We start from the raw sequence: 57,671 nt of genomic DNA on the forward strand, positions 1-57,671 counted from the left end.
GCCCGTTCGGATCCGTCAGCCGAACCGGATTCCCCCTCACGTATGTATACAACCCGGGACCATCCACCATTCCCGCCGGATCCGCCGCCGTCCACCTCCCAAGCCAGCAGGCATAGTACCTCGCCCCGTGGTAGTAGAGCCCCGTCTCCTCGTCACGCTCCTTCCCGGTATACCGATACCGCCTCCGGCTCACCTCTGCGGCGCTGCTGGCCGACCAGTACGCCGTCGTCCCGAAGGGGTGGTACTCCTCGTAGCCGATCACGAGCCCTGCCCCGTCGACCTCCAGCGACGCCGACCCGAGGTGGTTGTCGAGCTGATAGCGCACCCGGGGCGTCACCGTGAACGGCCCCGAGGTGTCGACCGTCTTGGTCTCCACCATCGCCACCCGTCGCGCGCCATCCACCACGTGCAGCGTCTGTCGCTCGAGCATGAGCCCGGTCGCGTTGCGCTTGCGGTAGACCTCGTAGCCGCCGATGTAGATGCGCTCCTCGACGAGCCCGTTGTGCTCCCAGACCTTGCGCACGCGCTGCCCGGCCGCGTCGTAGGTGTAATACACGACTCCGCCGCCGTCGAGATCGGTGCTTCGCAGCTGGTCGCTCTCATCCCACGTGAGCGCTGCGATGTGCGGCATGGCCGTCATGTTGCCGTGGGCATCATGGACATACATCGGGCTGGACGGCTCGTCTTCAGGATCCCCGAAGGTGCTCTTAAGCCGGTTGCTCGTCATCTCATAGGAATACCGCCGGATCCAGGTTCCCGCGCCGGCCAGATGCTCCATCCGCTGGATGTTGCCGACGGCGTCGTAAAAGTACTGCTCGGTGTAGTTCCTGAGGGCCTGCCAGTCGTTCGCGTGGGGCAGCGCCTGAATCGGCAGGTCGTTCTGGTCGCGCTGCACGTCGGCGAGCCCACCCGCGTGCTCTCGTCCCGTCGCCTCGATCAGGCGATAGACCGCGTCGTAGATGTACTGCGCGTTCGGCGACACCACGGCGTTGTTGAAGAACACCGTCTGCTGAGCGCTATCGTTGATCTCGACGATGTTCCCGATGGGGTCGTACGTGTACGTGAGGTTCTGGAGAACGGCGCCATCCGAGCTGCGCGTCGTCCGGAGGCGCGCGAGCCGGAAGGTCAGCTGATCGTACGTGTACACCGTGGACGTGCCGTTGCCGTAGTCGATCCGCTCCCGCTGGCCCTTCGCGTCGTAGTCAATCTTGTCAACGAAGGTCGTCCATGCCGCCGCCCCCCGGACGCGCACCTGGATGCGCTCGAGCAGGCTCGCCTCGTTGTACGTGGGCTTGATCTCGCTCGCATCCGAGGCGGTCAGGCCATCCGGGGCGGTCAGGCTGGTCGGGCGGTTCAGCGCGTCATACGCCGTCTGCGTTCCGAAGCTCTCGACCTCGAGCAGCGGCTCGGCGGCGGCGGCGATGGCGGCCACATCCGTGAGCGCCGATAGCACCGACCAGTCGGCGTCACCGTGCACATCGCTGCGCAGCCGGCGCGACGCCTGCAGCAGATTGCCCTTGAAGTCGTACGCCTGGCTCGTCACCACACCCGCGCCATCATACACCTGGTGCGCCTGCCGGCGCAGGTTCAGGGCGGTCGCCTGCGGATGGGCTTCGCCATAGACGTACCGCCGCGCGAGGCGCTCGCTCGCTGAGAGGGGTTGCACGTGCTCGAGGGTTATCCGGCGTAGCACGTCATAGGACCATCGGTAGCTGAACCCCCGGCCGTTCCAGGCGCGGAGCCGCTGCCCTGTCGCGTCCGCCAGCATCCAGCGCTCGCCGCTGTCCTGGCTCTGCTGGTAGAGAAGCTGCCCGCCTAGGCCGAAGCGGTGGCGCATCGCTGCGTTGCCGCGCGCGTCGGTGATCAGGAGCGGCTGCCCCTCAATGTCGAGGGTGGTCTGGGTGACGTACGGGCCGTCCGGACCGTTGTCCGCCACGGTTCGGAACACGCGCCCGAGCGCGTCCAGGTGGCTGACGGCCGGCGTGCCCGCGTGCGCAGCGGCGAGGTCTGCCGCGCGGCGCTCGGAGTCACCCGGCGGCAAAGCCCGGCGCGCGGCATACCAAGCGCTCTCCAGCACGGTATCATTGGGATCCTCCGACGTCTGCTGCCAGGCGTCGAAGGTGACCCTGGAGAAGGTGCCGTTGGGCAGATCGGTGCGGATGAGCCGGCCGAGCGGATCGTACCGCAGGATCGGGGTGACCCCCCACTCAACGAGCTCGGCTTCGTCCTCATACTCGTGGGTGGCGCTGAAAAATGGCTCGTACTGCTTGACGGGATTGCCCTTGTTGTCGAGCACCACGCGCCCGGTGCCCACCCAGCGCGATGCCGTGTGCGAAAAGACCAGGTTGCCCTGCGCGTCGTGCACGAGCGCGCCGCTCGGGTCGCGCGTCGGCACGAGCCCCGGCTCGGCCCGCACCTTGCGGAGCACCTCGTTGCCCGAGCCGTCGGAGTAGCTGTAGGTGTCGAGCCAGCGCGGGTTGCCTGCGCCGTGCTGCTCCCGGGCGCGCGCGTGCACCACGTTCGGCTTGCCGGTGCGGCGGAAGCGCTCCAGATCGTACGCGAACGTCTCCGTCGGATCGTCGAGCGTGTCGCCCTCGCCGGCGCCCGGCTTGCCCACCAGCGCCATCGCCGTGACCCTGCCGAGCGCGTCGAACCGCACCTCGCTCACGTTGCTGTTCGCGTCGGTGATCCCCGCGGCCGCGAGAACGCGGTAGTCGGGGACTGTAACGACGGTATTGCCGAGCGGATCCGTCGCCTGCGTCACGAGCAGGCGATGGCGATCGTAGACGACATGCGACGCATTGCCGAACGGATCGACGAAGGTCCTCGGCAGGTAGAAATCGGCGGCCGAGGGCACCGCGTGCCCCGAGGACACCCAGAAGTCCGGGTCGCCGTCAAGCTTCAGGTAGCCGCCCTCGGTGAGGATGGCGTCCGTCACGCGCTCCCCGAACACCGACGTGACGAGAGAGGGTGTGAGCGCCTTGGCAAAGCGCTCATAGACCAGCGCCCTGCCCTCCACCTGACCGAACGGCAGCGGTCCGGTGAGGTCGTCGCGCCAGTATCTCGTGCACGTGTGCTGAAGGAGGCGTTTCTGCAGGGAGCCGTCCGGCGTGCCGTCGTACGCGAGCTCTTCCGCGGCGTCGGCCGCGGCCAGCACCGCGTCGAACGAGAGCACGCGCTCCTGGTCGAGCGGCAGCCCGTGCAGCTCGTACGTCCGGCTCTCCAGGGGGACACCGATGCGGTAGGCGCCGCCCCCGCTCGGGATCAGGTGCGCCACCTTGTGCTCCGCCAGCGTTGCCTTCCCCTGCGCCTGCTCGGGGAACGCTGTCCGCGCCACCCGGCGACGAACCCCGATCTGCGCGACCCGCTTGACGGTGCCGTACTCATCGACCTCCAGCCTGAGCGTGTGCGTGACGCGCGGATCGCTCGCGTCACGCTCGTAATGGTGCTCCAGCGTCTCGCGCGCGTGGGCGAAGAACACGCCGTGCGCATTGCCCACGGCGGGCTGGAGGCGCTGGATCGAATGGCTGTGCTCCGTCACGAGGTACGGATGTGGTTCCTGCGCTGACCCATCGAGGGCATAGACTTCCTGGCGGAGGACGCGCCCCTTGAGCGCCCGGCACGCCTCAGGCATCTCGCCGGCGCGCAGGCCGTCCGGAAGGGGCGGATCGCCCAGGCGGGTCGCAGCCCCATCGCCAGCGTAATACTCGCTCTCGTATTGCCGCGCGATCGTGCCCCTTTCGAACCAGGCGCCGGTATGGAACCACGTCTTCGTGCGCACCGGCGGCAGGTGCAGCTCGGGATCGGCGTTGGCCGGGGGCGGCGTGACGCCTGCACCGCTGAAGGCCGAGAAGGACTCGGTGTCGAGCTGCTCGACCATGCCGAAGCCACGCATCTCCCGCTCCACGCCGTCGTAGTCGCCGTGATGGTACGCGTACGTCGTGACGAAGCGGTGCCGCGAGACCGCGTCGAACACCTCGACACGCTCGACGACGTGGACCACGAACGGGAGCCTCGTGACCCAGGGGTGGCCGGCCGCCCGATCGGCCAGGTAGAACTTCGTCGAAGGCGCATACGCGAGCCGCGTCTCGAGCCCCAGGTTGTTCTTCACCGAAGCCAAGAGATACGGCTTCTTGCCGCCGAGCAGATCGATGTACCGGAGCGGCGCCGCGACGGCGCCGGGCAGCGGGCTCGACCACACGAGGCACCCTGTCCCGGTGCCGAGCAGATCGAGCGCGGCGACGCTGGACAGCGAGCTCTGGTCGGGCAGCCGCGGGAGGAGAACCGGGGCCCCGAGCTCGTTGCCTGCCTGGTTCTCGTAGATGCGCGCCCCCTCACGGTGAATGTAGAGGATGTCGGTGGTGCCCGACCCGTCGAGGTCGGCGAGCCGGATCCGGCGCGGGTCGAACTGGTCCGGCTCATCGAACCAGGGCGCTCGGGCCATCTCCACCTTCGCCCCGAACCGGCCATACCCCAGGTTGGGCCAGTAGCAGACGCTGCCGTTGCGGATGCGGACCAGATCGGTGAGCCCGTCGCCGCTCATGTCGGCGAGGAACAGGGTCTGGGTGCCGTCGGCAAAGACCAGCGCCGGACCATGTTCTCCGTCGCGCGGCGCCGGCATCGTGATGGGCTTGTCGAACCCTCCTTTCGCGAGCGATGGATACCACACCATCATGTCGCCGCGCGCGAGGAGGATGTCCTCGTGTCCGTCGCCGTTCAGGTCGACGAGCTGGAAGTTCGGGTCCGACCAGTCGATCACCGGCTGCGCGGCAAACGGCACGAAAGGCGTCCAGGAGCCCTCTCGGGTCCGGTCGAAGTAGCCCGCCACGGGCCGCTCGAAGAAGACCATCTCCTTGTAGCCATCGCCGTCGAGATCCAGCACCTCTAGCCCACCGCTGCTCAGCGAAGGCCTGGTCGGCAAGGCGAGCGCCGGCCCGAGCTCCCCGCCGCCGAGGTTGCGCTTGTAGAACAGCGCCTCGCCCTGGCGCGCGAGCAGGCCGGGGAGCGCTTCGCCGTCGAGGTCCACCCAGGCATGCGTTCCCTGAAGCGCGCCGGCGAGATCCGCTGCGCTCGTCTTGTCGAGCTCCTTGACCGTCGTCTGGATCTCGGGGAGCGAGTAGCCGAGCTCGATCGGCGGATACGATTCCTTGGTAGAAACGAGCGTCTCCGGATTGCGGACATACCCGGTGTGCGTCACCGACGTGAGCCGGGTGAGGACCGGGCTGTCCGCATAGGCGAGCTCGGTGGCCTTCACCAGGCAAGGGCCTGAACCGAGCTCCTCCATCGTGTGGAACATCAGCACGCGCCGGCAGAGCCGGTAGGTGCGGACCTCGAAGCCGGCGCGGTAGGTGGAGAACGCGTCGGCCCGGCACGGCCAGGTGCCCGGCCCCTCGATCGCCGGCGCCTCGGCGTCGTGCTCGCCGTAATCGAAGACCACGTCGAAGAGCATCGACGACGGGTCTCCCGGCGTCATGTTGCCGTACCGGATCCGCTTCAGATAGCGGTTCACGATCGCCGAGGCCCCGGCGTGCCGGTGCGCCTCGTGAGGCCCGCCGCCCGTCACGCCGGCGAGATCTTCGGGCTTGTACTCGTACGTGATCACGTTGCCTCGGTCGTCGCGCGTCTCCTCCAGAAGCCAGGAGAAGATGCGCCGCGGCGCCTTCGGATCGGCGATCCGCGCGCCCTCCGATCGCCCATAGATGCTGGTGACGTTGTCGCGGGTCGTCACCTTCCAGTACACCGCGCCGCTCGTCCGGTGCTGGCGCCGCTCGATGCGCGCGAACTCTCCCTCGATGCGCGGCCGATAGCCGTAGACGAACTCCTCGCCGTCCTCATCGCGGTGGCGCTTTCCGTCGTCGCCCAGCACGGGAACCAAATCCTCGGCGCCGGAGAGCACGAACACGTCTGACTCCTGCGCATCATCGTAGCGCGGCAGCCCTTTCTCGGTCTTGCGCGTGATCTGGGGCACGGACAGCCGCCACCCGATGCCAAAGGGGCCGCTCCCGGCGCCCGAGTCGTACACGAGCGAGAGCTCAGGGTGAAACCCGGATCGGCCGGGACTCGTGGCGATCGGCACCGTCAGCGTTCCGGTGCCTATGGCGGCGCCGACGGAGAACGTCTCGCCGATGCCACGGATGGCGCCGCCTCCTTTCGGCAGGGTGGGCGTGGGCGAAGCGATCGGCCTGATGCCGACCTCGTGGGCCCCGGTCGTTCGTGTGAGCCCGCGCTCGTTGGTCTCGGTCGTTCCCCATCGTGCGGGCGCTGGGAAAGTACCGCGCTGGGCCTGAGGATCGTTCGTCGAAGATCGATAGCTCATGATGCCCCCCTCAGCCTGCCGTGTAGTGGACGATCAGGGCGATGTCGTCGATCTCAGTGGCGAGCTCCGTCGCAGCTTCGGTCGCCGAGAGCACCCACGTGCCAAGGGGTGCGTTGGAGCAGTCCTTGTCGTCGCGGAGCAGATCCTGGCGAACGGGCTGTTGCTGGTCGTTGAGGATGGGCGCTAGCTCGAAGTCGATGCGTTGAGCGGTGCCCGGAGGAGGCGTCAGCCCGAGAACGAAGGACAGGGCCTGTTGCGGCTTGAGCTTCACATACGCCTCGACCCGATGAATCTTCAGCTCCTTGCTCCGGAGCTGGAACGGAAACCGCTCCGGCCCCAGTGCAATGGGGAGCGTGCGATTGCCGGCCGGATCGAGGAAGCCCTGCCACCCCACGGAGAACTCCTGCCGCAGGCTGATCAGGCGCGCGAGCGCCGTCTCCTCCGCGTTCTTGAGCCATTCATCGCGCGCGGCCCGCGCCGCATCACGGAGCGGCCCGCCGCCGTCGCGCGCCGTGTAGCGCAGGTGGATGACCACGTCGGAGAGGGTGTCGACATCGAACGCCTGCGTGTCCGCCGGCAACTCGATCTGCCAGTCGGAGATCGCCCCGGCGCCCTCGAAGGGCAAGTACCGCTCGTCCCGGAAGTTGAGCTCGAACGTCCCGCTGTCGTTCTGCGCATGGCTGGTCGCGATCGCCTGGACCGGCGTGAACCCCCAGGCGACATCCTGCTCCGACTGCGCGGCATAATCGGCGGGGTTCGTGGTGGTACGCACCCTGCTCGACATCAAGGTCAGTGTGCAATTGACCGAGGCGTAGGGCCCGGCGACGCAGGGCAGCGTCAGGCTGACGCTCTTAATGCGCCTCATGGTGTGTCCCGGGTAGTCCATGTCGAACAGCGCCTCGGGCAGCCTCACGACGCACTTTCCGGTCGCTTTGAGCGTCATGAGCGCGACCGGATCGTGCAGAAGCAACGACACGTGCTTGGTGAGCTCGAGCTCGCGCCGATCGTACTCCATGTAGGCCAGCTCCAGGCGCTTGAGGTCGAGGCTCAGGCGCTCGCCGGCGAGCAGGCCGCCGCGCAGGTTGTCCCACTGGCCGAACTGGATATAGGACGACGAGCTGACGCCGCGCTCGAAGCGGAAGGCCTTCTCGGCCCGCTTGGCCATGTCGTAGGCGAGCTGGAATGCCTGGGTGTAGACGGCGGCGACCTGTCCGGCCATCCAGTGGTAGAGCTGCTCGTTCGTGAACTTGTCGCGCAGGTAGGCGTGCTCCTCGCGGGCCTGCTCGATCTGGAGATCGTGGGCCGCGCGCTCCTTCTCGGCGATCGCGACGCGCAGCCCGGCGGCGGCGATCTGCTTGTCGAGCTGCACGAGCTCGTGGGCGGCGAGATCCTCCTGCAGCTTCCACTCGTCCCAGCGCCGCTCGTAGCTGCCCATCGTGGCGCTGACGGCGGCGGCCTCGCGCAGGAGCGTGACCGCAATGCTCGCCGCCTTGGTGCCGGCCTCCGACGACGCGCCCAGCTTGCTGCCGTCCACCGTGGTGGTGAGGGCCACGGGGCTGGAGATACCCGCGGCGCCAGCGGTCACCGTCGGCACCATGTGCGCGGCAGCCGCTCCGGCCATCGACGCCTCGGTGACGGCCTGGGTCACCGCGGCCGCACCGCTTATCGCCAGATGACCCGCCTCCCACACGTTCATGTACGACGCGTCCCGGTAGAACTGGTGGCGCCGGCTGACCCCCTCGCGCGACGCGCGCAGCGCGGCCAGCCCCTCGCGCGCCTCGTCCACCTGGCGCTCCTTGACCTGGCGCAGGGTGTCGAGCAGCTGCGCCTCGTGCCCGGCGCGCAGCACCGCGAGCGCCTCGGCGTCGCGCTTCTCGCGCGCAGCGAGCAGCGACGCACCGAGCGCCTTGACTTCGGCGCACAGCTCGCTGGCCTTCTGCAGCAACACCTGGAAGCGGTGGTGCGGCGCCGGCACCGCGACATCGTTGATCACGGTCGTGAGATCCACGCCCGCCGCGGCCGCCTGCACGAGCAGCGCCGGGTCGATCGGCGGCTCGTAGAGCGGCAGCTGCCGCACGACGCCCTCGATGTTCATGCAGTGGCGGATCTTGAACAGGCGATCGGCGACGATATCCCAGTAGCCGAGGAGCTTGTCGTTCGGCGGCACGCAGAAGTAGAGCGTCGTCGGAAGGATCAGCGCCTCTCGATCGCCGCCCTCGTCGTCGTCACTTCCGGCGACATCGGCCGGGTCGACGAAGGCCTCGATCTCGACGAGCGCGTTCGAGAAGCTATCGAGCAGCGGCTCGAGCTCGCGATAGGTCTTGGGGGCAACGGTCGCACGCGGCGGGATCGCGCGCGGGCGCGGGCCGAGGATGCCGGCCGCGAGCACATAGAGCTGGGTCGCCTCGTTGATCGACTCGATCGTGTCCCGGCGGAAGAGCTGATCGCCCCACCGGATCAGGTTGTCGATGTACTTCATCACGACCGTCTTCTGGTAGGCGACGATCCGCATCCGCGCGAGGAGGTGCGGGTTGAACGGCTCGCGCCGCCAGGCCGCGATCTGGTTCCGGAGCTGCTGCGAGAGAGGGTCGCGCGGATCGAGCTCGCCGAGCAGTGTGAGGATGGAGTACAGGTGGGTGTTCTCGTAAAACGGGCGGAATTTCCAGAACCGCGCCGGCACCGGATCCGTCGATCCGGTGGTCGGGTCGAAGATGGCGTGGAACCAGCGCTGCGCCTCCTCGAAGCGCTGGTTTTCGCTCAGGCGATCAGCGATGAGCAGCGGCGCGTGGAAGAACAGCTCCCAGTTGTACGCGGAGTAAGCGCCGCCCCAGGAAAAATCGATGTCCTCGATGGGGTACGGGTCGACGACCGCGTCGCCTGGGCTGTACACGTCTTCGAAGACCGAGCGGCTCTCGAGCTGCAGCGGCGGCGTGCGCCGCGACCAGTTGAGCAGGCCGTCGAGCACGCCATGGCGGCGCAGCTCGCTGATGAGCTCGCAGACATACGGGTGCTGGAACGTGGCGAAGCGCAGGTGGTGGCGCGGCATAGGCCGGAAGCTGTACATGGGCTCGGACGGCTCGTTCGCCCACTGCTCCACCTCGCGGCTCATGGCGAGGGTGACGCTCCTGAGGCCGGTCGGCGCCGTCGCGCGCATGTTAGGGAAGGCGAGATCGGCCTGCTGCAATGGCGGCAGGGGCTCGGGCTCGGGGGTGACGAAGAAGCTGCGGGTGCTGTCCTCGTAGAAGAAGGGATCGTTTGCGAGGAAGTCTTCCTCCGAGTGCGGCAGGACGAGCCGGAACGTGCCCGGGGTCTTGTAGAGCACCGTGAGCACTTCGCCGCCCTCGGCGAGTTCCTTGTCCGTCGCCGATTTGACCCTGCCGGCCGGCGCATACATCCGGCCGTCGTTCGTCCTCGAGGCCAACTCGCGCAGGGCCATCCGGTCCTGAATCGCCCGGCCGGGCCGCCGGCGGGGGATCAGGCGGTATTCGGAGGTGTAGTCGCTCAGCTGCCAGCTCCCACTGCAGCCCGAGAGCACGAACTCGCCGCGCACGAGGCTCGGGGACCAGGTGGGCGCGACATCGAGAATCGCGCTCAGTGAAACGAGGCATTGCACCACGAGCTCGCTGGGCTGGTGATTCCCGCCCGAGCGGGAGAAGGCCCGGAAGTGGATCGAGGCGTCGAAATCTGGCGGCGGCGTCGATTTGAACAGGCGGAGCGGCGGTGTGTCCACGACGCGCCGTGCCGACCACTTCCCATCCTCGTACTCGCTGAATGCGAGCCTTACACGGATGTCGGCGCTGGGGGGTTGACCGTTCTGGTTCGTACCCTGATTGTCCTGCGGGACCTCCTCGAGCATGGCCCAGAAGAGCAGCAGCCGGTGCTCATGGACGACCGGGATCAGGTGCTCGCTCTGGATGTCGAGCTCGATCTTCTCCCACGGCGTCCAGGTCGCGCCGCGCACCAGGCGGCGGTAGAAATGGACGTGCGGCGCGCCGCGGGTGCGGGCGAAGACGTGCAGCACCTCGGGGGCAGAGTCCATCGCCATGAACACGGCTTCCCGCTCAGCCACCAAGCCCATTACCTCCAGCCGCGCAACCTGGTCGAGCTTCTCCAGGTAGCCCCGGAACGCGCGCTCGGCGCTGCGCTCGTCGAGATCGCTCTGCAACATCTCGTTCTCGAGCGCCTTGAAGAACGGCGTCTTGTCGTCGCGCAGCTCGGGCTCGATCCAGTTCTCCGGGTACAGGAACACCTTGCGATTGGCCTCCCACACCCGGTAGCTCTTGAGCCACGTCCACTCCCGGGCCGCCTCATCGCCAAGGACGACATCGCGCTCCAGGCGCAGCAAGGCGCGCTGGACGAAGAGCTGCACCGAGCCAATCGCCTGCTTGATGCGCGAGGTGAGCTGGCACGGGCTCATCTCGACGTCGACGAGGAGCTCGGCGAAGAGCTCGTCCGAGCTCGCATATCCCCGCTTCCAGACGAGCGTGTCCACCAGGGCCCCGCGCTGACGCTCGCGCAGCACGTCCCGCAGCGGCCGGGCCAAGGCCGACCACGCCTCTTCGCTGTACTTGGCCTTGACCGCATTGCGAATGCTGGCCGCCGTCGCCCGCGCGCCGGCGGGTGTCTGATCGACGTCGGCCCAGGGCGTTGCCTGTGCGGCGGACATGCCGAGGCGCTTGAGCAGGGCGGTGGCGTCGGCGAGCCGTACCAGCTGCTGATCGAGCCCGAGCGCTGCGAAGGTGGCCGTGAACCACCCACCCGGCCCGGCGAGCGACGACAGGTCCTCGAGCGGCCAGCCTGTCCGCCCGGCGATCTGGGCGAGCAGTTCGATCGGCTGCCCCTGCGCATCGACGCCGGTGGGGTGCAGGCGGAAGAGCTCCGCGAGCGCAGCCTTGCCAGCCGGCAGCGCGTCGCGCACCCGCAGCAGGGCCGTGAGCCGCAGCCAGCCGTTGAACTGCGGCAGCTGCGGCGCGGCGGGCTCGACGGGCAGGGCGTTCAGGTCGAGCCACGCAGGGTCAATCACCCACGCCAGCTCGTCCGCGGTGAGCTTCAGCCGGCGGACCAGCGTGGCGATCTTCTCCAGGCGCACGAAGGTGCGGCGCCGGTGGGTCTCGGACGGGGTGGGGCCGCCATCGAGCCCTCCGAGGAAGTCGGCGATCGCCTTGCGGTTCGGATCGACCTCGGCAACGAGGGTCTCCGTGAGGAGCCGCGCCGTCGTCGCCGCGTCCAGACGGAGCTGCTCTCCGAGCCGCTGGCGCACGAAGACCTCCGCCGAGAGCGGTTCGCCAGTGTCTGCGGGCGTGTTCGCGTCCTCGGGCGCATCCATTGCGCTCCGGATCCGGGCGAGGCCGGCCGTGAGATCGGCGAGCACGGCATCGATGCGGGCCTGCTCAGGAACCAGGCCGCTCGCAAGCGGCGCCACATGACGCAGCACGTAGTCGAGGGGAGCCACGCCGAAGCCCGTCGCGCGCACCGCGAGCGCCGCCTCGACGAACCGCCGCGTCACGTCCGGATCGGTCGTCGTGAGGACATCGCTCCCCGACATGGCGCAGAGCGCGAGGAGATCCCGCAAGGGCAGCTTGAGCGCCCGCGAAAGCGAGGTCGCCCGGAACAGCTTCGACAGGTTCGCGAGGTTCAGCAGGCCGCCGCTCACGACCGGCGGAGCATGGATGGCCGCCTGGCTCACGGCGCTGTCCGTGAGGAGCGCGAGATCGGCCGCGCTGAGGCGGAGCGCGGCGAGCACGGCAGGCGCGTGATCGGCGATCGGTTCGTCCGAGTCCGCGAGCTCCGAGCCGCTGCTGTTCAGGCGGAACGCCGGATCGACCGGGTTGACCACGGTCTTGTTCAAAAAGAGCCGCTCGTAGAGCGAACGATCCTCGGGCAGAGGACCCGAGCGTGTCTGGATCGGCCCCCACAGAACGAGCATCTCGAGCACGGGCATGCGCAGCTCGGTTTGCAGAACGGCGGCGCCCGCCAGCCTGATCAGCGTCTCGTCGCTGGTGCCGCCGCCCAGCACCGAGAGCGCCTGGTCCAGCTCGGCAACGGACCAGCCGAGCGCGCGGCGCATCCGGGTGAAGCGGTTCATCCGGTGCAGCCCTTCGGGCTCCAGGGCCGAGACGCGCAGCTCCGATGTCTTGCACGTCAGCGGGGCCGCCCCGTCGGCCGTGCTGATCTCGAGCAGCCCATTCGGGTTGACGAAGCGCGTGTGAAGCAGGGCCGTGAGTTCATCGTAGGTGACCCCGAGGCGATGCATCAGCACGGCGACGTTCTGCAGCACCACGACCCAGCTGCCGCGGATCGGGTCCTCGCTCGCGCCAGTGGGATCGGGGATGGCATTCGCGCTTTCGGAAAGTCCCCAGTGCATCCACGGTTCAAAGGGCCCTGGAGCTCCGGCAGGTGGCGTCCCGGCGAGGAGCCTTCGGTCCTCCTCGGAGAGGCGGAGCCGCTCGAGCGCGATGTGGACGCCGTACTCGGCGGGATCGACGCCGTCCTCCCGGCGGAACACCTCCATCAGGTGAGCGCGGGGCACGCCCAGATGATCGAGGTAGAGGCGCGCCTCTTCCAGCCCCTGGTTGAAGGGGAGCCGCCACGGATAGCGCTGCGCGGCGAGAAGCTCGTACGCTTTGTCGTAGACGACCTGTTTCGACGGTGGGGGCGGCTGAGGCTGGGCGGCGAGCTCGGGAGCCGTGCCCGCCGTCGCGATGTGATCGGGGAAGCCGACCACGGGCGAGAGCGAGGTGTTCGCGACGGCGTACTCCAGGATCTCGTTCACGAGATCCACGTAGGGAACGGCCGTGTCCGCGTTCTCGCACGTGAGCTCCAGGCGGGCGATGTCCGGGCGCCGCTCGAGCAGCACGTCGCAGGCCGACTTGTGGGCGCTCGGGATCGTGGTGTCCTGCTGCTCGAAGAGGTTGTATCTCGTCTTCGATCCAGCGGCGGGCACACTGGCGGCCTGGCGCTCGAGGAACTGCAAGAGGTCCACGAGGTAGGCGGCCGGGCTGTAGACCGACCGGCAGTGTCCGCAGGCGCAGAAATCCAGCGAGCCGAAGAGCGTCGGCCAGTCGGGAAAGCCCAACGCGACCTCGCCCGTGAGCGGTTCAACCTGCGACAGCACGTACATCGTCGTAGCGTTGAACGAGGCATGATGGCGCGCCGCGAGCGCGTGGGAGCCACCGAGGACGCGATCCGCCGCCTGGTAGATCGCGGCCGCGCGATCCGACCCGATCTCGGTCGAGACGAGCCTGGAGAAGCGGGCGCGACCCATGCGGACGATGCTCTGCGCGGAGTCGAGCCCGTAGCTCATCAGCGTTTTGATCTCGGAGGCGGAGGATGTGAGCTTGTGCAGCCGCTCCATGCCCGCGAGCTGGGCCATCGTCACGGCAGGCTGCGCCGCGAAGGAGAGGGCGCTCGGGTTGCGGCTCAGGTGCTCCCGGAGCCGGCGATGCCCGAAGTCGAACTGCGCCTCATCGAGGAAACGGACTGCGTCGCCGAGCGCTGGAGCGGCTGTGCGGAGGCGGCCGGCGAGGGCGGCTCCGGGAAAGGCTTTTTCCAGGGTCCGGGTCAGGACCGCGGCATAGTTCTGCCGCTTTTCCTGGATTGTGGCGCCTGGAACGGTGGCGGGGACGCCCACGGGCGCCCCGTCGACCGTCTGGTCGAACAGGGTGAGCCAATCGGCCTCGTCGCGCCGCGCGAGATCACGCAGCGAACGCACCGTGCCGGACTGGAACTGCTCGTTCAGCTTCTTGATGAGCGGCACGTGGTGGCGAGTCACGGCCCCGAGCTGAAAGGTGCGCTGCGCGCCGGCGATGGCGTCCTGCGGCAAGCTCTTCGAATTGCGGAGCGTTCTCCAGAACGAGGGGATGTCCCCCTGGTGCTCCACATAGCGATCGAGCAGCAGGTTCCGCTCGCTCGATACCGGAATGGCGGTCGCGAGCATCTGATCCAGCGATCCTGCACCAGGCACACTTTCCTGGGACGCAACGCCTGCGACGAGGGGCTTGAACTGCGCCAGCACCGCATCGATATCGGCCGGAAGCATCCAAGGGATAACTCTCTCCTCGGTGGCCCACGTGAGGGCTTCGCGCAGCGTCGGGAGGCCACGGGAGAGCAGGGCCGGCCGCTCCGCCGGTAGGCCCCACCGCAGAAGCCCATAGAAGATCTTGGGGTCGATGCTGGTCCCTTCGGCCATCCTGGCCGCGGCGGCCGCCAGCTCGAGCATCCGGCGATCCACGCCGGCGCTGCAGGCGGCCAGCGCGAGGCGGTCCTCATCGAGATTTTTGAGCTCCAGGGCGCCGAGGGTGGGCGCGACGGCGGCCATGAGGCGCTCGTACTCTGAGATCGCGCCGGGGTAATTGCCCGCGACGACCATGTCGACAACGGCCGTGGCCGGCGCGTGGCAGACACGACGCGTGTACAGCGTGAGGAGCGTCGCGCCGTTCTGCTTGCAGGCGCTCACCTCGAGGTCCGCGTGTGTCTTCGAGGTGCGTCCGAGCTGGCTCCGGGAATAGGCGATCCGGTAGTACCCCGCGGCGTCCGTCGCGCTGTTCCCGAGGAACTTGGGCGCGGGCGGGTCGAGATTGCGATCGTAAGCGTGGACGATCATTCCTTCGAGCGGAGCGCCCCTCGAGTCGGTGACCCGGCCGCGCACGCTCCAGAGCGCCGGCGCCCCAGCACCCTTGGGTTTCGTGGGGTCCACCGGAATGCGCAGCGTCTGGTTGGGTCCGTTCTCGTGCCACATGATGGACTCTTCCGTGTCGATGAGCAGCTGGCTGCCCTGGTAGACACGAAAGAACGCCGATGCGGGGTGGGCGCCGAGGAGAGGGCGGAGCGCCGCCGCATCGAGCCCGATGGCGAACTCACCCAAAGAACCGGTCGTGACCGCGGCGACGACCTCGGTCGAGGCGGCCTTCAGCCAGACCTCGACCGTCACGCCCGGCAAGCCGGCTGCGCTGTCGCTGCCGGTGGGGCTGCGGCTGTCAACGACACGACCCACGACCGTGAGCTTCTGCTCGTTCTGTTCCATCATGGGATGATGACCTTCCGTAGAGGAATGCTGGGTTGATTAAAAGAACTCACCATCCGCAGGGCGGGGGAGTAAGCAATGCAGCGAGACTACACGGCGAGCGACAGCTCGCCATGCCGAAGAGCCATGTCATGATGACGTGAAGACGGCATCCTGATAAGCCCGCGATTCTGCTTGGAATTCCATCGCCACAGGCCGACCCCTGGGCTCGGCCGTGCCCGCTGCGGCGTGGTGGAATGCCTCCCGGAAGGCGGCCTCCACGGTCGTCTGGCTACCACGAGGGAATGGTCGAGAGCACGGCGGCTCTGCGCAGAAGGGGCGACCGCAATGGAGGAGCCATCACAGTCCCACGTGCAGGCTCCACCCATCCCGCCCGAACGGCGGCGCCACAACTTGGAACAACCCTGATGGATCCACGAACCCGCCCCACCCCACGAGATGCCTTCGTTGCTGGTATTTCTTAAGTAGAGCAGGCTTGCCTATTTGTCGCTCCGAGATCAAGGCACGATCTCGTTGCAGCAAGGTTTCGACGTCTGCCGTACTCGGACCCGTGGAGGATGCGCCGATCCTATCGCGAGCGTCCTCTCGAGTTCGCGCGCGGTGCTCAACGCAAGCAATATGCCAAAGGGCGTCGTATCCATCCTGGCTCGTGGACGCTGAATGCCTCTCGTTCGCACCGGCTTCAATCTTGCAACCCCACACGCAAGGGGTGAGGCGGCGTCGGTTCGGTCATGAGGGCGGCGGGGGACCGGGATGGGGAGCGCCTGGGAGCGCGTCGGACGCGGCAGCCTTCGTCGTGTGCCCGATCGAGCGGATCAGACCGACATGGACAGGACCGGCGCAGAGCAGGAGGCGCGCGGTGTGGCGCACGTCGAGGACACGGGGGTTTCGTGGCGGCCAGGCGGAGGCTGCGGGACGGCGGAGGCCAACGCCGCCACGCTGTGAGATGAGAGCGTGCCGACTCTCCGGCGGGCTTCTGGCGTCCCATACCCACCGCAAAGGGTCGGGTCCCCGCTCGGGGGACCGGGCGAGGCTCGCTTAGCCTTCACGCACACAGTGGGACAGCGCCATCCGTGCATCTGGCCATCAGGCCGGCCGAAGCCGGAGCTCGAAGTGTCACGTGCTGAACGGTGTCACTGGATGCGAGGATACCGGAGCCGGACTCTACATCGAGGCTCGCACGGTATCGGGTGTCCGCTAAGGTATTTAGGACTTCTGGGCAGTGGGTGTAACGAGAAGCTGGAGTGAGTGGCCTCCTCAAGGAGCAACAAGGAGCTAAAAGGAGAACGGCGGAAGCCTCTGCCCGTCCTCCTACGCCTTGCGCCTGGGATCAGGCAGCGGCGTGCAGCTCGTCCATCACGGCGGCTTGGCAGCTTTCCATATAGCCCGAGAACCACCGCGCCAGCTCCTCAACGAGCTGCGCACCGCCGATGTCACCCCGCACGAGCCGACACAGGATCTCGTGCTGCTCCGTCACGCCCTCGTGGCCGAGCGCGAGCAGCCGCTCCTCGAGACGGCTCGCCGTGCCCTCGGGGAATCCGCAGGCGATGTACAGCCGCCGGTAGAGACCGAACCGAGCGTACATTTTCACTACGGCTTCGGCCTGGATCTTGTTGATGTCGAGCACGAGCTGGGCGACGCGACGCAGAATGTTCATGGTCGTCCTCCTTCACGTTTCTTATCCCCGCGCGTGCTCCGAACTTGCGTTGGTACCTAATGTGAGGCTTGCGCTCACACGTTGGGCATCCCGCCGAGCGCGCCCGATCGCCACAGCCGCGAGAGCGTCATTCCCCTCTCCGTGCACCTGGCGAGCGCGTCGCTGTACCCGACCCGAGTCACCTCCGTCGCCCCGCTCTTGTTCCGGTCCACGATGAAGAGGCGCACCCGGTCATCCCCGAGTTCGAGCGCGTCGAGCACCTCCGGCCGCTGCGTGACCATGAGCACCTGCGGCCGTCCGGGCTCGTCCAGCAAGATATGCTGCACCCGTTCTGCAACCCGGAGCGCAAGACGCGGGCTCAGCGCGTGGTCAGCGTTCTCGAGGGCCAAGACGGACGGGCCTTCGGGGAGCAGTAGCAGCATGAGCGTGTACAGGATGAGGCGCGTGCCGTCGTCCGCGGCGCCGGTAGAGATCCATCGCGCATCGCGACGCAGATGACGGTCAGAGAAGCTGACGCCCTCGTCCGACACATCCTCGGCCCACTCCGCGAGCCTGCGCACCTCGTCGACGATCCGTCGCCAGACGATACGCTCGCATTGCAACTCGGGGGCGCACTCGAACAGCACGCCTTTCATCGACTCAGGGGAGGATCCGTGAGGGCTGTAGATGGCGAACAGATCCAGGGCACGGAGCAGCCTGCTGAGCGGCCCCTCACCACGCGCCGCGCACACCAACGGAGCGATCCCGCGATCGTGCTCCGGCCTGATTGTGACCAGATCCCCCGTCTTTCGATCCAGCACCAGGCGCCCCACGTTGTGCTCTCGGGCAGCAAGTTCCTCGCCGTTCTCCATCAGTCGCTCACGGGCGAAGCTCCATGACCACGACCAAGTCCTGGGTTCCTGGAGCCTGGCTTCGTAGAACGCGCCCTCAGCCCACGCCTCGTTGATCATTTTTGCCTGCCGACGCCCTGACGTCCTGAGGAGGGTGCGTTGCTGGGTCCGCGTCACCCGCACCCCGCGTGCGTTCAAGGCGTCCGGGTCCACCTGGCCCTGCGCAGCCGCGCCGAGCAGCGCGATACCCTCGAGCAGGTTGGTCTTCCCGGCGCCGTTCGGCCCGACGAACACGTTGAACTGCCCGAGCTCCAACGTGACATCCACGATCGTCTTGAAGCCCCGGATCCGGACTTTCTGGAGCATGATCTCTCCTCAGTTGCTGATGGGAAAGCGCGGCCCGCGCCGCGCGACGGGAGCGGCGGCCGTCGCGGGGAACTCCAGCGGGGTGCGGCCCACTCGGCTGGAGCCCGCTCGCGCCGGGCGATGACCGCGGGCGGAACTCGGGGCGGGGAGACAGCCCGCCCCCTAGCGCAGCGGGCTGTCCACCTGCTCTTGGTCGTCGCTGCCGAGGGCTCAGGTCCCCGCGGCTTCGACCCGCTGGCGCGCCTGGGGCTCGTGCCCGGCCGCCTCGACGCCGGCGCGCACTGCGGCGGCCAGCGTCCCGTTCGCGAGCAGCGCCTCACGAGCTCGATCGCGCCCGTGGCCGATGTGCTCGCCGCGGAAGGCGAGGTGCGCGCCGTTCTTCTGGATCACCCCGGTCGCGAGGCCGTGGTCGACGAGGTCGCCGGGGGCGTCGATCCCCTTGCCCCAGCGGATGTCGAACTCCGCCTCCTTGAAGGGCGGCGCCAGCTTGTTCTTGACGATCTTCGCCCGTGTGCGTGCCCCGACCGTGTCCTCGCCCGCCTTCACGGTCCCGATCCGGCGCACGTCGAGGCGCACGCTCGCGTAGAACTTGAGCGCATTGCCGCCCGTGGTCGTCTCGGGGCTGCCGAAGACGACGCCGATCTTGTGCCGGAGCTGGTTGATGAAGATCAGGGTGGTCTCGGTGCGGTGCGCGATGCCGGTGAGCTTGCGGAGGGCCTGGCTCATCAGCCGCGCCTGCAGCCCGAGGTGCTGGTCGCCCATGTCCCCCTCGATCTCGGCCCTCGGCGTGAGCGCGGCGACCGAGTCGATGACGATGATGTCCACCGCCGAGGAGCGGGTCAGCATCTCCGCGATCTCGAGCGCCTGCTCGCCGCTGTCCGGCTGGGACACGAGGAGCCGGTCGGTGTCGACGCCGATGGTCCGCGCGTAGGTGACGTCGAACGCGTGCTCGGCGTCGATGAACGCCGCGACACCACCCGTCCGCTGGGCCTCACGCATGGCGTGCAGCGTGAGGGTGGTCTTGCCGGACGACTCCGGGCCGTAGATCTCGACGACGCGGCCGCGCGGGTAGCCGCCGATGCCGAGGGCGGCGTCGAGCGCGAGCGAGCCAGTGCGGATGACGCGGATCTCGGGGATGCTGTCGCCACTTCCCAGGGCCATGAGGGCTCCCTTTCCGAATTGCTTCTCGATGGCACCGACCACGGACTGGACGGCGCGGGCCTTGCTGACGTGAGCGTTCATGGGGAAGGTCCTTTGCTGAAGAGGGGGTTGCCAAGACAGGAGAGCGCCTCGCAGCAGACAGGGCCTGCGCAGGCGGGTTGCCCTTGCGTGGGCGGTCGTCAGGGGAGGCCGCGCTCCGCAGCGTCGAGCAGGTTGTAGATGGTCTCCGTCGCCTTCTCGATGCGGCGGCGCGCCTCGTGTCGGGAGAGAACGCGCTCCTGGACGGGGCGCGTGGCATCTTCGGCCGCGCTGAGCCCCTGGTCCACTTGCTCCCGAAGCGCCGTGATCCGCTCGCGCATGTAGCTGGCGTCATCGAGTCGGATGGATCCGTTCGGTGGCGGTCGTTCGGTACGGCCGTCCCAGGTGTCGTCGTCCGCCGGGTACTGGCGAGTCTCTGTCACGGCGGATTGCCTCCAGAAGAGAGGGCACGGTGTGCGTCGTGACGGCGGGGCGGATGAAGCTTCTCGCCGTTCTCCAGCTGGGAGTGCACAGCGATTTCGTGCAGCACCTCACCGGGCGTGCGTCCCTTGTTGTGCGCGATGGCCTCGATGACCTTCTCCATCGGCTGCGAGCACAGCCGTGATCCTCGCACGATGTGAGGCTGGATGTTGATCGGCGGGGCGCGCGGATCCGGCCAACCGGGCGGTAACCAGACGTAGGGGATGTCCCTGGGACAGTCGCACTCTACCGAGAGCGCGGACTGGGAGCCGTTTGACTCCAAGTAGGCCTCGCTGTCGTGATGAGATATGCGCCGTGTGACTGGCTTGCCGGGGGACGTGACACTCATGCGGTGCTTGGGATCTCCGAGGTTCATCGGCCCCCCTTTCGCTTATGCATGCGCGCAAGCAGCTTGCGAGCCCGGCGGAGCCGGCTGACAGCGGTTCCGCGGTGCAGGTGCAGCACGCTCGCGATCTCGGTACCCTCATGACCCAGAGCCGCCAGGGCGAGCACCTCGCGCGCCCAGAGCGGCATCTGCCAGAGCGCGAGGAGCGCCTCCATCTCGGCGCGCGCCTGGAGTTGCGCCTCGAGATTCAGGCCCACGACCTGGCGCAGAAACCCGAGCGGTTCGTGGTGCAGAACCTCATAACGCACGTACGCGCTCTCGAGGTAGTGCGTCGCCTGCCGCCACGCGACGCCGCGGAGCCACCAACGGAGCACCTGCCGAGCGTTCGCGGCAGGGTCGGGACGATACCGGCCCGCCTCGATGGCCTTCCAGGCGCCCAGGACGACGGCCTGCGTGACGTCGGCGCTGTCGCGCGCGGGGACGCCGCAGGAGATGAGCGTGGCCACGATGAAGGCCCGCTCCGCCATGACGGCCGCGATGCTCGGTCGGGCCGGGGGATGTGGCGCGGCAGGTGGGCGGCGGGCCCCCTTGCGATCGCGGCTCACCCGCCCCTCTCGGAGGGGCGGTAGCGGTCAGCTGCTCCGGGCGCGCCCAAGCAGTTGTGTACCGTGGTGCCGGCCGCCTGGGCGGCGCGCCCGGCCGTGGCTGGCGACGAACGGCGCGGGTCGGCGGCGGTGTGCCGGATACCTCGGGCGCGAACGCCCATGACTCCAGACGGGCAGGAGCGGGAGCCGTACAGCCCCAGCAGGTTGCGGAGCGGAGCATGGAGCCGCCTCGGTGCGGCATCGGTCAGGAATGGCGGATGGGAACGAGGGCGCCGCCGGGAAGGCGCACGGCCCCCTTGGCCCGCGGACAGCGGGCGGATTACGATCAGCATGTCGGGACCTCGGACGATGAGGTTTCGGCCACGCAGCCCGGGCGATTGGCGTCGCCGCGGGCTGCACTACTTCAGACTGCGATGAGCGCGCTGCTGTGTCAGGGGAAGAGTTGGCAGCACGCGAGAGCTTGCAGGGGCGGTAGGAGTGCAGCTTCGGGACCAGCCCGAAGCTGCGTAGTCTTAATCCTCTTCCGGCAGCATGATGGTGATCACCGGCTCGGCGTTGTCGCCGGGACCGCAGACCGCCTTGAGCTCCACCAGCGAAGGCTTGGCTGAGTCGGTAACCACGTACAGCGAGAAGATGATCTCGTTCGCTTCCGGTGCACGCAGGGCCGCAGCGCGGAACATCCAGAGCACATCCCACAATCGGCCACGCTCGTCGTTGCGGGCGCGCAGTGCAGCCGGAGTCAGCACGACGTAGCGGTTCCAGACGGAGTGCGTCACGGCGACGGGAAGCTTGATCCCCATCTCCCGGGCCGTTGACGTCACGTCCCTCAGCGTGCCATCCGCGATGGCCTGGGCGCGCGTGTACGCCTCGATGACCTCGAACTCGAGCTCGTCGTTGTCCGGCATCTTGTTTTCCTCCGGTTGGGACTACGTGGCGCCGGCCAGGAGAGAAACGCTTTCGCCCTTCGCAAGCTCTGCGCCGCCGAGGCGCGCGTAGTGCGCGGCATTGGTCCGGAGCGGTGAGGTCTCGGCCACCTCGCACTCGATGGCCACCGTCCAGAGCCGCACCCCGAGCGCCAGGCCCTCGCGGAGGGCCGCTTCCTGAGCCGCCTGGTCCCCGTCCACGCCGTCGGTGACGAGGATGATGTCGGCGCCCTGGTGGCCCCGCTGGGCGAGCTGCCGGACCTGCTGCACGGCCATGCCGAGCGCGAGGCCGATCGCCGTTCCTCCGCCGAGGAAGTGGCGCACCATCCGCAGCACGGCCTCCGTGTCGCCGGGCTTGATGGCCTGCACCACGGTGGATGTCGCGTAGTGAACCACCGCGACCGGCCGCTTCTCGTCGAACGCGACGCGGCAGAGCGCGACGGTCGCGGCTTTCGCCCACTCGTTTCGCGCCGCGTGCATGCTCCCGGACTCGTCGAGCGCGATCACGAGCGGCCCCTTCGACTTCTTCGCCTCGCCTCGGACGGCGTACTGCGCGGCCCGCCGGGAGGCGATCCGCTCCAGGACGACCGTCTCCAGGACGGGCTCCATGAGCAGGACCTGCTCGGCTGGCAGCAGACGGGACACGTCGTTGCCCTGCTCGACCGAGTAGACCTCTGCGGGCACGCCGTGGACCCGGCTGGCTCGGGCCCCTCGCAGCGCCGCGTACATGCGTCCAGCGAGGCGAGCGATGCGCTCGACCTGGTGGAGGTCCCCGTGGGCAAGCTCGACGTCGCGGGCGTGGGTCCACGCCGCGCTGACGTCCCAGCCGAACCCCCCGGCAAGATGCTCGGTGCGCCGGGCCTGCGCATCGAAGGCTGCCCACCTCTCCCGGGCGATGCCGCGCAGCTCGAAGGGCGACGCCCTTGGGGGCAGGGCCGGGAGGCAGCCCCACAACCGTTCGAAGGCGTACGCCGCCGCCACGTCATCGGACGCGAGCAGCGCGGCGTGCTCCACCGGCGCGGTGTCCTGCGCCGCCTCGGCGAACGAGCCCGCGAGCGGCTCGCTCCCTCCCCCGACGATCGCGTTCCAGAGGTCCCCGGCCGCAGCGGCATCCTGGTCCGCTGCAACCGCCACGGCGCGGTGTGCGCGCCGAGCCTGGAGGAAGGTCCCCATCGCGACCTCCTACAGGGCGTAGCGCCTCGACAGATCGGCCTTGAGCGCGTCGTGGACCTTCTTCAGCTCGTCCAGCTTCGGCTGGATGCGCGCCTGCGCCCGGCGGGACACGCCCACCTTTAGCTGCTCCTGCACGCGCTTGGCCGCGTCGGTGATGTCGGCGGCGAGCTTGGGGAGCGTCTCCAGGTAGGCCGCCGCCTCCGTCGGCCGGTGGGCATAGGCGCGCAGGGCTTCGTCCACGACCGTGATCGCCTTCGCCACCGCGCTCCGGTCCACCGTCTCGAGCACGGCGACGACGCGAGCGCGGTCGTTCGGCTTCTGCCAGAGGCCGTACCGGAGCACGGCGAGGTGGTCCAGCTCGACCTCGGCGCAGTCGTCGAGCCAGGCAGCGGCACGGAGCACGCGGGTGAGCGCGATCCAGCGCCGGTCGGAGACGACGATCCCGTTGGCCTTGAGCTCGTTCCGGATCCGGAGGAGCTCCTGCACGATGCGCTCGGGCAGCGTCACCCGGTCGACGTCCGCCCGCGCCGCGTCCCATTCGGCGAGCTTGATCTGAGCCGAGGCCGTGTAGGCGGGCGGCGTCGCGACGAGCTGCATCCAGGTCGTATCGGCCTGCACGTACTCGACCAGATCGCGCAGCAGAAAGCGGTCGTACACCGCCGCCAAGTTCTCCTCCTCGGGCAGCTCGTTCGAGGCGCCGACGAGCATCCGCAGCGGGATGAGCCGGCCCTTGTAGAGCCGCTCGTTCATCGCTGACAGGAAGGCGTTGAGCACCGAGTCGGACCCCTTGAACACCTCATCGAGGAAGGCGCACTCGACGCCGGCGAGCCGGCCGTCGAGGTTGCGCTCCCAGAGATCGTTCTTCAGGGCGCTGAGCTTCACCGGGCCGAAGTACTCGTCCTCTGTCCCGAACTTGGTCACCAGTGTCTGGAACTTCCGCGCGTCCGGGAAGCACGACAGGAATCCGAAGAACAAGGCGCTCTTCGCCGTGCCCGGAGGTCCCACCAGCAGTGCGTGATTGCCCGAGAGGGCAGCGAGCAGGATGCACTCGACCGCGTTCTCGCGCTCCCGGAAAGTGGCAAGCAAGCTGTCGCGTACGGTCCGGAACCTGTGCCGCACAGAGGTCATATCAACCGAGTTGTTGGCCATTGACTTCATCATCACCTCATGTGTCTGCGCAGCGGGCATGCTGCGCCGGTGCCTCACCGCGGTGTCACTCACGGCGAGGGGTCTATTTTTGGCAACCCCGACCTTCTCAGTCGTTGACCACGGGGATCGTGAACGACACGCCATCACCGCCGTCGAGCTGGAGCTGGAAGCTGTGCTGGAGCTCTTTCACCCGTGCGGTGATCCGGTCGGCGACACCGGCCAGGACGCCGCGGTAGAGCTCGGCCTTGGCGGTGAGCTCCTTGCAGAGCTCAACCCGCCGCGCGAGCGCGTTCTGGCGCATGCCCTCGGACGCCGCCTTGTCGAGGTCGGCGATGAGCTCCGCGACGTCCGCCTCCAGCGCGCCCTGTGCTGCCGCCCTGGCGACCGCGACGTTGTCGGGCGCGTCGTGCATCTCGATCCGGATCGGCTTCACGCCGAGCTGCTCGAGCCCCGGCCGGAGCCGGACCCAGGCACCGCAGGTGGACGGCGGCAGCAGGTAGAACCCGCCTCGGTCCCGCAGCGGCACGCCAGAGAGCGCCTTGGCCGTTGCGACCATGGCGAAGGAGATGTCCCGCGTCTCGGCGTGCGCGACGAGGTGGTTTCCGTGGGCGGCCATGGCCTCGGCGTGCGCGAGCGCCTCGGCGATCGAGGGCGCGCCGTCGGGCGGCAGGCCCACGATGGTGCCCGTGTGCCGGTCGACCCGGCTGCGAGCGCCGCAGACGTACTCGTCGCCGGCCTCGCCCTCGCGGGTCTTCTGCACGTAGATGCCCACCGCGGCGCTCGTGTCGCCCTTGGGGCGGGCGAAGGGCCGGACGAGGATGCCGGACGGGCGCTTCACCTCGGCCGCGGCGCGCGAGAGCGCGGTGGCCGGATCCATGTCCGGGATGAGGTGGCCAAGCCCCTCAGTCGCGAAGACGCGGCGAGCTGCCTCGCGCGTCACATCGATGCGGTCGGTGTTCCAGGAGATGAGATCGCCGATGTGGCGACCTCCAGCGGCAGCGAGCCGCCGCTGGGCGCGCTCGAGCGTCGCCGGTGCGCTGTTCATGGTGTGGACTCCTTGTCATGGAGAGAGAGTGTGTGTGTGTGGTGGTGGAGAAGAAGCGGGCGCTGCGCGGATCGACCCGCACGCTGCCCAGAGCAGCGGTCCACCAGAAGACGATGGACCGCGGTGACTGCTAGGCCGAGAACGCAGCTTCGGTGAGAGCTTCGGCGAGCCATCCCGCGCTGCGAGGGGCAGCTGGCGCTGCATTCGCGGGGTTCGGGCGTGGAGCGTCTTGGATGCGACGTCCCGGTGAAGCAGACGCCGGAGCCGGCCGGTGCTTCTTCATGGCAGGCGCCGGGATGCTGACGTTGAGGACCTGGGCGGACTCGCTGGCTGGCACCACCTGCGAGTAGAGGCTCAGCCCGCCACGCCCCTGGCGCCATCGAAAGTGGAGTCCGGTCCGGTCCACCCAGTTCACCAGATCCGCGAACTGCCTCGGAAGAACCTCCGCGACCTCGACCAGCTTCTTGCGGGGCAGGTGTACCGCGAAGACACGGCTCACCAGGCTGATGTGCTGGATCGTCACATCGGCGAGCAGGTCGCCGAGGAGGACGCTCAACTCCAGCAGCGCCGCGCTTTCCCGCCAGACTGCCGTCATGCCAAGCCGCTGCGCTGCCGCCAGGACGGCATCGCGACGGGCAGCCTGATGACGCAGCGTGCGGGCTTCAGCTCGGTGCTGGAGGAGCGCGCGAACCCGGGGAGCCGCTGCTTCATCGAGCTGACCCGCCAGCGCCCGGAGTTCGCTGGCATCAACGCCGAGCAGCACCGCGAGCTCCTCGTCGTGCTCGGCGACGTAATCCCCGATGTTGTGCGACCCGGGCTGGAGCGCGCGAAGAACGCGATCGAGCCCTGCCAGGCCGCTACGCCGCCCGGCCATGGACGATCATGCCCTCGTCGGGGTTCGTGGGCTCCGGAAGATCCAGATCCGGCGAGGGGACCGGCAGTTGGTCGAGCCGCTTCTTCGCCTTCACCAGGTCGCGGGCGAACTCGTGATCGGGGCTGTTGCCCAGCGCGGCGCGGCGCAGCCGCCGGGCGACGGCGAACGGATTCATGCTGCGCGGCACGCGCAGGGAGGCGGTGCCGAGCGACAAGAACAGACGGCGCTCGGCCAGGGTCGAGGGGCGGAGCGTACGACCGTTGACGCGCATGAGATGTTCCTTTCTTCGAAAACCGAAAGGCGCCCGGAGCACGAGAGCTCGTGCCAGCGGGCGCCCTGAGGAATGTGACCTTGTAACGCGATGAATCGTCAGCGCCGCTGTGGACCGAGCACGGCATCGACGATGCAGTCGGTACAGTGTGTCGGCAGCCTTCTTACTGGATGATGCAGAGGTCGAGCATGGAGCTGAATCCTCCGTCGCGACCTCCAATGATGATGTGGTCGACCAGAGGAATGCTCACGAGGTCAGCAGCCCTCTTCATTGCCGTCGTGAGCACGATGTCCTCCGGGCTGGGCATCGGATCCCCGCCCGGGTGGTTGTGCACGAGGACGAACGCGCTGGCGCCGGCACGGATGACCGGCCGCAGCGCATCGGCGACGGTGAGCGCGGCGCTGTGCCTCCCGCCCCGTGCCAGCTCGAGCTCGGCCATGAACTCGTTGCGGCCGTTGAGCGCGATGCCGAGCATCACCTCGTAGACGAGCCCGCCCAGCCGGTCGGCGTAGATGCGGGCGATGTCCGCCGAGCACGAGAACTTGTGCTTCGGCAGCGCGGGATAGCCGCTGCGGACAAGCTGCTGCAACGCCAAGACGGCGCTGCGCTGGACACTCGTGAGCCCCAGCTGCTCCAGCTCGTGCTCGCTCAGGTCTCTCCAGCCGCCTGCCGCGCGGGCGAGCCGGTCCGCGATGCGCCGGCTGCGCAGCACGGTGCGGAGCAGTTCGTCCTCAGGCGCGGCAAGGGCGCCCCCGAGCTGCACGCCTGGGCGCTGAGCCCCGAGGCCAGCCTCATCGCGGCCAGCCGGCATGGCCGTCCCGCCAGTGGGGTTCGTCGTCCTCGTCGAACAGGGAGCGCTGGCCGTACGGCGAACCGTAGCGCGGCGTGCTGGGCGGCACGGACGGGCCCATGTGGATGCGCGGCGCCGCGCCTTGCCGTGCGGTGAGCATGAAGATCGGCCGGTTCCGGTCGACGATCACAACGCCGGTGAACGCTGAGCCGTCGGCGCTGAAGAGCTCGACACCGGGCGGCGGGGTTGCTGCCTCCCGGAGCCAGTCGAGCACGTTCGCAGTCGTTGGCACGCGCCGGGGCAGACCCTGCCGGAGCAGCTCCAGCAGGGCCTCGCCGATCAGCTCGCTCACCGTGACGGCCAGATCGCCTCCGACACGGCCGCGACCAAGAGGCCGGCGACGGCGGCGGCGGCGCCCCTCTTCACGGCCTCGTTCGTGAACACGCGGATGACGTAGGGGACGGGGGAGGGGGCGTTCTCGGTGGTCTCAGACATCGATTTCTCCTGAGCGACGTTGACGGCGCGGTTCCAGGTGGACGGAGATTGGAGCGCGCGACCCAAGCCGAGGGTCGCTGTGGACAGCGGTCGAGTGGGCGAGCAGCCCATGCAGGCCAGGATGATCTGGGTGGCCATCGTTACGACGGCGGCGGCGATGCGAAACGCATTCGTCCAGGGATTGGCGCTCTTTATGGAAATGGCACTTCCGGAAGGGAGTTCTCCTTCAATATTGTTATTCCATTGATTTGTTGATTTCTTCAGATGCTGAAGGGCATATTGGTCACGTTCCTGGATGCCCGCCCTGCGTCCACAACACGCAGAGAATCACAGGCATGTCTAGCTTGATTCCCAGCAGGCTACGAGCTTCGGCCCTGCGCAGCGCCCCGCCAGGCCACGCGATGCCTGCGAACGGCAGAGCTACGCACTCGCCTCACAGGGGCCTCTGGGGCAAGACCACGAATACGCGTCTGCTCGGTGAGCTCACCAGCCTTCACTTCCTCGACGAGCACAGGCACGCCATCGTCCTCGGCTCCGTCAGCGTGGAGAAGACCTCTTTCGCGAGCGCGCTCGGACACCTCGCGTGCAAGTACGGCTACGAGGTGCGCTTCCGACGCGCCGACGCGGGGCTGCCCCAGAGCAGGCTCGACAACTCGCGTAATGCCGACATGGCGGCGCGCACGACCGCCGACGGGTGGTCGTGCGCGCCGCGCCCAATCGCTTCTGGCTGCGCTCGAGCAGCATCCCCGCAGCCGTAGACGACCGCAGCCGGTCAGTTCGACCTGTCTACTGTTCGCTTCCGCAGCCATTCGCCCCTGACCCGTGACGCATGGTGCAGGTCGCACCATGCGTCCGCCGGCGAGCGCGGGCGCCAGACGTCTTTGGCTGGATGGGTGCGTCTCGGTGTCCTCGGGTGCCCTCGTGCGGTACTTCAACTGCGTACCCGTGCACGTCAGATGGGTCGCTGCTTGCCGAGCCAACGACGAACCGCGTCGAGAAGCGACGTGCTGCTTTTGCTGCGCGCGTATTCGGTCGCCTTGCCAGCACGCCGATGCTGCATGATGGCTCCCGTGGCCGCATGCGTTGCCGCCTTCGTGGCGATCACGAAGAGGTCTGCCGTCCTCGCCGCCTCTCGCATGGGCTCGGTGCCTCCGATCTCGCTGAACGTCTTCAGCTTGGCGTCGGGACAAGCGCGCACGAGCGCCTTGACGACCCGTTGAAGGGCGTCCGTCTCGAGCGAGTAGAAGGCGACGTACACTCCTGCGAGCGCAGCCCACTCGTTCGCCGTCTCTCCGGGCAGCGGAGCCTCTGGCGCCGCGGGGAGCAACTCGGCGACGCCGAGCTCAACACAGAGTTGGCGGACCAGATCGCGATCTACCTCGTCGACGCGCGCCCATCGACGAGCAGCGATACTCGCAAGACGAGTCGCCGCCGCAGTACGCTCGTTCTTAGAGGCGCACGGTGTCATGATGAGCATCTCGAGTGCGTCCGCGATGAGGCGCATCGTCCCCGGCGTGTCCGCGGTCTCGATGGCTCCTGTGACGACGTCGAGGGTAGCTGCGTAGGCGGACGATGTGGTCGCGAGTCTCGCCTGACCTAGCCTGACGAGCGCCGAGATGGAAGAGAGCGTCAGCGCGTCGTCTGTCGCAAGCACCTCGAAGAGCGAAGCGAATATCGGCGACAAGCGTGGATCCGGTGGATCCCGAAGAAAGGCCTCGAGTACGTACGGAAGTGCCTGGCGAAGCGCCTCGGCGGCCCAGTTCTCCAGCGTCCCTTCGACCACACCAACAACGGTCGCGATGGCTCCGGCGTCCCCAGCGACCGCTTCTGCGTCCCACTCGATTGCACCCTTTTCTGCACGCGACACGGCCCCTGGCCAGTCTACCTTTAACCGCAGACGCTCGAACCACCCGCACCAGGAGGATATCGGCTGTGGTGTGAGGATTGGTTCTCCGACGACGGCCTTGAGGTGTTCGACGTGGGTCTTGCACCACCCGTACGTAAGGAGTGCGTCTCGGTCCGCTTGCGAAAGGAGTTCCCAGGCGGAGAGCGCCTGGGTCGAAGCGCCATCGTCGTCGAGGAGGCGGGCGCACTGAAGGAGCACCTTGACTCGCTGCGGAGAGAGCGGCGCTCCGAGTGCAAGAGAGTAGGCACGGTCGAGATCCCCGTCGCCGAGGGCGCGCTGTGCACGCTCGATCACGGACACCGGTGGCGTGGCTACGGTCCCGGGCGAGGCTGCAACCACGACGTCGGCGTCATAATGGCCGGCTTTCCGCCGCACGAGCCTCGCTCGGAATGCGTCGGCGAACGCGGCGTGTCCGCTCTCCGCGATGCGGGCGAGTGGCCCCTCCGTGCTCGCAATATCACTTCGTCCGCGAAACTCGTCCGCGAGCATGAAGCAGACATCGACCTCAAGAGAACCGAGATTCTTTCGTGAAGAGAAAGCAACGCCGAAGCTGGGGAGCACCCGTTCGAAACACTTGAGCGCCTCGTCGACGTCCCCGACGCTGACGAACGGCGCCACTTCGCAATGATAGATGGCTTCGACGAGGAGTTGGCGCACCCGCCATGGGAGGGAGCGGAGTTCGAGCAAGCTCGGCAGCGCATCGTGCGCGAAGATGCCTGCCCAGTCGTGCTTTGCGGCGATTCGCCGGAGATCGAGAAACGCGAGGTTGACCTCGTCGAGGTGGCCCCCCATGCGCAGTGCCCGGATCTCCTCGGCGGCAATGGCGTCGTCCCCCACCTGCATCGCGAACTCAAGATCGCGCAGGATGCGTCCGACGGGTCGAACCTTGCCCGCACGTCGATACGGGCGCTCGAGCAGGCAGTTGGCCAGGGCTTCGAGCCGCTCGCGAGCTTCCTTGCGAAATCTAGCGTGGACCTCGACGCGGAACGCTCGCCCGCCGAACTCCTCGGAGAAGGCTCTCTCCGCTGCGTCCGCGGGCTGGAGGGGTCGGAGCGGTGCGCTCATCTCGGCATAGGTCCGCCCCAGGAACGCCCCGAGGAGGTCGGTTGCGAAGCGCGCATCGGACTCGTTGCGCCACCCGACGTACCAGTCCACGCGGTGGGGCGACTTTCGGACGCGCGGGAGGGCGGCGATCGGTGCGCGCATCTCGACCAGGTCGATGAAACGTTGAAGCGCCTTTCTCGCCGGGCTTCGCGGATCCGAGAGCGCTTGCCACTGAAGGTCCGGAACGTTGTCTCGACCAAAGAAGGTCTCCCACTCCATGACCGCCTACTTTCCGTACGCGCCCGAGAACTCGAGGCGGAGTTTCGCGACGAGTTCGGCATCCGTGATGAACTGCAAGAGCTCAGTGTGCGCATCCACCCCGGCATACGTGACATTCATCGAGCCCGTGATGGCCGCTCGGTCACCGAGAAGACCTTTCGTATGGAGGGTTGGGCTGTCGACGAGTGATAGCTGGTCGAGACAGTTGAGCGTCGTCGCGATCTCGGAGAGAGCGTGGCACACGCCGCCGTCGTCGCGCGGTGCCCGGAGGACGAGAATCAGCCGGGTTCCTGCGAGAAGAACCGCGCGAAACACATCCGTGAGCCGAATGATACGCTTGGAGGTATCGGGGAACAGAGCAGCGAACGCGCCGGTCGTGTTGTCGAACAGCTCGATGTTTCGCAGCCAGGGCGACACGATCCAGAGGCACTTGCTCGGACCAATAAGCTCAGCGGCGAAGAAGAACTGCAGCAGCTCTCGTGCCTCGTTCCGGGATCGCCCCCGCGACTTCTGCAGCACGCGAGCGTTCATTGAAGCGCCTCCGGCATCTCGACGGTCAGCGCCGCCCCTTCCGCGTGGCGCGCATAGCCGGAAATGCGTGCGAAGACGTGAAGTGCGCCCGTGTCGATCGGGTAGAGTGCGAGGTGTCGCACTGCGCCCGCGAGTCGATCTTTCTCATACGGCCCCGCGACGAGACGGGCGACGCCGTTCTTGTTCAGAGCTTCGGTCAGCTCGTCGAACCAGGACTCAGAAGCGACGCGAACCATCGGGGAAACGTCACTGGGAAGCGGGATGATCAGCCGATCGCAGAGCGGCGCCTGGCTGAAAGGGTTGCCGAGGTCGAAGGACTCGCGGCGGATGCTGCTCGGCCTCCGCCAGAGAAGCCCGAGAAGCGTCGCGTACGTCCAGTTCTGGAGCTTGCCTGCGTCGTTCGTGCTCGGCGCGGTCGAAAGCACCTCGTCGAGCCCTCCGTGTTGCGCGCGTACGAGTGCGAAAGTCCGGGTTTCCACGACGATGCCGGCACGCTCCTCGAGTTCGCGCCAGCGAGCCAGCGTCGCCGCCAAGTAGGCGTCGACCGCGGGCGAGCTTCCTGGACGCAGGACGCGCGCGAAGAGGATAGTCAATGTGGCATGCTCTGCGTAGAGCCCGAGCGAGGTCAGCGTCTCTCGCAACTTGTGGACAGCTTGGAGCGCGTCCGCGTGGTTCGCTGCCGCCCGGACCCGAGCCACCGCGGCGACGAGTTGCTCCGATGGATTCCGACCTGCGAGCGCGTCGATGATGTCCTCGACGGATGTGGCCACGCGCTCCGAGTCCGAAGGTTCGAGGCAGCCGTGCCAGAGACGGGCGAAGTGGCGCGGATCTTTCGCGTACTCTGCGTAAAACGCTTCGAGCGCGCCAGAGCCGCCGACCGCCGACTCCGTCACCCACACCGTATCTTCGTCGCCGGGGTGCACGCCTTCCCCTTCGACGACGAGATCGTCCTCGTCGACCTGCGGGCAGAGCGCTGTGATAGCATCGCGGAGGCTCGCTCCGAGCGTGGCCTTGAAGACGTTCTGCAACCACGGCAACCAGGCCTCGTCGATGTTGTGCCAGAGCGCCTCGCTGTGCGTGCGCAGGCTCCTGAAGACGACCGGGTTGGCAAGGAGTTCCTTCAATTCCTTCACGCGCCGCGGAACGAAGCCCTCCGATGTGTCATCGTCGTCGTCGCCGTCACTTGCGAGCGCCAGCGTCTGAGCGACGTCGTCCGGTGCGATTGCTCGACTCGCCGACTCGAGCGTCGCGTCCGCGTCGGCATCGAACGCAAGGAGAAGCGCCGCGAGAAACGCGTCGACGAGCGCGTCCCGCTGAAATCCGTTGGTCAGTCCGTTCAGCGACGTATCGCGCTGAATGAGCGTGCGAAAGCGCAGCGTGCGAAGCGAGCGTATGAGCGCGGGCGAGTTCTTCACGCAAGCAAGCAGATTGCGTGGTAGGGCGAACTTGATCGCGAGAGCGTCCACTTCCGACGCCCAGCCGAGCGCAACCTTCGCACCCTTCTCGTCCACAAGGTCGACCCGCCTCTCTGGATCTCGCCGTCCGTTCGTCCGATTGATGGCGACGTCGGAACCGATAACGAAACGCCGGATCTCCACCGGGCTGCCGAGGTGGTGGGTGTGGAAGGTCAGGCCGACGACGAGCGGCGCCAGGATCGTGCCCTGAGGCAGTTCGACCGAGTGCCCGGCGACCGGTGCGATCAGCTGGGATCTCCAGCAGGGGCGCGCATTCGACGTCGGCAGGATCGTCTCTGGTGGAACTGACACCTGAAGCGTGACTGGTCGATAGACGTCCACCTCCCTCGTCGCGCCTTCCTCGATGTATGAAAATCGCCCCACGGGGATGCGCTCTTCCTTCCCCGAGAACAAGTCGATCGAGAGCGTGTAATCTTCGCCGGGGTCGATCCAATGGCTCACGTTGCCTTTGAAATCGAAACGCTTCGAGACCCGGCCGGGGGCGAACTCGCGGAATGCCTCGACGAGGACCATGCCTTCCTCCTCGACCATCATCTCGTCATCCTCCTCACTGCGGCCGTCGTTCCAGCGGCGCTGGTCACCCCTTGGCACCAAGAGCCTCACCTCCGGAACGAGAAGCTTGGTGAAGAGGGATCTCTGAACGAACTCGGGCAGCGGAGGGCCCCACCGCTCCGCGGGCTCAATCGACGTCTCGAACGCGCGCTTCCACGACTCGGCGAGGCGCCGCCAGAGTGTCGGAACCGCTTCGAGCATCACGGAGCGGGGCGGCTCCCAGAGCAGCGCTTGAACCTCGTCCGCGGAAACCGCTAGCGCACCCTGCAAGAATTTCGCGAAGGCGTCTTGGGCCTCGCGGCTCTCGAGGAGGCGGTGCAGCTGCGCCTCGTAGAACTTCTGCCGGGCCCGTCGCTCGTCTCCCCGAGCTCCGCGTTCGCAAGGGCCGGCGAGATCGATCCACGGCTCGGGAGCGAAGCCTACCTTCTTGGCTTCGAATCCGAGGAAATCGAAGAGTGCGTAGGTCGCCTGCATGCGCAGGAGCGCCCGGTTGTTCGTCGGCAGATGTCGCGGCTTTAGCGTCGGCGAGAAGACGTGCTCATAGTCCTGGTAGGCGCTGCGGTCCTTGCCGAAGTCGGACAGGACGACGATGGTCCACGGCCGCATGCTGAGAGACGTACCGTCGGACCTCTGCGTGCGAAAACGCCCGGCACGCCCCTTCCTCTGCAAAAACGCGGCGGCGCTCTTCGGCGCCTTATGCTGAACGACGGCGCCCACGGAGGAATCGTCGTAGCCGACCTCAAGCGATGCGGTCGCGACGACGATGTCGGCATTGGGATCGACACCCTTGTCCTGAGCCGTCGTGCGACTGACGATGAGCGAGCTTGCCCTGGTCGGGGTCAGTTCCAGCCGGTGACCGATCGTCGCGGGGAGGTCCCATGCCTGCCCGTCGGCGTAGCGTGCGTCGTGGTCGGGCGCGTCGATGCGACGCAACCCCGCGAGCACCGTTCCCCGGACGCGAGGATTGTTGGAGTCGGCATAGCGCGCCTCGGCGTCGCGCGTGTTCTCGAGCAGCCGATTGATGCCGTCCAGGCGATCGGTGAAGGCGAACACGCGACGCCCCGCGAGAGAGAGCGGCTCCTCGCGGGGTGCAAGAACACGGCGTATCAACATGAGCGTCTGGATCGTCGTCGACAGTAAGCTGGTCCCCCAGTTCGCGTCTCCGCGGAGCGCGACCTGATAATCGGCGCCTTCGGCCTCAAGCTCCGAGGCGAGCGGCTCGACCTCCGCCACGGATCCGGGTCGGAGGCCGGTGAGGTCCGCGAAAAAGCGCGCCGCGTCTTCGAGCGTTGCCGACAGGCCCACGATGTGCGGCTTCGCCTTGGACAGGAACCGCCAGCGGCGGAGAAGGAGGGCCACGTGTGCGCCGCTCGATCCTTCGCACGTGTGGACCTCGTCGAGGAGCATGAGCCGCGGCCGGCGCGAGTCGGGCTGGCCGATGCCGAACAGCTTGGCGAACTCGCCCGCCGACATGTTCCGGTTGAGCATCTCCGTGGAGACCAGGAGAACGTCCGGAGGACTCTTCCGAAGCGACGCCCGGGTGAGGCGAATGATCTCCGGCCCCAGCGTCACCTTGCAGTTCGGCGCGGAGCACCGCAATTGCTCGATCGGATCCTGGCGGCGCCGGTCCTCGTCGGCCCAGAACAGCATCGCCCCGCACTCCGGGCACCTCAGGAACGGACAGACGCGGCCCCGCCTGCCTCCGAACGTGTGCTCGGTCCAGCCCCACTTGGGCACGGCCACGTGGTCGGCATCGTTCTTCACGTCGCCGAAGAACGCCCCGAAGGTTAGGCCACGCCGCCCGTGCGTACGGAGGGCCGGCGCGATCCGCCGCGCGTTCGCGATCGCCTCCCGAAACTGGTCTTTGAGGAGCTCGTTGCGCGGGTAGATGGCGACGCACTTCGTCCACGCGGCGCCATCGAGCAGCGGCGCGAGCGCGATGAAGGCGGGCAGGTAGAATGCGAGCGTCTTGCCGCTGCCCGTGCCCGAGCACACCACCGTACCTGCGTCGGCGGGCTGGGCGAGGATCCGAGCGGTGGCGCGTACCTGGAAACCGGAGAGCTTTCGTTCACGGCGGGATCCGGCGCCCATGAAAGCGTGCAGGATTGCGCGCTCGAGCGACGAACTCTGCAGACGGAGCGTCGACTCGGCTTCAGTGACCGTGACGTTGCGGCGAGGAAAGGTCCGTGGGGGCGCGAGGAACCGAAAGTCCGCGACGAGCGGCGGAGCCGAGCGCCACAAGCGGCAAACGTCTTCCGTTCTGGTGCTCGGGTAGACGCGAATCTGGCGGAGCTTCGCGAGCAGGCGGATGGTCTCCGCGGAACGTGTTCGATAGCGACGCTCGTTCGGAACTCTGAAGAGCCACTTGAAGTGGAGAAGCTCTTTAATAATTTCTCCGGAGGCGTTACGAGGTGCGCCGTCCGCGAGGACGGCGCGCGCGTGGTCTTCGAGTTCGCGCACGTCGAAGGCTGCGTCCGTGTAGCCCCAGCACAGGAGCTTCTGCTCTTCGCGCTCGAGGCGATCGAGGAGTGCCACCGCGGTTGCTGACGGGTACGATTCCTGGCTCATGGTAGGACTTCACCTCAAGGTCAGGCGCAAGCGGCCGAGGAGCTTGCGGGTCTCAAGCTCCGCACGCAGCGGGTCCGTCAAGGCTTCGAGAGGAGCTCCATCCTTTCTCGCGAGGGCGAGGAACCTCCGGAGATCCTCAGAGGAGCCGGTTTCCCGCAGGCGAACGACGTTCTCGCAGAAGTCACGCGCCTTTTGTAAGACCGCGCCGAGATCGGCTCCCGAGAGGGTCTCCCAGCGCTTTTCTTGAAGCGACCGAAGGATCCCGAGCAGATCCTGCGCCTGGCGTTCTGTCGAGGGATCGTGCAGGTAGGTGTGAAGGTCCTCCAACAAGTTGTCCTCCAAGGCGTCCTGCCTCGCCCGCTTGATGTCCTGTGCGATGGCCTCCTCTGCCTTCTTCACGAACTTGCCCAGAGCGACCACGAATTTGTCCCACTCCTCCTGGCGCGTCGACTCGACTGAGATGGGCGCTCCGCCTTTCTGTTCGTACGCGTCGAACGCGACGACGGGCGGGGCCGGCCACGGGGATCGCTGGCGCCCTGCCCGATCGAGCGCCTCGGCACGCGCCCACGCCGTTTCGAGTTGCTGGAGGTGCTTTTCGAGGTTCTTGGTCCGCGCACGAATGTGCTTTGCTACCTCTTCGCGCAGATCGTGCTCGCGCCGCTGCTTGGCGCGCGTCGTCAAGGACTGCGTCCGTTCGAGCAGTGTCATGGCGCCTCCTCGTTCGCGCCCATCCCGGCAAGCGCACCCAGGCGCGTTCGCGCCTCGGCGACTTGTGTGTCGTGCGCAGTCAAGGCTTCATTCAGCGGTTCGATCTTCGTGGATGGAGGGAGGTGCCGTTCGTTCTCTTGGAGGAACGCGTCGATTTTGGCGAGAATGCGATCGGTGTTGGCCAAGCGAGCGATGTCCGGCTCGTTGCGCCCGAGCGACACGAGGCGCTGCCAGAGCGACGTCTCCTTCGCCACCAGGCGGTCGGTCGACTCGAGCGGTTCGACGACGGCCGCCTTCTTAAGTTGGGTCACGACCGCCTTCATCTCGTTCGCGCGTTCCTCGGTCAGGAAGCCGAGTTCTTTCAATTCTCTGAGGAGAGCGCCGAGCGCCGTGACCAGCGCGTCCTTGTCGAGGTCATCGCCGAGGTGCGCGCGCACCCGGGCAGCGAGCGCTCTGCGAGCGTCGAGTTCGTCGCTCGACTCGGTGCTGATATTACGGAGGAGGTTGGCCGCCGTCGTGACCGTCGTCACGTCCGCGTCACTGGCAGCCTCCGTCGGGAACGACGGGACTGTCGGTAGCGCCGCGGGCTCGCTCTTCGGGGCAGGCACCAACGGGAGGAGGCGCGCCACGTCGATGCCGTGGACCGTGTCGCCATCTCCTTGAAAGGCGCCGACCTCCCGCTCGAGGAGCCCTCGGAGTGCCGTGCGAACGGCTCGCAGCGGTTTCGAGACCTTCTCGGCCCAGGCACTGTCGTGCAGAGGAGCCTCGGGCGGATCGGCAAACAGCGCATCGATGAAATCGTCCGGCACCGACGATCCGCTGTTGGGGACGCCGAGAATCGCTCCGGTCAGCGCAAGCGCGTTCACGAGGAAGGGAAGCACATCCCAGCGGCGAAGATGCCAGACGTCGAGAAGATGCTTTTCCACCACCGGACGGTGACGTTCCACGAAGGCGAGGTGCGCGGCGAGCGGCCTCTCGATACCTTCGACGTCGCATGTCTTGAGGGAGGACGATCCACGGGTGGCCGCCAGTTCTCTGACGAGCGCTTCGTTGGCGAGCTTGTCGCTACGCTCCTCGTCGCCCACGAGACGGAGCGGCACGTGGGCGTCGTCCGCGAGGCGAAGGCCGGAGACGTCGATCCACTCCTGCCACTTATGCCAGCGTGCTGCGAAGGCCGACCTGCTGAATCGCGGGCGCCATGCCCACCCGAGCGCGGGGCGGAGGCTGGTATCGATCGCGTTGCGAATGTTCCTCCGTTCAGCAGGTGCCGCAATGTCGGTTCCAGTTCGCCAGGATTCGAAGATCGCTCGTTCGTTCGCGAACAGTTCGGCGCGCGGACGTTGCGGGTGGCGGGCTTCCGTCTCCTTCTTTTCGTTGTCGTTCTTGGCGGAGCCCCCGTCCTGCGCCCCGCCCTTGCCGCCAACTCCTCTCACCTCGCGGGGGGTGTGCGCGCTGTCTGAATCCCTTGGCTCCGGAAGCCCAAAGGCGCGCGCCGCTCCCGCGTTCGAGCCCCAGTAGAGAAGGAATTTCTCGAGGCGTCGGCGCGTGGCGCCGTCCGTCTGGATGTTTCTCATCCACCGGGCCTGTTCGTCCGTCAATTGTGCCTGTTTGCTCGGTTGGAAGGCCTCGGACGGAAACACGCCCTGCTCGAAAGCTTCGCGATGGGTGAGGATTCGCGGCATCACGTCGCGGATGACGTCGCGCGGCACGAATAGAAGGGACTTTCCGGCGTAGGTATCGCGTACCAGTTGCTCGACGACACTGCGCGTGAACGGAAAGAGCGGGACATCTCCCGATCTGCCAAAGGCGCTGAGAAGCGCCGACTCATTTTCACCGAACTCCGGTGGGGCCGGCAGCCACCGCTCGGCATCCTGCGCCTCTCGCAGAGCCCTTTCCAGCGCCGCCACGCCAAAGCGAGCGGCGTGCAGGTACGCGCCGACCAGACGAATGCTCTGCTCGACGACGTCGTTTTCATGCAGCTGGTTGGGCACATAATAAACGTGCTGCGCCCGCGACAAGACCGTCCGCTCTTCGACGAAGCTATCGGTGAAGGCGAGCACTGTTCGCAAGGTGCAGTAGGTCCTGACACCACCGGGCGATCCCGTCTGGATCGAGGCTTGGAGCACCTCCTTCTGGAGGCCGGATAGATCCGCGAAGTCTTCGACGAGGAGGATGAGTTCCTTCTTTTGGAGAAGGAGCTCATGGCGGATGGCCTTGAACACCTCCTGGACGACACCCAGGTTCAAATTGAGTAGGATGCGCTTGGCTTCGTCGAGTGCATCATTGAGCACGCGGACGGCGTCGCTGCGGCGGTCCGGGTCGTCGAGGTGGTTGAGAAGCCGGCGCGCCCGCGCATCGAGATCGTCGGGGAGGTCGTCGAACACCAGATCGGCGTCGACGAACTCCTGCTCGGTTCGCGGGGTGAACGGACCGGCCTTGGCGTGAAGATGCTCGACCAGCCGCCGCATCGGCCGCCCCTTTTCCACGAAGAGCGGCCGCAGCGGATTGTAGACGAGGAGGTGAGGCAATTGCCTGGGATCCCCCCACTGCCTCTGAAGCATCTCCAGCGGCGTGAGGGCGCGCCCCTCCTGCTGCTTGCGGGCGGCCTCGCGCCATCGCGTCTCGCAGACGAACGCCAACTGCTGGCAGAGACGCGAGGCGGCGTCCGTCGGCTCCACGGGTTCCTGGGCGCGACTCAGTTGCTGGCGCAGTGCCGCGTGTTGCTCTCCCGCGAGCTCGGGCCGGTCGCAGAGTTGCTTCACGATGTCACGCAGGCGCGACCCCTTACTGACGGGCAGCACGACGCGCGACGGGTATTCCTGCCGGCGATCGTGGCGTTCGAGCTGAATCTCCAGCCACCGCACGACATGCGACTTGCCCGTGCCGGACTTGCCCTCGATGAGCACCACCTGGCACCCGTCGCCGACCGGCTCCAGGAGTTGCTCGAAGATGGCCCGCTCGTCGACGAGCTGCACGTGCTCGGTTTCGATCGGCTCGTCGTAGTGGCGCCGGCGGATGTGCATGCGCTGGTGCACCGCCAGCGCGACCGCGGGGCTGTGGGCATCAGCGTCGCTGAGCAACACTTCGTTGAGCCGCTCTAGGGGCGGCCACCACCAGGAGAGTGCGTTCATGTCCGTGCTCCCTCGGCGTGCCTGTCGATGCGGCGCGAAAGGCGCGGGGTGCTGCGACGGACGTGGCTGGCCGTCGCGACAACGGTGCGACCGCGCCCGAGGAGGGAAAGGCTGGTCGCGACGTCGCCGGGCCGATCCCGGAGCTCAATTTCTCCCTCGTGATCAAGCTGAAGCAGCGCGAGCGCGAGGGTCGGCGAGACTTGATGGGCCTCGAAGGCGTGATTCTTTGCGCGCAGCACGCTGTCGAGCCTCACGCGGTACGGCCCACCGTCGAGGACGGGAATGGCGTTCGCCAGGTCTTCCAAGAAGATTGTCAAAGGAACCATATTGCCGGCAGACAGGGCGACCCGCGGTTTCTCGCCAGACAGGGCCTCGCGGATCGCGCGCGCCGGGCTCATCACCAGACCGAAACGGGTCATCACCCCGAGTCCGACGAAGTAGGCCCATTCTTCGAAGGAGGGCCACCGACCGTCGCCTCTGAAAAGATCGATCCCTTGCGCGCTCGCTTGCTCCAGGGCCCGCCCTTGGTTCCAGGACGCCAGCTGATAAGGGTCCTGGGCGAGGGCCCATGTTGCCACGCGGACGAAATCGCTTGCGCGCGAGTTGCCTTCACTCGCGTCGGTGTCGAGCAGCGCTGGGCTGTTCTCTGGTCTCATGAGCAGATCCAGCACCGCAGTGCGGAGCGCTTCGGTGTCATTCTCGTCGATGGTGTCGAACGGAGGCGCGAGTAGAACGCGCTCGTCGTCGCCCTCGATCATGCCAAGCGCTCTCCAGGTTGCAAAAGTCGCAGGGATGCGCGAGTCGTCGGCTTTAACCCTCGGCCGGCACAGCGCCTCGAGCCGGGCGCGTGGCAGCTGACCGAAGACGCGTGCGGTGCGCCAGAGCACCACCATCGACGGGACGTGGCCGTTGTTCGGACGGTTGAGCAGAGTCATCGCGGTCGGATCCTCACGAGAAAAGTGGGCAGGTCCAGGTGCGTGCGCGCATTGAAGGGTCGATGGGGGACGTGCGGATCGGGCAGGCCCGCGGGCACGAGCACGACGTGACGCGGTCGCACGATCCCGAGCGTTCGCGCGAGCTCCGCGGAGTCGGGCGCGTGCAGGAGGGTCAGGCGCGGCACCTGCCACGGCCGGAGCGCGGGATCGTCGTCGCAGTCGGCTGGGAAGACGTAGTGTCCCGGAGCCCGGGCGCAGAGGCTCGCCCAGTCCAGCGTGCCGAAGCCCTCGTCGTGCCATGCGAACTCGACGAAGCCCAGCGTCGCGAGCCGTTCGGCGAGCCCTTTCAGGTCTTCGCCGAACGACCAGTCCAAGCTCGGCTCGTACCGGACGAGCAGCGGCCCGTGATAGTCGCGTGGCAGTTCCCGGAAAATTCCCAGGACGATGTCGTCGACGTCCCGCGCCGGCGCGTCGGCTGGGCGCACGAGGTCAGGAAACCCACGGTCGTGACGCACGCGTCCCTCGCGGCGCGACGTCGGACAGTCGCCCGCCGTCTTTGGTACGGTCACCTTCGCCGCAGGGATCGCGTACGTCTCACGCAGCAGTTCGTGCACGCTTCGGCTGCCGTCGATTAGTGCGTGCAGCCGCGCGACGTCCTGCTCGTCAGCCGCGATGCGCTGAGCGCGCGCGCGAGCGAAACGCTCGCAGAAGCGATCCTTGTCGAGGTGATCCGTATGGATAATGGCCACGTACGCGTACGCTGTTTGCGTGGTCGCAGCGGCCGCTGCGCCGGGCTCATCGTCGCTTCCAGGGTCGCCCCCAATGCCGGAAGGCGTTGGACGAGGCATGGCGTGGGAGAAGCGCAACATCCCCGCGTGAACCATCATCGTGAGTGTGCGGAAGTTCCAGTCCTCATCCCGGAGCGTGGCGATATCATTGCCCTCCGTGAGGGTATTGAGCGGCACGCTGATCGTGTGGCGTTCCTCCGACGTCACGTCGTCGAACTCCGCCGGTCGTGGCGCCTTTCGCATCGCGTTCCAGCGACGCCACGCCTTCTTGGGGCGGAGAAACCTTCTCTTCGCCATCTTTTCTCCGGTCCTCTCGTCGGCCTCGTCGGCGATCAGCAGCGCGACGCTCGCGCGCCCGTCGCGTCCGGCGCGCCCGACTTCCTGGTACCAGCGATCGATGCTCTCGGGCATGCACGCGTGGACGACGGAGCGAACCTCGGATTGATCGACACCGAGGCCGAATGCAGAAGTCGCCACGATGACATCGATCTCGCCCGCTCCCCACGCCCGCAGGATCTCCTCGCCCTGCGCGTCGGCCATGTCACCGCCCCGCACGCAGCGAACGCGGCAAAATCCGAGTTCGCTGACCATACGCGCGTGCCACTCTTCAGCGTCCCTTCGGAGGGTCGTGTAGACGATGAGGGGACGCGGTAGATGATAGAGCGCCTCTTCGATCCTTCGGCGCTTCTTGGAGTCGTCAGCACACGTCGAGAGCAGGTATCCGGGCTCCGTCCGCAGCGCGGCCTCGGCCACCACCAAGAGAGGCCCGAAGACGTTCGTGAGGATGCGAAAGCCCTCTTCCGTGAGCGTCGCGGTGAGAAGCACGGTGCGGAAAGAGTGCCCTTCGGGGCAGCGGGCACCGAGGGCGTCGCGAAACCCCGAGATCGCCTGGAAGTGTGGTCGGAACTCTGCCCACTGCGCCACGATGTGCGCCTCGTCGATGGCGAAAAGGGAGACGAGACCTTTCTCGGCAGCTGCGATAATCGAGCGCTGGAGCGTTCCCAAGAGCGACTCCGGAGATGCGAAGAGGATAGGAAGCTCGCCATTGACCACGGCGCGGCGTAAAGCGATACGCTCGTCGCGTGAGAGGCCGCTATGAAAGGCGAGGGGGATGCTCGCCGGGAGGTCCTGTCCCCGTCGTTGCGCGAGTTCGCGATATCGCCTCTCCTGGTCGCGGGCGAGCGCGATGGTCGGTACGACCACGACAACCATCCCAGCGCCGGTCGCATGATTGTGGAGCGCCGCGAACTGAAAAACCGCGGATTTGCCCGCGCCCGTCGGCAGCACGACGACAACGTTCGATCCCGGGGGGGTGAGATAGACGCTGCGAATAGCGTCGCGCTGACCAGCGGACGTCGCGTGCGCGAAGCCCAGGCGATGCGCGACGAGAGGATCAACCCGGAGAGAGGAGCGCGTCTGCCGACTAACCGCCGCGACCGCGTCCTCGACGACGCGCCAGTCGCACTCGGGAAGCCACTCGGGCCTCCACGCTTGGCATTGCAGGCGGAGCAGATCCGGGGGGACGGTGTCCGCCGTGACACCTGCTCGCGCCCACTGCTCACGAGACGGCCAGGGACGCGTCGCCGGGACGCGCACGACGGCGCTCGTGCGGCTGCCTCGCTGGTGCGCAAGCGCCCAATGCTCCAGAGCCTGCCGCACGAGTACGGCGAGATCCGCCCACGCTTCACCCTTGCTCGTGAGCACTTGCTCGCGAGCGGCGGCGATCCGGCGGTAGAGGCTGCTCGCGTCCTCGAACTCGCCCGTGTCGAGGAGTATCTGGAGGCGTTCCGGCGTCATCCGAGGGGCGTTGGCGCGAGGACGACGACCCCCGCGTTGTCGATGTGCAAGTCCGGCTTTCGCACACCGAGCCTTAGGGCTTCGCCGAGTTCCCGTTCGAGGCAAATTGCGGCTTCGATTGCCTGCTTCTGCCGTGCGGGAGCGTGAGCCGCCCGGGAACGCAGGATGCGGACGGCTTCCTCTTCCGCACGAACGATTCTCTCCTCCGCTGCTTTGCACCGACGCTGGAGGTCGGCCTCGGCGCGCACCGACGCCTCGAACGCCTTGCGCAAGGTCGCGATCCGCGCGCCCCAGTCCGCGACTGGCAATTGCGGGTTCGCGAGCGTCCAACGCTTGCGATTCAAGTTCTGGTCCCCAGTGAAGCGCGACGTCTCGGCGTCGTAGGGCCGCTCGAGCAGTGCCGTCAGCGCCGCATCGCGGACCAGGCCCCCGTCTAGATCGTACCACGCCCTTCGGTGCTCGACCGAAAGCATCTCGTCCGCGCGCCGGCGCAGGGACGCAAGTGTCTTCCACGTGCGCGCCAAGGGCGTGAGCCCTGCAAGGCTCGCCTCGACGGAAAAGTCGAAACAGACGTAGACCTCGGGCGCGGGGACGCCCGGATGGAATCGCCAAACTCCCCAGCACCTACTCCGGTCATCGACTTTCATGCGGGTGAAGATTGCGTCGAAGAACGGGTGCCCGATGGCGAGCAGCGACGCTCCGTCCCTGTCGTCGTCGGGATCGAACACGAACGGACCGAATCCGAGGCGCGCCGAGTCGGGAGTCCGTCTCGACGCCGTCGTGTCAACCCACCGCCGGAGAGGTCCGTCCAGAGCCGGAATGGGCATGAGAGTACTTTCTCCCCGCTCCCTTCGCACGTGGGTGTAGAAGGTCCCTCTTTCAGGCACGTTCTCGATCTCGAATTGAAGTCGATCGAGCCAGCCCTCGATGGCGGCGCGGGTATCGGCGGACACTGAAGCCCGCACCTTTGAGACGGTCTCGCCGAACGCCTGAAGGTCGTCGTCGGGGCAATCGGTGGCGTCCAGCGTCTCCTGCCGTCGGAGTTGCTTGAGCGACGCCTCGAGTCCCGTCTTCGGATCGGCAAACCGTGCGGTGATGGCCTCGAACGCTTCTTCCGGACCTGCCTCAAGCAACTCGTGGCGCAGCACCTCCATGGCCTCGGCCAGCACGTACTGAAGGCGGGCCACGGACCGCTCGAAGATGCCGACCTGGCCGTCGAGCAGACGTGCCCACCCGCTCTCGTAGGGACCGATGGGCGTCGCCGCGAGAAATTTGAGCTCCTTCATCCCTTCGAGTCGATCGAAGCGTCCGATTCGCTGCTCGATGCGGCCGATGTCGAACGGGAGATCGTAAAGGACGATGGTAGCTGGCTTCTTCTGGAGATTGAGCCCCTCTTCGGCATCCCGATCGCACACGAGGATGGCGTTCGCTCGCTGTTCGCACAAGGAGAGCGATCCCGGCTGGCCTGATACGAAACGCAGGATGCGTTGCCGAAGGTCGGTCTGGCCTCGCAACTGCTCAACGATGGCGTCGGCCACTTCGGGCGCATCGACGAAGATCACGGCGCGACGCTTGGCGAGCGGTCCGCGGAGTTGCGCGACGAGTGCCGTCGTGCGGACGTCGGCTTCGTCGGTACGCCCGAGCTCGCGGGCGATTTGCCGGAGCCATGACGCTTCGCCGTGGAAGTGTTCCGCGGTCCTTTTCTCAGCAATTGCCGCCGCGCGCCGCTCGAACGCGCGCACCAGCTGCGCTGGATGCGAGAGCGCTTGCATGAGGAGGTCGCTGAACACGACGGGAGCAGGCCCCGTCGGGTAGAAAGACTCTTCGAGAACGCGCTTTCGCCAGGCGTCGAGGGCCTCGAAGGTGCGGGCACGCGCGGAATCCTTTGCGGGGCCGAAGTAGGCGATCCCGCAGCGCTTCGGAAGCAAACGGGCGATGGACTTGGACTCGCGATGCGTGCGAACAATGCGCCGGTGCAGACGATACCGCTCAAGCAGATACGAGCGCAGTTCCTCCAGGGCGGGCAATGCCGTCGATGGATTGAGCGCGAGGGCCGATGTCACTGCGCCGACGCGCAGGGTGAGTTGCTCGTCGAAATCGATCTCGCGCCCTAGCTTCTCCAACGCCTCGGAGAGAAAACTTTCCTGAAAATCGGGCGTCAGCTCAGCGAGCGCGTCGGCAACGACCTTGCGCGCGCCGATGCGCTTGCGAAATCCTTCACGATCGGCCAGGTCGTATGCATCCGGCTCGAGCAGATGAAGCATCGCGAGAAAACCGTCCTCGTGATGTAGAACCGGAGTGCCGGACAGGAGGAGGAGCTTCGGGCAGCGGGCGAGTTCCTCAAGCGTCCGATAACGAGAGGTGCTGATCACGGCGAGATTTTCGTCGGAGTCACGTTGGGGCGGGAAAGCCCACTTGGCCGTTCGATGGGCCTCGTCGACCACCGTGAGAGTGGCTTTCAACAAACTCAGCTGATCGCGGTCGGAACCATCAAGTGCAGAGAAGGGAAAGATGCGGATGCGGGGATCGTCCTTCAGGCCGAACGACTTCGCGAGCTCACCTCTCCATTGGTCGACGAGCGCGTCGGGGGTGAGGAGAAGCACCGACGCGCTCTCGCCCTCGTCGACCAAGTGCTGAGAAATGAGCAAACCGGCTTCGATCGTCTTGCCGAGACCGACTTCGTCCGCAAGCAGGTATCTATGAACGGGATCGGAGAGAACCCGTCGTACCGCGGAGATCTGGTGAGCGTAGAACTCGATGCACGCGCTGGCAAGCGCGGTGAAGCCCCGGTAAGTCGCGCGCTGCGAAGCCACGAAGTCGGCAAAGTGGTGGCGCGCTTCCGTAAAGTGGGGTGAGCTTGTCACTTGCGCGGCGAGGAGGGACGTTGGATCGTCGTCGAGTCGCGGCGAACGGACGAAGAGATCATCTTTCGGGACGTCCGCCTCACCCTCGTTCGGGAACTTAACAGCGAAGCAGCCGAGCTCTTGCTCGCTCACCGTCCGGCCCATTACCCAATGCGCGTCCCGCCGCCGGTAGACGAGCGTCTGACGCGGTAGGTCGAAGGGCTCGACCTCATCGCGAGCGCGCGTCACCATCTCGAATTCCGGCGCCACCGGCGACCGAAATATCTCAAGCGTGACCTCTGAGTCGGTCAGCGCCCGGATCTTCCCAACCGTAACTCCGCCGTCCAAAGCGACGAAGCGGGCAAAGTCTCTCACCGCGAGCGTCGTGCGTTGCGCAACCCTGGCTCGGCGGATCCCCATGGAACCTCGTCCCCTGCGTGCTCCCGACGGGCGGAAAGCACCTGGCAAGCCGCTGGCGAAACTACGTTCTAGACATTCCCTCCATGGAGGGTACGCCTCCTCGCACGGGAACTGCAAGACCTTTCGGGAACGGCACGCCACGCGAAGCCCTCCCCGGGATCGAACGCCGCGCCGAGTCGCACCACTTCGCAGTGCGCGCAGACCGCCAAGGCGGCGGCCGACGCGGGCTCTCGAACCTCCAAGGTGGTGAAGATGGATCCAAGGTGATGAAGATGGATCCGCTCAGCCGCGAACCCCTCCCCCGGCTTGCGCACGCTGCTGGTCAGCGCGGCGGTGGTGCCGGACAACCCGGTCATCCTTTCCCGATGAGCGATCCCGGCTGCCCGGTCGACGCCTTCTCAGCTCCCGTCGTCGGATGGATGCGCGAGAGCTCCGCCGAACCTTGCGAGGTGCCGTGCTGCGCCGGATTACGACTGGTTCAGCGTGAGCTGGCGCCCTGTGGGCGCCCCCGGACGGTTCCAGACCAGCGACTTGTACTGCACCACGAGGTAGTTGGTCAGCATCTGGATGTCCTTGGTCGTGTTCTGGACCTCGTTCCACTTCCGCTGCTGCCCGGGCCCGAAATCCCAGTATCCATCGGTCCAGCGACAGAGCGGCTTGAGCGGCCTCAGGTCCTTCACGAACATTGCTTTGGTCGGCAGCCCTTTTTTGCGGTACCGCTCCGAGATCGTGTCCATTAGAAACCCGAGGCTCACGACCCCGGCGCCATGCATCAGGCGCGACTTTTTGGGGGGCTGCCCCCACGCTTCTCCGAACACCTCTTTGACCGCGCTCCAGAACGCGAAGAGAACGCCGAGCATGGTGTCCGTATCCACCTCGCTTCCGCTCCCGTCCCGCAGGCGGTAGAGAACCCCGTCGCTCAGGCTGTTCTCCAGCATCTTGAGGACCGAGTTGTCCTTGATGGTGCCCGACGGATTCGTCACTGTGTGAATCATTCCGTGGAGAGGAGAGGCCTGGTCCTGATTCAGCCGCGTCATGAGAAAAGCAGGTAGCCTCCGGCGCTGGAGGAGCGTCGGGAGAGCAGTATCGGTACCGGGAAGCAACTCATAGATGAGCCCCTTCGGGAGCGGCTTCGTTGAGTTGACGAGGATGAACTGCTCCGTTTGCTCACGAACGTCGTCCGTCACGAACGCGCTCACGCAAATGGGAAAGGAATCGACGGTCGCGTCCCGGATGGCCGCGAGGCGCTGCTGACCGTCGACGATGAAGCCGGGTCGCTCCTCCTCAGGTGCCTCCTCATCGATCGGGATGAAGAGCGTCCCAGGGCGAGCATAGGGAGTGCATAGCCCCGCCTGCGGCTCGAAGCGCACACGAGAGTCGAACGCCAGCACCACGGCGTTTGGGATCATAGGGGACTCGCTCTCCACGTAGGCTCGGATCTCCTCGATGTGCGCCAGGACTTCCGGCCGCTGGTAGCCCTGGAGCTCGTCTCCGTCCTTCCGCCGGATGCGGGACACCGTCGCGAACTTCGGCACCAGCTTAGCGTCCACCGCGAAGGTGTAGAGGGTGCGGTCAGGCGACTGGCGCACCTCGATGGCTGGGAAACAGAGCTCGGTCGTCATGAGAATACCTCAGGGGCGGACACGCGACGTGTGCGTGGAGACTCTCGCGCGATGGTTTCGGCGACGCCACCGCCGAGCTCCCGCGCGAGTTTTCGGTAGAACACCCACGTATTATGGAAACCGCGGCGACGGTTCCGCTCCGCGCCACGGAACAGGATCACGTGATGGCCGAGCTCGCGGCAGACGTCGCAGTGGCATTGCATCCAGGGGCGATCGGTGAGCACCTCGCGATACACATCGCGATGGCTCGACGGAACGCCGCACAGCTCGTCGTACCGCTGGAGGGCGTCGAGTACGACCTCGACCTTGACCTCGCCCGCATCGAGTCGCCGCATCCCGTCGAGACAGGCACGCTCGAGCTCGCGGGCCTTGCCCTGCGGCACATTGCCCGACGAGATCCGCTTTTGGAGCTTCGGGTTCCCCTCCACCTGGGGGACACGCACAGCCACATACGTGCGGTCCATCGTGTAATAGTTGTCCTTATCGTCTTTGAATGCCTGCCGAAGCGGCGAGGTGCTGTCGAAGCTCTCGACGCCCATCTTCGCGAAAGCCTGCATTTGCTCAGTGCGTGTGACCCCGAGGAGATGAAGCCGGGTATCCTTGCGCCGTACGCCGTCGATGGCCTCGAGCCCAGCCAGGATCTCCGGCGTCTTGAGGGGAACCATCCCGCCGACTGCGACGTGGCGATATCCCATTTTCTGGAGCTGCTGGGCGGCCCGTGCGTAAGAGCGCGGGCTCCAGCCCTGCGCGACGCCGAGCGGTTGGAACGGGAGGCGATCGTTCTTCCATCGTGTGAAGAACTCCTGCGCGAGCTCAAGCGTGATTTCCTGTCGCTCGCGCAGCTCGTCCGGCACCTTGGCGCCCGGCTTGTCCCACTCAGTGCTGTACGCGAGAATCACATGATCGACGGAGATGCCGTAATCGAAGCCGCAATCAACGTAGAATCGGATCACCTCGTCGACAGTGTACGGCGGCACCTGATCCTTGACATACGTGAAGGCTCCGCAGTCACCCATCGTTGCGATGGGCATGTTGTCTTTCCGATCGATGCGGAAGAACTCGCGCGCCCCGACGCGGAGGAGGCGGTGGCGCTGCGCCAGCGTGTAGCGGCCCCCGGAGTTTTCGGAGCCGTCGACGATGCCCTTCGAGACCAGGATGCCGTCGAGCACCCGCTCCGCGAAAATCTCGTGGGCGTAGAGGTCGTCGCGCTGGCGCAGGCGCGTCGCGGACCTTCGCTCCCGCTCGAAGTCGAAGCTCGGATCGACCAGGTCCTGGCTGTCAGGCAGGAAGTACTTCACCGCGCCACCCCCACTTGATCATGGTAGGTCCGAAGCAAGAAATCTGTCAGGCCGCGGACGTGCGTGGGCACGTTCTGGACCTCATTCCACCGCAGGCCGAGGTCGCTCCAGGAGCCCGACGTCCAGCGACAGACGCGGGTGAGCGGTGCAAGCTCACGGAGCACGCGCCGCCGAGCGTCGGAAGCGTCGATGTCGATGGATCCCATCACCCGGTCCATCAAGCGGCCCATCGCACGCAATCCGGCGCTGTGCATCAGGCGGCTCTGGGTCGGCGGCTGCCCCCAGGCGTCGGGGAAGGTGTCCCGTACAGCATTCCAATAAATGAGCAGGAGCTTTCGGATGCTGGTGAAATCAGTCTGCGCGGTGGCCACGTTGCGGTAGGCGAACAGACAGCCGGAGGGGCTTGTGAGGCTCTCTTGCAGGATTTGCATGACAGACGTATCAGCGAGCACCTCGGTCTTTCGCGCCGCCTTCGTCGACGAAGCCCGGCGAATCAGGCCGAAAAAGGGAGATTTCGGATCTCGATTCAGAAGGTCGCAGAGGACTGCGGGGGCACGCCGGATGGCGAGGTTCGCCGGCAGAGTCGTGTCGATGTCCGGAAGGAGTTCAGTGATGAGTCCGCGTGGCAGCGGCTTGGTGCTGTTTACTAGAAGGAATTGCTCTCGCTGCGTGGCGATATCGTCGGCGACGAAGGCGTTGACAGCGACGGGGAAATCGTTGCGCTGGCTCCGGGAAAGGGCCATCGCACGCTGCTGGCCGTCGACGATCCACGCGGGCTTTGGATCGTCGATGCCTGGGATCGGGATCACGATGGTCCCTGCATGGGCGAGGCCGTCATCGGCCTCGGGGCCGCGCTCTCGCTGAAAGCGTACGGACGAGGAGAGGGACAGGATGATCGAGTTCGGGAACAGCATGCCGCCTTGGCGGCCGTCGAGATAGGCCTGGATGTTCCGGATGTGCTGGCGTACCTCGGGGCGTTGGTAGCCGAGCAACTCGCCTTGAGCGTCGCGTGCGATGCGCGAGATGTCCGCGATCTTCAGTATCTCTTCAGCGCGGAGGCTGAAGAGATAGAGAGGTCGCTCTGGGTCCTGCATGATGCGCAGTGCTCTGCGACGGATCACCGCACGGCGGATGATCCCCTTGTGGGCGGTCGTCTTCTTCGCGGCGCGCGCCATCAACGTTCCTTTACCTGGAGAAAAAGTTGCCTGAACCGTGACTGTTCGCATGCGCGCCCGCTGTCACGGAGGGCCCTGAGCAACTGCGTGTGCGTGGCCGCCGGATTGCTTCGAAGGTTCTGGGCGACGAAGCTGCGAACGGCCTCGTCGTCTAGTGGGGTTCGATCGTACTGCTCAGGAGGCGGCGCCGCGCGGGCTAGATCGATGAAGCGATCTCGTACCGCGGTGGCGGCGATCCCGCGTCGAGTGGCTTCCTCGAGGATGCGCCGGGCGATGCGTGCATGAAGGGAGAGTCGGCTCCCGCCGACCGTCGTCTGTAGGGACGCGACAGATGGGATCCAGTGCCGGCGCAGAGTTTCGTGGGAAGCCCCTGGATCTCCGGAGACGATGAGCAGGTCGTCCTGATCCCGCAGCGCGGACACGGCTTGCACTAAGTCGTCCGCCACCGCGCGGACGTAGCGGGGCGAGGCCACGACGAGCAGCTTCGCACCCGCAGACGCAAGCGCCAGATCCGCCAGGGTCCGGGGTGCGGTCCGGTGCGGCCCCGGCCGCCCGGCCAGCGAATGCCACCAGCGGCGCGCGATCTCATCGCTCGCGCTGCCTTCCGCGATGGAGTCGGGGTGGCCGGGCGTGAACGTCGCGCCGTACGCGCGGAGGTGCGCTTCCGCGGGCACGAGTCCGTACCCAGCGGACGCCACCCACAGGCGGGCGTCGAGTCCCGCATCGTGTGCGACGCGCGGCAGGTCGCGGACCACGGTCCAATGATCGCCGCCGTACAGATCGACCGCCGGAACTGCCCGCGAGGTGTGCTGCTCAAGTGCGCGCCACCAAGTGCCGAAGAGGTCCCCCGGACGCTTCGCGCGGACCGCGCGAATGCGCAGATCGGCCGGGATCGGAAGCCGCTTCCGATCGGTGCAACCGGCGACAATCTGGACGATGGGACGAGTCACGATCACCTTGGATTCTGCCCGAAATGGCGCGGCACGCTACACCTCTGCCGGATCCCTGCCAAGGGGACGCCGCGGCGGCTCCTGCCTGCCCACCCGCGCCTGCTCGACCTGCGCGAACGCGCTGTGGTTGTGGATACTCTCGTCGCTCTTCGCGTGCACCCTGAACCAGGCGACGCGCGGATCCTCCTGTAGCTTTAGCGCCACCTCGCGCACGACATCCTCGACGAACGCCGGGTTGTCGTAGGCCTGCATGGTCACGTGGCGCTCGTCCGGACGCTTCAGGAGGGGGTACACGGGGGCCGACGCCGATGCCTCGGCGACCTCGACGAGCTCCTCGATCCAGATGAAGTTCGACGAGTCGGACATAGGCGACGTCCCACGGACCTCAATGGTTACGTAGGTTCGCTGGTTGTGCGCGCCGTAGTCGCTGATGGCCTTGCTGCAGGGGCAGAGGGTCGTGACTGGCACTCGGACGCCGAGTACGAAGTCTTCGCTCGTGCCGCTCGTCTCGCCGGTGAGTGAGCACTCGTAGTCGATCAGGCCGCAGGCGCCGCTCACCGGGGCGCGCCGCTCCAGGAAATAGGGGAACACGACCTTCATCTGCGCGGTCTCTGCATGCAGCCGTTCGCGCAGGGCGCGCAGGATCCGCGGCAGGGTGCGCACCGTCACCTCACCGCGGTGCTCCTCGAGCACCTCGATGAAGCGGCTCATGTGGGTCCCCTTGAAGTCATGGGGCAGCCCTACGGACATTGATATTTTTGCGATGGTGTGCTGCCGCTCGCGGGCACGATCGAGCACCACGATCGGGTAAGCGAGATCGCTGACTCCAGCTTGGTTGATGGGGATGCCGCGTGCATCACGGCGACCTTGCACGTCCTCCATCTCACCCCTCTCCTCGATAAATGCAGCCGGAGGTGCACGTCTCTCGAACGACGACAGCCGAGATCCCCGGCAGCGACGGGGCGAGTTGCGCCCAGATCCACCTCGCGAGATTCTCGCTCGTCGGATTTGATAAGCCTTCGATCTCGTTGAGAAAATTATGATCGAGGACCTTGTGCACAGGCTCGAACGCGCCCTTGATGTCCGCGAAATCGAGCACCCAGCCCGTCTCCGGCCCTACGTCTCCGCGCACGTGGATCTCGCAGCGGAAGGAGTGCCCGTGCAGCCGGCTGCACTTATGACCGGGTGGCACGTTCGGCAACCGATGCGCGGCTTCGAAGGTGAACTCTTTGAAAATCTCCATTCGTCACCCTCTCAAGGGATACCGAGCATCTTGTGCGTTTGAAGACTGAGCCGCCACTGCGGATGCTCCAAGCAGTAGCGGAGGGCGAGCTCGGTGTTTCGTTGCCGCAACAGGCCATCCATCGGCTGCAGATAGAAGCGCGAGAAATCGAGGCATTCGAAGACGTGAGGCTCAGCGCCCTCCTGGGGAAATACGAGTTTCAACTCATCCCCGGAGCGAAGCAGCAGGTCAGTACCTGCCTTGGGGCTCACGCACGTCCAGTCGATCCCCCTTGGCGGGAGCTGGGTTCCATTGGTCTCGATCGCGACCTCGAACCCCTCGGCATGGAACGCCTCGACAAGTGCGTCATCGAGTTGAAGGAGCGGTTCGCCTCCTGTACAGACGATGTAACGCGGGGCGACACGCGCCGGATTACGAGGCCAGGTGTTTGCGACGGCTTGGGCGAGGTCTCGAGCGGTTTGAAACTTTCCGCCGCCCGGTCCATCCATGCCCACGAAGTCTGTATCGCAGAAGCGACAAATGGCTCGCTGGCGATCCTCCTCGCGCCCCGTCCAAAGATTGCACCCCGTGAAGCGGCAAAAGACGGCAGGCCGGCCAGCTTGGGCTCCCTCACCCTGCAGGGTATAGAAGATCTCTTTGACTGAGTAAGTCATGCGAGTGCACGCGCGTCGACGCGGTAGGGAGCTGGGTCCGCGAGTCCGCTCTCCGCGAAACCCTTCAGGCGCAAGAGGCAGGCATCGCACCGCCCACACGCCTCGCCTTGAGCAGATGGGTCGTAACAGGTGAGCGTCAGCCCATACTCAACGCCGAGTGCCAAACCACGCTGGATGATCTGCGCCTTGGTCAGGAGGATCAGCGGGGTATGGATCTTGAGATGCTGCCGACCTTCGACACCTGCCTTCGTTGCGAGGTTTGCCATCCGCTCGAATGCCTCGATGTATTCTGGACGGCAGTCTGGGTAACCGCTGTAGTCGAGGGCGTTGACGCCGAGGAAGATGTCGCTCGCGTCTAGTACTTCGGCCCATGCGAGGGCGAACGACAGGAAGATCGTGTTCCGGGCAGGGACGTAGGTTATAGGGATGCCGGTCCCGATAGCATCGAGAGAGCGCCCCTTGGGCACTGCGATGTCGCTTGTGAGCGCTGAGCCGCCGAACGTCCGAAGGTCGATCTGTGCGACAACGTGTTGAGCGACGCCCAAGCGCTGAGCAACACGGCGCGCGGCTTCGATTTCGCCCTCGTGGCGCTGGCCATAACGAAACGTGAGGGCATGAACGTGGTACCCCTCGCTCTGCGCGATGGCCAGGGTAGTCGTGGAATCAAGTCCGCCGCTCAGAAGTACAACAGCTTTCGGTTTACTCGACATAGTCCCTCCTCAGCGTTGGGCACGCCGACCACTGAACAATCTCAACTGGTTGGGAGGTGCATCGTTGATGGGCTCAATCCGGTGCGCGAATTCACGTATCGCGGCGAATTCCTCGGCTGTAAACACTACCTGATGTTCCCGATAGCGCCGACCTGCCGGGATCTTCCCGTCTTGTCTCCAACGCCAGAGAGTCTGGCGAGCCACGCCAATGTCGCGGACTACCTCGGCGGCAGAAAAATAGGTAGTTCCGTCGAGCACGAAGCTCATGCTGTTCGTGTGTTCAGGTTGCAGGGCGTAACAGCTGTCACGAACCGTCAGGTTCCGGTGCAACCTATCCCGCAGCGTCATGCGACGTCAAGGGTCCGTGGGAGCTATCGTCTTGGAACAGTGGAAAATTGCTGCATGGGTGTAATTGTTCTGAATGGCTTCTGAGGCGTCCGGGCGGGGTGGATGGGCTTATCTGGATTTGACCGTAGAAATCCGGAAAGGAAGTCGTAATGAGACTCCGGCTTCATGTGGAACCTCTCTGGGCAAGTGACAGCACCGCCCAGGGTTCGGATGGTGCCGCGACCGAGCTCTCAATAGGCATGACCCCTTGCGGCTCTCGCCGGGGTCAACCCTGCTGGCGCGGGGTGGCTGCGGGCCCTGCGGCCGCGTGTCAATCCGGGCCGAGGCGGGCATGAGATGATGCCCGGCGAGGCGGTCTCCGTCTGGGTCGCAGACGGGGGCCCGCGTTGTTCAGGATGCATCGACCTCGCCGGCGGTCGGATCGATGGGCGACGATCTCGTTCAGGTGTCGGGCAGCAGCTCCTTCGCCACTCGTGCGGCAAGCCTGCTTGCAACTTGCCGCCGGAGCAGAGACTGCGCGCGGTGACGGAGGTGGCTGCGCTCTCCGAGCGAGAGCTCAGCGAGGAGCAGGAGCTCGCCGAGGATCTCCGCCGAGAGGGGCCGCACGAGGCGTAGCTCGCCGAGTGGCGCAAGGCCGTGCTAAAGCGCCGGACGGCCGGCGAAATCAGGGCCCGGCGCCGGCCCTGGCGCGACGCGTTCGGGAGTTGGAGAGGCAGCGGTGGCGCAAGGACAAGGCGCTGGCCGAGGCACTGGCTATCCTGGTGCCCCAAGGACAAACCCCGGGCCACCTTGGGGGCGGGGACGACGACACGGACCTGGAGACCGACAGGGGACGCTCGAGCTCATCAAGGAGGCGGTGCGTGGCGGCGCCACGCTCGAGGCAGCCTGCCGCGCGCTCGGGCTCAGCGCACGCACCGTGGCCCGCTGGCGACGGGACGCCGGCGGCGAGGACGGGGCCGAGCCGGACCGCGCCACGCGCCGGTGCACAAGCTGACCGAGGCCGAGCGCTGGCGCATCATCGAGACGGCCAACAGCCCCGAGTTCCGCACCCTCTCGCCCAAGCAGATCGTCCCACGGCTGGCAAATCGCGGTGTCTACATGGCTCGGAGTCGAGCTTCTACCGCGTCCTGGGCAAGCAGGGGCAGCTCGCATACCACAACATGTTTCTATCAACCCGGCGCCCCCGGCGGCGCCGCCTTCCTTCCCGTCGTGCGCAATTGCGCCGGACTCGGGCATGTATGCTTGAAGTCACAGGCCTCGCAAGTTGCGGCATCGCCGCAAGCCTTCCAATGAGTCGGGATGATACCTGACCGGAACTCCGCCTGCGCAGATGTCTCGATTTCGCTTACCACATCGTCGATGGCCGCTACGGCCTCCGCCTGACGCGCATCGGAAACATCGATGACGCGGATCGCCCGCCTCATTCTAAAGGCCAGCGACAGCTTCGGGACCGCGGCTCCCGGCTGCCATCGATGAATCGCGTAGTAGTCTGCGGAACCCGGCTCTGGTACCACATCGGCCATCCCATGCTTGATTTCCTTAACATACTCCTCAAGTTCGCTGGCCGAGGGGGCGAATTCGTTGACGTACACGATGACCCCAGCTCCCACGCGTGGCATCCCAGGTGCACGGTTCCGAAGCCATGCATACGTTTGAACCTGCCACGCGTGGTGCTTCCAGTAATCGGATTTTGAATCGGGCCGGCGCGCCGCCTTGTAATCGACGATGAGGTCGAAGTTCTCGAGACTAGGGTCAACCACGACACTAGCAAGCTTGACGAGTTCGTTACCCTCGTGCTCTCGTGCCCGAACACTGGAGATGACGTCGACGACACCCGTCAGTTCGTAACGGTCGCCGCGTCCCGCACGGTTAGCGGCCGTCGGCATGGCACGCGTTCCCGAAATCTTCTCCTCCGCTGCTGTTACGAGGGGGAAAAGGTGCGGACCAAGATCGTTCACGGCCGCTGCGGCACGGCGATATGCAGCCATTCGCGCCTTGTCGCTCCTCGAGATCTTGCCGCCGGCCGCAAGCCGGGCCTCGACGAGATCTCCGAGTGTTCCGATGTCATGTTCGGGCCTGCCCGGCGGCGCCTGTTTTGCCCACTGTGTGATCTCGCACGGCCACGGGAACGGTAGTTCCTCTCCTTTTTGCTCCCAAATTCTGTACGCCTCTTCCATCACTCCATGTACGAACTCACCGGTCCACATTTGCACCGGTCGAGACGGGGGAAGCGAGCTGCCGTTATAATACCTGTACTGCAGTCCACAGCGCTGGTAGGACAATATGTCCCCGGTTAAGCTATAAGACGGTACCTCGAATGGGATGCCGCGCACGTTTAACCGCATAGGTGCTCCCCGTCAGATTAATGCAACGTGAGTGGCAGACATGCTTGCGTCCCACTGGCTATGATGAATAAAGTTCATCTGGCGAGTTTGGTGATTGTTGGTGTCGCCTAATGTGATGCTTGGAACAGGCTTTTTGGTGCGGATGAGCGCATTGTTGCCAACGAGGAGCAGCACATTCTGTGGACGGCTGTAGGCAACGAAATACAGACGCCGTAGATCGTCCCATGCCCGATCCACTGCGGAGCGCGCTAAGCGCAATTGCCCCACGGGGGAGAAGCCTGCGGTTCTGTCCTCCATGGTGTGTACGCTGTCGCCCTCCACTGGGAAGCGCCCCCGACGCTGAGCGTGATGGTCCTTTGTATAGTCGCTACCGACGTCCACCACCACGAGCGGGAACTCGAGTCCCTTTGCTTGATGAATTGTCATGATCGGGAAGACCTTACGAGGCACCATCGGCATGATCTCCTCGTCGAGATCCGTGTCGTCGGTCGCGATGGCCAGGAACACGTTCCAGTAAAGTTGCTCTATCGCGAGAGCGTCCGCCTTTCCTTGTCCGTGAAGGACTTTGCACCTGAACGAGTTAACCTGCCCGACCTCGGAGATCGTCCGAGCAATGGCCTCCATGTAGACCTGGCCCTCCGGTGTTTCGCTAAGCCGGGGAAACCAGGTGGCAAGGGTGAAGACCAGTTCCAGGAATGGCCACTCTTCTGGCCATTTCGGCATGGTAGAAGGCTTTCTGCGCTGCCAACCATCGACGAACTTCATGAGGCCCCCTGGCACCGGATCGGTCGCCATGAAGCTTCTTGCGTCAGCGATCCAGCGATCGAGT

Annotated in this window: 38 protein-coding genes (2 of these 38 running past the window's edge); 2 read left to right on the top strand and 36 right to left on the bottom strand. The window is 66.5% G+C overall.

What is annotated here, in order from left to right:
- From WMF34_RS41755 to WMF34_RS41835, 17 genes are all read right to left on the bottom strand, one after another.
- Positions 1 to 6,316, bottom strand: the 5' portion of a protein-coding gene (locus WMF34_RS41755) for a SpvB/TcaC N-terminal domain-containing protein (protein WP_437991267.1). Its footprint begins 797 nt before the window's first position; 6,316 of the gene's 7,113 nt are visible here — the first part of the coding sequence; the start codon lies at positions 6,314 to 6,316; its stop codon lies beyond the left edge, outside the window.
- 10 nt (positions 6,317 to 6,326) lie between these two features.
- On the bottom strand, positions 6,327 to 15,341 hold the full coding sequence (locus WMF34_RS41760) for a neuraminidase-like domain-containing protein (protein WP_437991268.1): 9,015 nt from the start codon (positions 15,339 to 15,341) through the stop codon (positions 6,327 to 6,329).
- Between the two features lie 1,327 nt (positions 15,342 to 16,668).
- Positions 16,669 to 16,995 (bottom strand): hypothetical protein, encoded by a 327-nt coding sequence (locus tag WMF34_RS41765; protein WP_437991269.1) that lies wholly within the window; start codon positions 16,993 to 16,995, stop codon positions 16,669 to 16,671.
- Positions 16,996 to 17,069: 74 nt separating this feature from the next.
- Positions 17,070 to 18,191, bottom strand: coding sequence for an AAA family ATPase (locus WMF34_RS41770; RefSeq protein ID WP_437991270.1), 1,122 nt, complete (start codon positions 18,189 to 18,191; stop codon positions 17,070 to 17,072).
- Positions 18,192 to 18,401: 210 nt separating this feature from the next.
- A complete protein-coding gene (recA, locus tag WMF34_RS41775; RefSeq protein ID WP_437991271.1) occupies positions 18,402 to 19,433 on the bottom strand; it encodes a recombinase RecA in 1,032 nt (343 codons plus the stop codon).
- Positions 19,434 to 19,531: 98 nt separating this feature from the next.
- Positions 19,532 to 19,813 carry a hypothetical protein gene (locus tag WMF34_RS41780; protein ID WP_437991272.1) on the bottom strand — a complete coding sequence of 94 codons (282 nt, stop codon included), beginning with the start codon at positions 19,811 to 19,813 and terminating at the stop codon, positions 19,532 to 19,534.
- Positions 19,810 to 19,974: a hypothetical protein gene (locus WMF34_RS41785; protein WP_437991273.1), complete on the bottom strand. Its 165-nt coding sequence runs from the start codon at positions 19,972 to 19,974 to the stop codon at positions 19,810 to 19,812. The genes WMF34_RS41780 and WMF34_RS41785 overlap by 4 nt, the downstream gene beginning before the upstream one ends.
- A 248-nt stretch (positions 19,975 to 20,222) precedes the next feature.
- Positions 20,223 to 20,723: an RNA polymerase sigma factor gene (locus WMF34_RS41790; RefSeq protein WP_437991274.1), complete on the bottom strand. Its 501-nt coding sequence runs from the start codon at positions 20,721 to 20,723 to the stop codon at positions 20,223 to 20,225.
- 590 nt (positions 20,724 to 21,313) lie between these two features.
- Entirely contained in the window at positions 21,314 to 21,706 is a 393-nt protein-coding gene (locus WMF34_RS41795; RefSeq protein ID WP_437991275.1) for a DUF6573 family protein, read from the bottom strand.
- Positions 21,707 to 21,727: 21 nt separating this feature from the next.
- Positions 21,728 to 22,897: a vWA domain-containing protein gene (locus WMF34_RS41800; protein ID WP_437991276.1), complete on the bottom strand. Its 1,170-nt coding sequence runs from the start codon at positions 22,895 to 22,897 to the stop codon at positions 21,728 to 21,730.
- 9 nt (positions 22,898 to 22,906) lie between these two features.
- Positions 22,907 to 24,190: an AAA family ATPase gene (locus WMF34_RS41805; protein WP_437991277.1), complete on the bottom strand. Its 1,284-nt coding sequence runs from the start codon at positions 24,188 to 24,190 to the stop codon at positions 22,907 to 22,909.
- Positions 24,153 to 25,091 carry a hypothetical protein gene (locus WMF34_RS41810; protein WP_437991278.1) on the bottom strand — a complete coding sequence of 313 codons (939 nt, stop codon included), beginning with the start codon at positions 25,089 to 25,091 and terminating at the stop codon, positions 24,153 to 24,155. Before WMF34_RS41810 ends, WMF34_RS41805 begins: the two co-directional genes overlap by 38 nt.
- 130 nt (positions 25,092 to 25,221) lie before the next feature.
- The gene (locus WMF34_RS41815; RefSeq protein WP_437991279.1) at positions 25,222 to 25,965 is read right to left on the bottom strand and encodes a hypothetical protein; all 744 of its coding nucleotides are present in this window, start codon (positions 25,963 to 25,965) and stop codon (positions 25,222 to 25,224) included.
- Positions 25,949 to 26,236, bottom strand: coding sequence for a hypothetical protein (locus tag WMF34_RS41820; RefSeq protein ID WP_437991280.1), 288 nt, complete (start codon positions 26,234 to 26,236; stop codon positions 25,949 to 25,951). The genes WMF34_RS41815 and WMF34_RS41820 overlap by 17 nt, the downstream gene beginning before the upstream one ends.
- A 163-nt stretch (positions 26,237 to 26,399) precedes the next feature.
- Positions 26,400 to 26,999 (bottom strand): JAB domain-containing protein, encoded by a 600-nt coding sequence (locus WMF34_RS41825; protein WP_437991281.1) that lies wholly within the window; start codon positions 26,997 to 26,999, stop codon positions 26,400 to 26,402.
- A gap of 28 nt (positions 27,000 to 27,027) precedes the next feature.
- On the bottom strand, positions 27,028 to 27,378 hold the full coding sequence (locus tag WMF34_RS41830; RefSeq protein ID WP_437991282.1) for a hypothetical protein: 351 nt from the start codon (positions 27,376 to 27,378) through the stop codon (positions 27,028 to 27,030).
- A complete protein-coding gene (locus WMF34_RS41835; RefSeq protein ID WP_437991283.1) occupies positions 27,375 to 27,521 on the bottom strand; it encodes a hypothetical protein in 147 nt (48 codons plus the stop codon). The genes WMF34_RS41830 and WMF34_RS41835 overlap by 4 nt, the downstream gene beginning before the upstream one ends.
- 401 nt (positions 27,522 to 27,922) lie before the next feature.
- Here WMF34_RS41835 and WMF34_RS41840 point away from each other — a divergent pair, with 401 nt between their 5' ends.
- Positions 27,923 to 28,279: an ATP-binding protein gene (locus WMF34_RS41840; protein WP_437994703.1), complete on the top strand. Its 357-nt coding sequence runs from the start codon at positions 27,923 to 27,925 to the stop codon at positions 28,277 to 28,279.
- Positions 28,280 to 28,473: 194 nt separating this feature from the next.
- Here the strand turns inward: WMF34_RS41840 and dpdD are convergent, their stop codons facing one another.
- The 17 genes from dpdD to WMF34_RS41925 all read right to left on the bottom strand — a co-directional run bounded on the left by dpdD (position 28,474) and on the right by WMF34_RS41925 (position 54,416).
- On the bottom strand, positions 28,474 to 30,750 hold the full coding sequence (dpdD, locus tag WMF34_RS41845; protein WP_437991284.1) for a protein DpdD: 2,277 nt from the start codon (positions 30,748 to 30,750) through the stop codon (positions 28,474 to 28,476).
- Positions 30,751 to 30,756: 6 nt separating this feature from the next.
- The gene (dpdK, locus tag WMF34_RS41850; protein ID WP_437991285.1) at positions 30,757 to 31,269 is read right to left on the bottom strand and encodes a phospholipase D-like domain-containing protein DpdK; all 513 of its coding nucleotides are present in this window, start codon (positions 31,267 to 31,269) and stop codon (positions 30,757 to 30,759) included.
- Between the two features lie 8 nt (positions 31,270 to 31,277).
- Positions 31,278 to 35,876, bottom strand: a complete 4,599-nt coding sequence (gene dpdJ / locus WMF34_RS41855) for a protein DpdJ (protein ID WP_437991286.1) — start codon at positions 35,874 to 35,876, stop codon at positions 31,278 to 31,280.
- Positions 35,877 to 35,885: 9 nt separating this feature from the next.
- Positions 35,886 to 36,584, bottom strand: coding sequence for a hypothetical protein (locus WMF34_RS41860; RefSeq protein WP_437991287.1), 699 nt, complete (start codon positions 36,582 to 36,584; stop codon positions 35,886 to 35,888).
- A complete protein-coding gene (dpdH, locus tag WMF34_RS41865; protein WP_437991288.1) occupies positions 36,581 to 39,715 on the bottom strand; it encodes a protein DpdH in 3,135 nt (1,044 codons plus the stop codon). The genes WMF34_RS41860 and dpdH overlap by 4 nt, the downstream gene beginning before the upstream one ends.
- Complete coding sequence (gene dpdG, locus WMF34_RS41870; RefSeq protein ID WP_437991289.1) at positions 39,712 to 40,650, bottom strand: protein DpdG; 939 nt, start codon at positions 40,648 to 40,650, stop codon at positions 39,712 to 39,714. Before dpdG ends, dpdH begins: the two co-directional genes overlap by 4 nt.
- Entirely contained in the window at positions 40,647 to 43,235 is a 2,589-nt protein-coding gene (gene dpdF, locus WMF34_RS41875) for a protein DpdF (protein ID WP_437991290.1), read from the bottom strand. Before dpdF ends, dpdG begins: the two co-directional genes overlap by 4 nt.
- Positions 43,232 to 46,498, bottom strand: coding sequence for a protein DpdE (dpdE, locus tag WMF34_RS41880; RefSeq protein ID WP_437991291.1), 3,267 nt, complete (start codon positions 46,496 to 46,498; stop codon positions 43,232 to 43,234). Before dpdE ends, dpdF begins: the two co-directional genes overlap by 4 nt.
- A 467-nt stretch (positions 46,499 to 46,965) precedes the next feature.
- Positions 46,966 to 48,120, bottom strand: a complete 1,155-nt coding sequence (gene dbpB / locus WMF34_RS41885) for a DGQHR domain-containing protein DpdB (protein ID WP_437991292.1) — start codon at positions 48,118 to 48,120, stop codon at positions 46,966 to 46,968.
- Positions 48,117 to 49,418, bottom strand: coding sequence for a tRNA-guanine transglycosylase DpdA (dpdA, locus tag WMF34_RS41890; RefSeq protein ID WP_437991293.1), 1,302 nt, complete (start codon positions 49,416 to 49,418; stop codon positions 48,117 to 48,119). The genes dbpB (WMF34_RS41885) and dpdA overlap by 4 nt, the downstream gene beginning before the upstream one ends.
- Positions 49,415 to 50,593: a DGQHR domain-containing protein DpdB gene (dbpB, locus tag WMF34_RS41895; protein ID WP_437991294.1), complete on the bottom strand. Its 1,179-nt coding sequence runs from the start codon at positions 50,591 to 50,593 to the stop codon at positions 49,415 to 49,417. Before dbpB (WMF34_RS41895) ends, dpdA begins: the two co-directional genes overlap by 4 nt.
- Entirely contained in the window at positions 50,593 to 51,549 is a 957-nt protein-coding gene (locus WMF34_RS41900; RefSeq protein WP_437991295.1) for a hypothetical protein, read from the bottom strand. Before WMF34_RS41900 ends, dbpB (WMF34_RS41895) begins: the two co-directional genes overlap by 1 nt.
- A 30-nt stretch (positions 51,550 to 51,579) precedes the next feature.
- Complete coding sequence (folE2, locus tag WMF34_RS41905; RefSeq protein WP_437277884.1) at positions 51,580 to 52,425, bottom strand: GTP cyclohydrolase FolE2; 846 nt, start codon at positions 52,423 to 52,425, stop codon at positions 51,580 to 51,582.
- A 1-nt stretch (position 52,426) separates the two neighbouring features.
- Positions 52,427 to 52,786 (bottom strand): 6-carboxytetrahydropterin synthase QueD, encoded by a 360-nt coding sequence (queD, locus tag WMF34_RS41910; protein WP_437991296.1) that lies wholly within the window; start codon positions 52,784 to 52,786, stop codon positions 52,427 to 52,429.
- Positions 52,787 to 52,797: 11 nt separating this feature from the next.
- Entirely contained in the window at positions 52,798 to 53,439 is a 642-nt protein-coding gene (gene queE, locus WMF34_RS41915) for a 7-carboxy-7-deazaguanine synthase (RefSeq protein WP_437991297.1), read from the bottom strand.
- Entirely contained in the window at positions 53,436 to 54,149 is a 714-nt protein-coding gene (queC, locus tag WMF34_RS41920; protein ID WP_437991298.1) for a 7-cyano-7-deazaguanine synthase QueC, read from the bottom strand. The genes queE and queC overlap by 4 nt, the downstream gene beginning before the upstream one ends.
- Before the next feature lie 9 nt (positions 54,150 to 54,158).
- The gene (locus WMF34_RS41925) at positions 54,159 to 54,416 is read right to left on the bottom strand and encodes a helix-turn-helix transcriptional regulator (RefSeq protein WP_437763381.1); all 258 of its coding nucleotides are present in this window, start codon (positions 54,414 to 54,416) and stop codon (positions 54,159 to 54,161) included.
- 799 nt (positions 54,417 to 55,215) lie between these two features.
- On the opposite strand from WMF34_RS41925, the gene WMF34_RS41930 reads away from it, so the two are divergent.
- Entirely contained in the window at positions 55,216 to 55,491 is a 276-nt protein-coding gene (locus tag WMF34_RS41930) for a helix-turn-helix domain-containing protein (protein ID WP_437991299.1), read from the top strand.
- A gap of 175 nt (positions 55,492 to 55,666) precedes the next feature.
- Here WMF34_RS41930 and WMF34_RS41935 read toward each other — a convergent pair whose 3' ends face one another.
- Both WMF34_RS41935 and WMF34_RS41940 read right to left on the bottom strand, forming a co-directional pair.
- Positions 55,667 to 56,842 (bottom strand): PD-(D/E)XK nuclease family protein, encoded by a 1,176-nt coding sequence (locus WMF34_RS41935; protein WP_437991300.1) that lies wholly within the window; start codon positions 56,840 to 56,842, stop codon positions 55,667 to 55,669.
- 12 nt (positions 56,843 to 56,854) lie between these two features.
- Positions 56,855 to 57,671 carry the final stretch of a UvrD-helicase domain-containing protein gene (locus WMF34_RS41940; protein WP_437991301.1) on the bottom strand. The gene runs 1,550 nt beyond the window's last position, so 817 of the gene's 2,367 nt are visible here — the last part of the coding sequence; its start codon lies off the right edge, out of view; it ends in the stop codon at positions 56,855 to 56,857.

The sequence above is a fragment of the Sorangium sp. So ce145 genome (genome assembly GCF_051525985.1).
Classification (GTDB): domain Bacteria; phylum Myxococcota_A; class Polyangia; order Polyangiales; family Polyangiaceae; genus Sorangium; species Sorangium cellulosum_B.

What these genes read in the sequence shown, in the direction of transcription:
- WMF34_RS41760 (WP_437991268.1), bottom strand. Translation starts at nt 15,341, where the DNA reads ATGATGGAACAGAACGAGCAGAAGCTCACGGTCGTGGGTCGTGTCGTT.
- WMF34_RS41765 (WP_437991269.1), bottom strand. Translation starts at nt 16,995, where the DNA reads ATGAACATTCTGCGTCGCGTCGCCCAGCTCGTGCTCGACATCAACAAG.
- WMF34_RS41770 (WP_437991270.1), bottom strand. Translation starts at nt 18,191, where the DNA reads ATGCTCCAGAAAGTCCGGATCCGGGGCTTCAAGACGATCGTGGATGTC.
- recA (WP_437991271.1), bottom strand. Translation starts at nt 19,433, where the DNA reads ATGAACGCTCACGTCAGCAAGGCCCGCGCCGTCCAGTCCGTGGTCGGT.
- WMF34_RS41785 (WP_437991273.1), bottom strand. Translation starts at nt 19,974, where the DNA reads ATGGAGAAGGTCATCGAGGCCATCGCGCACAACAAGGGACGCACGCCC.
- WMF34_RS41790 (WP_437991274.1), bottom strand. Translation starts at nt 20,723, where the DNA reads ATGGCGGAGCGGGCCTTCATCGTGGCCACGCTCATCTCCTGCGGCGTC.
- WMF34_RS41795 (WP_437991275.1), bottom strand. Translation starts at nt 21,706, where the DNA reads ATGCCGGACAACGACGAGCTCGAGTTCGAGGTCATCGAGGCGTACACG.
- WMF34_RS41800 (WP_437991276.1), bottom strand. Translation starts at nt 22,897, where the DNA reads ATGGGGACCTTCCTCCAGGCTCGGCGCGCACACCGCGCCGTGGCGGTT.
- WMF34_RS41805 (WP_437991277.1), bottom strand. Translation starts at nt 24,190, where the DNA reads ATGGCGTGTCGTTCACGATCCCCGTGGTCAACGACTGAGAAGGTCGGG.
- WMF34_RS41810 (WP_437991278.1), bottom strand. Translation starts at nt 25,091, where the DNA reads ATGAACAGCGCACCGGCGACGCTCGAGCGCGCCCAGCGGCGGCTCGCT.
- WMF34_RS41815 (WP_437991279.1), bottom strand. Translation starts at nt 25,965, where the DNA reads ATGGCCGGGCGGCGTAGCGGCCTGGCAGGGCTCGATCGCGTTCTTCGC.
- WMF34_RS41820 (WP_437991280.1), bottom strand. Translation starts at nt 26,236, where the DNA reads ATGCGCGTCAACGGTCGTACGCTCCGCCCCTCGACCCTGGCCGAGCGC.
- WMF34_RS41835 (WP_437991283.1), bottom strand. Translation starts at nt 27,521, where the DNA reads ATGTCTGAGACCACCGAGAACGCCCCCTCCCCCGTCCCCTACGTCATC.
- WMF34_RS41840 (WP_437994703.1), top strand. Translation starts at nt 27,923, where the DNA reads ATGCCTGCGAACGGCAGAGCTACGCACTCGCCTCACAGGGGCCTCTGG.
- dpdD (WP_437991284.1), bottom strand. Translation starts at nt 30,750, where the DNA reads ATGGAGTGGGAGACCTTCTTTGGTCGAGACAACGTTCCGGACCTTCAG.
- dpdJ (WP_437991286.1), bottom strand. Translation starts at nt 35,876, where the DNA reads ATGAGCCAGGAATCGTACCCGTCAGCAACCGCGGTGGCACTCCTCGAT.
- WMF34_RS41860 (WP_437991287.1), bottom strand. Translation starts at nt 36,584, where the DNA reads ATGACACTGCTCGAACGGACGCAGTCCTTGACGACGCGCGCCAAGCAG.
- dpdH (WP_437991288.1), bottom strand. Translation starts at nt 39,715, where the DNA reads ATGAACGCACTCTCCTGGTGGTGGCCGCCCCTAGAGCGGCTCAACGAA.
- dpdG (WP_437991289.1), bottom strand. Translation starts at nt 40,650, where the DNA reads ATGACTCTGCTCAACCGTCCGAACAACGGCCACGTCCCGTCGATGGTG.
- dpdF (WP_437991290.1), bottom strand. Translation starts at nt 43,235, where the DNA reads ATGACGCCGGAACGCCTCCAGATACTCCTCGACACGGGCGAGTTCGAG.
- dpdE (WP_437991291.1), bottom strand. Translation starts at nt 46,498, where the DNA reads ATGGGGATCCGCCGAGCCAGGGTTGCGCAACGCACGACGCTCGCGGTG.
- dbpB (WP_437991292.1), bottom strand. Translation starts at nt 48,120, where the DNA reads ATGACGACCGAGCTCTGTTTCCCAGCCATCGAGGTGCGCCAGTCGCCT.
- dbpB (WP_437991294.1), bottom strand. Translation starts at nt 50,593, where the DNA reads ATGGCGCGCGCCGCGAAGAAGACGACCGCCCACAAGGGGATCATCCGC.
- folE2 (WP_437277884.1), bottom strand. Translation starts at nt 52,425, where the DNA reads ATGGAGGACGTGCAAGGTCGCCGTGATGCACGCGGCATCCCCATCAAC.
- queD (WP_437991296.1), bottom strand. Translation starts at nt 52,786, where the DNA reads ATGGAGATTTTCAAAGAGTTCACCTTCGAAGCCGCGCATCGGTTGCCG.
- queE (WP_437991297.1), bottom strand. Translation starts at nt 53,439, where the DNA reads ATGACTTACTCAGTCAAAGAGATCTTCTATACCCTGCAGGGTGAGGGA.
- queC (WP_437991298.1), bottom strand. Translation starts at nt 54,149, where the DNA reads ATGTCGAGTAAACCGAAAGCTGTTGTACTTCTGAGCGGCGGACTTGAT.
- WMF34_RS41925 (WP_437763381.1), bottom strand. Translation starts at nt 54,416, where the DNA reads ATGAGCTTCGTGCTCGACGGAACTACCTATTTTTCTGCCGCCGAGGTA.
- WMF34_RS41935 (WP_437991300.1), bottom strand. Translation starts at nt 56,842, where the DNA reads ATGCGGTTAAACGTGCGCGGCATCCCATTCGAGGTACCGTCTTATAGC.